The sequence below is a fragment of the Streptomyces sp. NPDC029139 genome, assembly GCF_055564335.1.
The window spans coordinates 675197-731923 of the sequence record NZ_JBVHWN010000002.1; the positions used below are offsets into that span (position 1 = coordinate 675197).

The window sequence follows — 56727 nt, forward strand, 5'->3', positions numbered from 1 at the left end:
GGGGGGAGGGGGGGGGGGGGGAGGGGGGGGGGGGGGGGGGGGACGCCCCCCCCCCCCCCCCCCCCCCCCCCCCTCGGCATTGCCTACGATGCCTGCCATGAAGCAACCCACCTCGCAGCTGCGCTGGGAGAAGCGCACCCAGACGCCGCTGCTGGGGCTCGCCGTCGTGTTCGGCGTCGCCTATGCCGTGCCGATCGTGGCGCCCGACGCCGACGCCGGGGTGCACCGGCTGTGCACGCACGTCGAGTGGGTGGTGTGGGGCGCGTTCGCCGTCGACTACGCCGTACGGCTCGTGCTGGCGCCTAGCAAGTGGCTCTTCGTCCGCAGGCATCCCCTCGACCTGCTGGCGGTGCTGCTCCCCCTGGTGCAGCCGCTGCGGCTGCTGCGTCTGGTCTCCACGCTCCTCCTGGTGGGCCGGCGGGCCCGGATGGCCCCGCAGATCACGCTCACCACCTATGTGGCGGGCGCGGTGGTCGGGCTCCTGATGTTCGGCTCGCTGGCCGTGCTCCATGTGGAGCGCAGCGCCCCGGACGGGAACATCAAGACGCTCGGGGACGCGGTGTGGTGGTCGTTCACCACGATGACGACGGTCGGCTACGGCGACCACGCCCCGACCACGGGTCTCGGACGCGTCCTCGCGGTGGGCCTGATGCTCTCGGGGATCGCCCTGCTGGGTGTGGTGACCGCCAACATCGCGGCCTGGTTCATCTCCCGCTTCGAACGGGACGACGCCCAGGAGCGCCGGCAGACGGAACTCCTGGAGGCCCTGGCCCGGGAGGTCCACGCGCTGCGCGCCGAGGTGGCACGGCTCTCCTCGCCGGCACCGGTGACGGCACCGCTGCCGGTGTCCGCGCAGGCCCCCGGCCTGGGCCCCGCCCTCGCCCCCGCGCCGGCCGGGGCACCGGCACCGGCGGCGGTGCCGTTCCCCGTACCGCCGCCGGACGAGGCCCCTACCTCTCCCAGATCTTGAAGGCTCTGACCTGGTACGGCGTCTGCGGCACCCACGTCCCGCGGCCCGGATAGGTCTCGAACTCCCCGGTCTCGGCGCACTCCGCGGACTGGTACGTGGTGACCGGCCGTCCGGTGCGGTTGGCGAGCGCCTGGGCGCTCGTCCCGGACGGCAGGGGCACGCAGCTCTCGATGTCGGTCCCCGCCAGCTCGTGGGTGAGGGTCTTGCCCTTGAAGTCCGCCTTGGGCCACAGACAGAGCTGTCCGGGCCCGCAGCTCCCGAGCTTGGGAGCCGATGCGGCGGCCGTCGCGGCGACGGGAGCGGCCGCGGGAGCCGGAGCGGCTGCCACGGACGCGCCCGCCACGGCGGTGAGCAGGACGGCCGTCAGTACGGCCAGGTGTACGTGCTGCGTCGACATGTCGGTCAACCCCCCAGGTTCGTCACTCTCTGTAATCAGAAACTCTGGAGGAGGTGACAGCCCGTTGGGAAGAGGCCATGGGTCGGTTCACCCGGATAGGTGACAGCCCCGCCGGACCGGGTCCGGCGGGGCTGTCGTGTCACGAGGTCGACGTCAGATGTGGACGCCGCCCGCACCCGCCTCCGCGTTCGCGCCGCGCTTGGTGAGCATGGCGACTCCCGCCGCGACGACGGCGACGACACCGGCGACGGTGAAGGCCAGGCCCATGCCGTCCATGAAGGTGTCGTGGATGACGCCACCGATCCGGTCGAACATGTCCGGGGTCATGCCGGGTGCCTTCGCCAGCTCCTGCGGGACCATGCCGAACTCGGCGGCCTCCTCCAGCCCGGGCGTGGGCCGGCCCGGGACACCGGCGGCCGTCCAGTTCGCCGCGAAGTCGCTGGAGACCTTGGAGGACATGACCGCGCCGAGCACGGCCGTGCCGAGCGCGCCGCCGACCTGCATCGCGGCCTGCTGCAGACCGCCCGCGACGCCGGAGAGCTCCAGCGGGGCGTTGCCGACGATGACCTCGGTGGCGCCGACCATGACCGGGGCGAGGCCCAGGCCGAGCAGCGCGAACCAGAGGGACATCACGAACGTTCCGGAGTCCTCCGTGAGCGTGATCATGCCGAACATGGCGGCGGCGGTGCAGACCATGCCGCCGACCAGCGGGATCCGCGGGCCGAACTTGGTGATCAGCGCACCGGCCAGCGGCGAGGAGACGATCATCATCGCGGTCAGCGGCAGCAGGTGCAGACCGGCGTCGATCGGCCCCAGGCCCTGGACACCCTGGAGGTAGAAGGTCACGAAGAACAGCCCGCCCATGAAGGCGAAGGCCATGAGGACCATCAGGACCACACCGGCCGAGAGCGGCACGGAGCGGAACATGGCCAGCGGGATGAGCGGCTCCTTGACCTTGGTCTCCCACAGGGCGAAGAGGCCGAAGAGCAGGAACGCGCCGATCAGGCAGCCCCAGGTGTTGCCACCCGTCCAGCCCCAGTCGGCACCGGCCTGGATGATGCCCCAGATGAGCGATCCCATCGCGCCGGAGAGCAGCAGGATCCCGAGGACGTCGAACGAGCGCGGGGCGTTCTCGGCGCGGTGGTCCCGCAGGATCACCAGGCCGAGCACGAGCGCGAGCACGCCGACCGGAACGTTGATGAAGAAGACGGACTGCCAGCTGACGTGCTCGACGAGGAAGCCGCCGAGGATCGGGCCGCCGGCCGTCGAGGCGCCGATGACCATGCCCCAGATGCCGATGGCCATGTTCAGCTTCTCGGCGGGGAAGGTGGCCCGGAGCAGGCCGAGCGCCGCCGGCATCAGCAGGGCGCCGAAGAGGCCCTGGAGGATGCGGAAGGCGATCACGTAGGCGATCGAGTCCGAGAGGCCGATCGCGGCGGAGGCGGCGGCGAAGCCGGCGATGCCTATCAGGAAGGTCTGGCGGTGACCGAAGCGGTCACCGAGCTTGCCGGCGGTGATCAGGGCGACGGCGAGCGCGAGCAGATACCCGTTGGTGATCCACTGCAGCTGATCGAGTGTCGCGCCGAGGTCGTGCTGGATGGCGGGGTTGGCGATGGCCACGATCGTGCCGTCGAGCGCGACCATCATCACGCCGGCCGCCACGGCGAACAGCGTCAGCCAGGGATGGCCTCGCAGTCCCTTCGCCGGAGCCGGCGCGGGGCTCCGGTCGCCCCCTCGACCCTGCGGGGCCTTTTCCACGGTGGTCTGACTAGTCATGCCAGCGAGGCTAATGTCAGTCACTGACAATTGACAAAGCGATTCACACGACGGTAACTGTCACGTAGCTCACAGGTACCCTGAGCTGCACGACGCCTGGGAAAGTGGCGAAAAGAGGGCTCTACGGTGACGGTTTCCGGTCTGCGGGAACGGAAGAAGCAGCGCACGCGGGACGCCCTGCTGCGCGTCGCCCTCGAACTGTTCACGACCCAGGGATACGAGCAGACCACCGTCGACGAGATCGCCGACGCGGTCGAGGTCTCCCAGCGCACCTTCTTCCGCTACTTCTCCTCCAAGGAGGAGGCCGCCTTCGCCGTGCAGCGCATGGTCGAGGACCGCTTCGTCCAGGCACTGGCGGCACGCCCCGCACAGGAGGGGCCGCTCGACGCGATGCGCAACGCCGTGCTCTCCTCCTGGGACACCATCGGCGAGGCGATCATGGAGGTCGTCCCCCTCGATCTCTATCTGCGAACCTTCCAGATGATCGAGTCGACCCCCTCGCTGCTCGCCGTCCACCTGCGCCGCTCCAGCGAGATGGAGGAGGCCATAGCCCGGCTCGTCGCCGAGCGCGAGGGCCTGGACCTCGACGAGGACCCGCGCCCCCGGATCGTGGTGGCGGCCTTCAGCGGCGTCATGCGAGTGACCGGCCAGCTCTGGGGCCGGGGGGCGGACCCGACCCTGGAGGGGATCCGCGCGATGACGGCGCACTACCTGGACCACCTCGCCCCCGCGCTCGTACCGGAGTGGCGGAAGCGCTAGCCACGCGCGAGGCGTACGCCCCCGCGCACGGAGCGTCACCGCACCTCGCCTCGGCCCGTGATCCACGTCACTCGTGGCCGCGACACCCCTCGCCCGTCTCCTAGGGTGTGGCGCAGTGACTTCCTTCGACACCTCCCCCACCCTCACCGCCTGGCGCATGCTGCTCGCGCTGGCCGTGATCTTCGTGCTCCTGGCGACTACCGGCTGGACGACGATCCGGCATCAGCGCGGGCCGGGAGAGACGCGGGAGGCCGCCATCGCCTCCTGGCTGCACGGCAGGATCGGCCACCGGGACCTGCCCGACCCGGCCGCCCCCGCCCGTACGATCGCCGCGTTCTTCGCCTCGATCGGCCCGACGCAGGGCGCCTTCCTCGCCGACGCGCATCCGTTCGTCGTCGGCAATCTCAACGGCGCCCCGGTCACCCTGCGCTACCGCTCCAACCGGCTCTCCCTGGCCCGCGCCCTCGACGTCGAACGCAAGCGGGTCGAGGACCCCCGGCTCACCGCCGACGGCCGGCACGAGGCCCTGCGCCGCGCGCACCGCTTCACCTCGCTGATGCGTCCGGACCGTCAGATCCTCGCCTTCGACCCGACCGGTGGCGGCCGGACGGCCGAGGTGCTCGGCGATCTGGAGCGGGCCCAGCGGGTGTCGGTGATCGTGCCCGGCGTGGACACCAATCTGCTGACCTTCCAGAAGACCAGCCGCAAGTACTCGGCACCGGCCGGGATGGCGCAGTCGCTCTACGCCGCCGAGCGCGAGGCCGCCCCCACGCGCCGTACGGCCGTCATCGCCTGGGCCGACTACACCGCCCCCGTCGGAGTCGGCATCGACGCCGCGATGGGCCGCCTGGCCTCGGCGGGCGCGGTACGGCTCGTCGGCATGACCGCCGCGCTGCCCGGCGCCTCCCGCGTCAGCCTCTTCTGCCACAGCTACGGCTCCGTGCTCTGCGGGGTCGCCGCGGCCCGGCTGCCCTCCCGGGTGACGGACGTGGTGGTGGCGGGAAGCCCCGGCATGCGGGTGGAGCGGGCGGCGGAGCTGTCGACGCGGGCCCGGGTGTGGGCGATGCGGGACGCGGACGACTGGATCCAGGACGTGCCGCACCTCGCGGTCGGCGGAGTGGGGCACGGGGCGGATCCGGTGGCGCCGGAGTTCGGTGCGCGGCTGCTCTCGGCGGCCGGGGCGAACGGCCATACCGGCTATTTCGAGCCGGGCACCGGCAGCCTCGACAACTTGGCGGCCATAGGTGTTGGTTCGTACCAGAGCCTGACCTGCGCGAGCGTCGACAGCGCTTGCCGCAGCGGAATCTCCGGCGAGGAAGGGCTCTGACGCGCGTAGAGAGCGGGATGTCGGCCCCCGGCGCAGGGGCGACGTGGGGGCGCGCGCCGCATACGATGAGGCACATGGGTGATGTGCTGGCCGGAATTCATGCCACCTGGGAGTTCGAGAGCGACGCCGTCGTCATCCGCTTCGAACGGGGGATCCGCACACCGAAACTGTTCCAGGCGCTGCGCGAACGACGTATCCCGCACGAGGCGTTGGCGTCCGTGACGCTCGCCCCGGGCAAGCGGGGCACCGTCGTGCTGCACGCGGTGCCGAGAGCGGGCGCCGATCCTCTGATGGAGGCTGCCGCGGGACAGCTGAAGGAGGGGTGCGACCCGTACCGGCTGGTGCTGCCGGCGGAACGGGAGACGCTGGCCGAGTACTACCGGGACGAACTGCGCGCGGTGCTCACGCCCCGGGACGAGCCCTCGGACCGTTTCCTTGTGGAGGCGCCGGAGGGACCGCAGTCGTTCAAGGCGTACGACGGGAAGGCGACCTTCGACGGCCGGTCGGAGGTGTCGTTCCGCTGGTCGTGGTCGGGCGCGTCCTCGGAGAAGTGGAAGGCGGGCGACCAGACCTTTCCGGTACGGGAGCTCAGCGGGGTGGAGTGGCGCTCGCCGGACGTCTTCGACGGGTATCTGCGTCTGCTGCCCCGGTCCGGGGAGCCGCGGCCGCCCCAGGCGGACCACGATCCGGCGGCCGTGGTCTTCGGCCTCGGCTACGGCCCGGTCCACGAGTCCCTGCCGTTCGCGGCCGCCGTCCTGTCGGCGGTCCGCCGTGCCGGGCGGGTGGCCGCGCTGCCCGAGGCGGAGCTGCGCGACCCGGCGGGGGTCGCGGAGCGGATCCGGCATCTGGGGGAGCTGCACGAGGCGGGGCTGGTGACGGACGAGGAGTTCACGGCGAAGAAGGCGGAGTTGCTGGCGGAGCTCTGACGAAGACCGGGGCTCGGCGGGTGGGGGCGTGGGGGCGCCCGGTCCGCCGACGCCAGTCATACCCCGGTATCACCCCTCGACCGGGTCCTCGGTATGACGCCCGGCGGCCGTCCGGCTGCCTACCCTGAGCGGGCCATGAAGAAGACACGCTCCCTCGGAGCCGACCGCCCCGTCGCCCGGATGCTCGCGCCCGTCCGAGGGGTGATGCAGTCCTTCGGCACCGCCCTCGCGACCCCGACGGAACCGGGCGCCCCGCTGCTCGCCGAGGCGCGCACGCGCTGGCTCCGACTGCTCCCGTACGGCGTCGCGTTCGCCTTCGTCGCCTCGCTGCTGCCGTCGACCGTCGCGGTCCTCATGAACGACTACCAGGTCAACGGCGGCCTGGCCGGCGCCCTGGCCACCGCGCAGAGCGCGCCGCTGCTCCTCGCCGTGACCCGCCCCCTCCAGGCATGGTGGATCATCGGCATCGCCGATGTGGCCGGGGCGCTCGTCATGCTCGCCTCGAACGGCCTCGACGGGCGCACCTGGCCGTGGACGCCGCCGGTCGTGGTCGGGTACCTCGCCCTGATGCTCGCCCTGGGGCTGCGCGAGTCGCGCCGGGCCTTGCTCGGGGTGTGGCTGGTGACGGGAGCCACGGGGTTCGTCCTCACGGCGGTCGCGCCGGAGAACACGGACGGCATCCACGTCCTGCTCTTCGTCCTGAGCGGAGTGGTCCTGCTCGTCATGGCGACGATCCGCGAGCGCGGGGACGCCGAGCGCCGCAGCGCGGCCGAGCGGGCCCGCAGCACGCTTCTGGAGGAGCGGGCCCGCATCGCGCGCGAACTGCACGACATCGTGGCCCACCACATGTCCGTGATCACGGTGCAGGCGGACTCGGCGCCGTACCGGATCCCGGACCTTCCTGAGGCGGCCCGCGAGGAGTTCACCTCGATCGCCGCGAGCGCCCGGGAGTCGCTCGCCGAGATGCGCCGGCTGCTGGTGGTGCTGCGCAGCGAGGGCACGGAGGGCGAACGGGCCCCGCAGCCCGGCCTGGACCGGGTGCAGCAGCTGATCGAGGCGACGGTTCGGGCGGGGGTGCCGGCCGAACTGTCGATGGCGGCGGACCTCATGGCCGGCCGGAGCGACGTACCGCAGGCGGTGGACCTGTCGGCGTACCGGATCGTGCAGGAGGCGCTGGCGAACGTGGTCCGGCACGCGCCGGGCGCCGAGACCCGGGTCTCGATCCGCGCGGACGACGGACGGCTGACCATCGTGGTGGTCAACGGCCCTGTCTCGGGGCGCGCTTCGCCCCTGGAGAGCGGGACGGGGACCGGGCACGGGCTGGTCGGGATGCGCGAGCGCGTACGGTTGACCGGCGGCTCGCTCGACACCGGGCCGCTGCCGGACGGCGGCTTCCGGGTGGCCGCGCGCCTCCCCATGACCTCGAAGGACGTGTCTTGACCATCCGCGTGATCATCGTCGACGACCAGGCCATGGTGCGGGCGGGGTTCGCCGCGCTCCTCTCGGCGCAGGCCGACATCGACGTGGTGGGCGAGGCGCCGGACGGGCGCCGGGGCGTGGACGTGGCGCGGTCGACGCACCCGGACGTGGTGCTGATGGACGTGCGGATGCCGGAGATGGACGGTCTCGCGGCGGCCCGGGAGATCCTTTCGCCGCCGGTGGGGATCACGCACCGGCCGAAGGTGCTGATGCTGACCACCTTCGACGTGGACGACTACGTGTACGAGGCGCTGCGCGCGGGCGCGTCCGGCTTCCTGCTGAAGGACGCGCCGCCCGCCGATTTGATCGCGGCGGTACGGGTGGTGGCGGCGGGCGAGGCGCTGCTCGCCCCGTCGGTGACCCGGCGGCTGATCGCCGACTTCGCCGCGTCGAGGCCGGCCCCGCGCGGGGACCGGGTCGCGCTGCGTCTCAACGGTCTGACGCCGCGCGAGACGGAGGTCCTGGAGCTGATCGCGCGCGGTCTGTCGAACCAGGAGATCGCGGACCGGCTGGTCCTCGCCGAGCAGACGGTGAAGACCCACATCGGCCGGGTGCTCGCCAAGCTGGACCTGCGCGACCGCGCGCAGGCGGTGATCTTCGCGTACGAGTCGGGCCTGGTGACCCCGGGCGACGGGCACCGCTGACCGGAAGGGCGCGCCCCCACCGGGGGAAAGCCCCACCATCGGCCGGGGGAGCGCCGCTCGTCCACCCCCTACCCCGGTAGCACCGGAGAGTTGGCCCCTCGGTGTGACGTGCCGTCACCCACCCTCTTCCTACCTTCCTCTCGCCACGGACGAGAGACACGAAGAGGGAGGGGCCTCATATGCGCCGCTACACAAGGACCTTGGTCGCCGCCGCACTCACCACGACGGTGATCGCCGGGACGGCGGGCTGGGCGTCCGGGAGTGCGCAGCAGGCCGTGACGGGAGCCCCGGTCGGCACGGACGCCTGGCGGGCGGACGGGCTGCCCGACCCGGAACGGATGACGCCCTCCCAGGTCGCCGCGTACTTCGCCGGTCTGACGGTCGGCCGGCAGCACGAGCTGGTCCGCGCGCACCCCTCCGTCGTCGGCAACCTCGACGGTGTACCGCCGCGTCTGCGGTACGAGGCGAACGCCCGCGCCCTGGGCGGCCGGTACGCCGGGCAGCAGGTCCTCGCCTTCGACCCGCGCGGCCGGGGCCAGGCCGTCCTCGTCTCGGGCGACCTGACGACGGCCGAGCACGTGGCCGTGATCGTGCCCGGGTCCGACATCGACGCCGGGAACATCACACCGCTCACCGACAAGGCCGAGGCGCTGCGCCGGGCCACGCACGGTCGCACCGCCGTGATCGCCTGGGCCGGCTACACCACGCCGGTCGGTGTCGGTCTCGACGCCGCCACCGGGGACCTCGCCGAGGTCGGGGCGGAGCGGCTGACGCGGCTCACCGACGGCCTGGCCGCGACGGGGGTCCCCGCGCCGTCCGTGTTCTGCCACAGCTACGGCTCCGTCGTCTGCGGCCTGGCCGCCCGCGACCTCAAGGCCAAGGACCTCGTCGTCCTCGGCTCCCCGGGCATGCGCGCGGCGAACGTCACCGACCTGGGCACGTCGGCCCGGGTGTGGGCGGCCAAGGATCCGTCCGACTGGATCGACAGGGTCCCGAACGTCGCGTTCGCGGGGCTCGGTCACGGCGCGGACCCCACCGATCCCGACTTCGGCGCCCGCCTCGTCCCGGCCGCCGACGCCCCCGGCCACGACGGCTACTTCGCGGCCGGCACGCAGTCGCTCCGTACCTTCGCCGCCATCGCCGAGGGGGATGTCCGATGAGTACGCTCACCAGGACCGTCTCGAGGATCGAGGCCGGCACCCCCGCCCACCGCGACCGGGCGATCGACGGGCTGCGCGCCCTCGCGCTGCTCGCCGTGCCCACCGGGCACTGGCTGCTGGGCGGTTTCACGCTCTCCTCGGACGGGGCGCTGCACAACGCCAGCCCGCTCGGCACCTTCGGCGGACTCGCGCCCGTCAGCTGGATCCTGCAGATGCTCGGGATCTTCTTCCTGGTCGGCGGCTACGCCTCCGTCCTGTCCTACCGCAAGCGCAAGGGCTCCACCGGCGCATGGCTCACGGGCCGGCTCGCCCGGCTCGGCCGTCCCGTCCTCGGTGTCACGGCCGTCTGGGCGGTGCTGCTCCCGCTCCTCCACCACGGCTTCGGGGTGCCGGGCGACACGCTGCGGACGGCGTCCACGCTCGTGGTCCAGCCGCTGTGGTTCGTCGGGGTGTACACGGTCGTGACCGCGCTCACCCCGCTGTGCGTGAGCGCCACCCGCCGGGCGGGCGTGTGGGCGGCGGCCCCGCTGCTCGCCTCGGTCGCCGTCGTCGACTTCCTGCGCTACGGGCCGTACGCCGACGCCGTGCCGTCCTGGATCAGCCTGCTCAACATCCTGCCCGGCTGGCTCTTCGCCTACCAACTGGGCGTCTCCTGGGGCGAGGGCCGGGTCACCCGGCGTCACGCCTGGGGGCTGCTGCTCGGCGGCGCGGCCCTCTTCGCCGCCCTGCTGCTCGCCTTCGGCTACCCCGCCTCGATGGTCGGCGTCCCCGGCGAGGCCCGGACCAACTCGCACCCCCCGTCGCTCCTCGTCCTGGCCCTCGCCGCCGCCCAGAGCGGCGCGGCGATCCTGCTCCGCGGCCGGCTCGGCGCGCTGCTGAAGCGGCCCGCGCTGTGGGCGCCGGTCGTGATCGTCAATCTGTCCGCGATGACGATCCTGTGCTGGCACCAGACGGCCATGCTCGCCGCCGCGATCCCCGCCTCGTACGCGGGTGAGGTCCCCGGCCTGGTGGGCGCGCCGGACTCGGTCGGCTGGATCCTCGCCCGCCTGGCCTGGATGCCGCTGTTCGCGGCCCTGCTGCTCCTGATCGGGCGGTACGCGCGCGGCTTCGAGTCCCCGTGGACCCGTACGGGCCCGGCCCGACGCGCGGCGGCGGGCCTGCTCGCCGCCGGCTTCGCGGCCTTCGCGCTGGACCTGGCGTGAGGGGTCATGGCCGGGGGTGCCGGACCCCCATCAACGCCCAGCCCCTCCCCCGTCCCTACTCCCGCCCCGTCCCCTACTCCCGCGCCGTCACTCCCGCGCCGCCGAGGTGAAGGTCATGTCCGGGTACCGGTCGCCCGCCACCTGCGCGGCGATCGGCTCCAGTTCCGCCAGTTCTGCCTCGGTCAGGGTGATCCGGGTCGCCGCCGCGTTCTCCTCCAGGCGGGCGCGCTTGCGGGTGCCCGGGATCGGGACGACCGTCAGACCGTGGACCGAGGAGCGCTGTTGCACCCAGGCGAGGGCGATCTGTGCCGGCGTCGCGCCGTGGGTCTTCGCGATCGTGTGGACCGGGGCGAGGAGGGCGGCGTTCCGTGTCGCGTTCTCCCCGGTGAAGCGGGGCTGGTACTGGCGGAAGTCGCCGCCCGACAGGTCCTTCGAGGCGTCCGCGAACGCGCCGGTCAGGAAGCCGCGGCCGAGGGGCGAGTAGGGCACGAACGTCACGCCCAGCTCGGCCGCCGCGCCGACCGCGCTGCGTTCCACGTCGCGGGAGAAGAGCGACCACTCCGACTGGAGCGCGGCGATCGGGTGCACGGCGTGCGCCTCGCGCAGTTCCGCGCCGGTCACCTCGCTCAGGCCGAGGTGCTTGACCTTGCCCTCCCGTACCAGGTCCGCCATCGCCCCCACCGACTCGGCGAGCGGGACCTCCGGGTCGCGCCGGTGCATGTAGTAGAGGTCGATGGTCTCGACGCCGAGGCGGCGCAGGCTCGCCTCCACCGCGCTCCTGATGTACGCGGGATCGTTGCGGATCCCCCGGAAGTGCGGGTCGTCCGCGCGCCGCTCGATGGCGAACTTGGTGGCCAGGGTGATCTCGTCGCGGTGCGCGGCGACGAACGGCGCGAGGAACTCCTCGTTGGCGCCGCTGCCGTACACGTCCGCCGTGTCGATCAGCGTGACGCCCGCCTCCAGCGCGGCGTCGAGGGTGTCGCGGGCGGCCGCCTCGTCCGTGTCGCCGTAGAACTCGCTGATGCCCATGGCGCCGAAGCCCTGGACGCCGATCTCGGGACCGTCGGTACCGAGTCGGACGGTGCTGATCCTGCTCATCGGGTCATGCCTCCGCGTAGTAGTGACTGATCTTGGTGTCGAGCACGGCGAGCGTGTCCTGGAGCTCAGCGATCCGGGACCGCACGTCCCTCCTCGTTGTCTCCAGGAGCTCGCGCCGTTCGTCGCGGGTGTGGTCGCCCTCCCGCACCAGCTCCGCGTACCGCACCATCGACGCGACCGGCATCCCGGTCAGCCGGAGCTTTCCGACGAATCCCAGCCAGTCCAGGTCGCGCTGGGAGAAGCGGCGCTGGCCGGTGTGCGAGCGGTCCACGTGCGGCATGAGCCCGATCCGCTCGTACCAGCGCAGGGTGTGCGCCGACAGGCCGGTCAGGGCGGCCACCTCGCTGATCGTGTAGGGGACGCTTCTCTCGATCACGCTCATGGGCCCCACGCTAGGACCTTCGAGTGCACTCCAAGCAAGTAGGCTCGGAGCCATGTCCCTGCAGAGCCTGGCGATGATCGAGAACTGGCCCGTCCCCACCGCGGCCGCCGCCGTCGTGCGCGCGGACGGCACCCTGGCCGGGTCCCACGGCCCCACCGGGCAGCGGTTCCCGCTCGCCTCCGTGACCAAGCCGCTGGCCGCGTACGCCGTCCTCGTCGCGTACGAGGAGGGGGCGATCGACCTCGACGAGCCCGCCGGGCCCGAGGGCGCGACCGTACGGCATCTCCTCGCCCACACCTCCGGACTCGCCTTCGACGAGGACCGGGTGACGGCCTCCCCCGGCACGCGCCGGATCTACTCCAACACCGGCTTCGAGGCGCTCGGCGACCACGTCGCCAAGGCGACGGACATCCCGTTCGCCGAGTATCTGCACCAGGCGGTCCTGCAGCCGCTGGGGATGACCTCGACGACGCTGGAGGGCTCGCCCGCCAAGGACGGGGTCTCGACGGTCGACGACCTGGTGCGGTTCGCGGCGGAGGTGCAGGCACCCCGGCTGCTCGACGCGCGCACGGTGCTCGACGCGATGACGGTGACGCACCCCGGGCTGACCGGGATCCTGCCCGGCTACGGTCACCAGCGGCCCAACGACTGGGGGCTCGGCTTCGAGATCCGGGACGCCAAGTCGCCGCACTGGACGGGGTCCTCGTCCTCGCCGCGGACGTTCGGGCACTTCGGGCAGTCGGGCACGTTCCTGTGGATCGACCCCGACGCCCGCGCCGCGTGTGTGGCGCTGACCGACCGGGCCTTCGGGCCGTGGGCGGTGGAGGCGTGGCCGCCGTTCACGGACGCGGTCCTCGCGGAGCTGCGCGCCGGGGCCTGAGCGGGAGCCGGGCGCCGCTATGCCTCGTCGGCCGACGGGCAGGACCGGGTGGGCAGCGTGCCGTCCGGACCGGTGAGGTCGACCGAGACGGCGCCCGCGGGGTGCAGCGCGTAGACCGTCGTGCAGACGATCTGCTGGACGGCGAGCGGGTCCAGGCCCTTCACCGGGCCCGTGGACCGCACGCGGAACACCGGTTCGTCCTCCTGCCCCCACCTGATCGCGTCGTCGCTCACGTACAGCTCGTGCTGCCGGTGCTCCGGCCCCGGGAGGCGTGTGCGCAGGCCGGCGGAGCGTTCGGCGGCCGTGGGGCCGGCCAGCAGGGCGACGAGCGCCTTGAGGGGTTGGTCCGCGGCGCCCTCACGCTTGTCGTCGAGAAGCGACCCGACGCCACCGCCCGACGGGTCCGAGTGCTCGCCGGGAGGGGTGGGGGTGGGCTCCTGTCGGCCCTGAACGCCCGGTCCGTCCCGGACGACCGGCAGCAGACGCCCGTCGCCGTCGACGAAGAAGAGCGTCATCCGGAGGGCGGGCGGCGGGCCGACGGGAACGGCAGCCGCCTCCCCGGCCTCGACGACACCGCTGTCGCGGATGCCGCAGGCCCCGAGGGCGAGGAGCGGCAGGAGCAGGGCCGGCCCGGCCAGGACCCGGCGGTACGCGCTCACAGCGGGATCCGCACCGTGAAGACCGCCCCTCCGTCGGAGTGGTTCCCGGCGACGACCGTGCCGCCGTGCAGCCGTACGTTCTCCTGGGTGATCGCGAGCCCCAGGCCGCTGCCGGAGGAACGGGCCCGCGAGGGGTCCGCCTTGAAGAAGCGGTCGAAGACGTGCGGCAGCACCTCCGGGGCGATTCCCGGTCCCCGGTCGACGACCTGGGTGACCAGGCAGGGGCCCTCGGTGAAGAGCCGTACCGCCACGGGCGGGCTGCCGTGGCGCAGGGCGTTGCCGACCAGATTGGCGACGACGACGTCGAAGCGGCGCGGGTCGAGCCGGGCCCGGATACCGGGCTGGAGGTCCGGGGCCACCCGCTCCGGGTCGGTCCAGTGGCGGCTGCTCAGGGTCCGGCGGATCGTCTCCGCGACGTCCACCTCGTCGGTGTGCAGCTCGGCCGCGCGGGCGTCGAAGCGGGAGATCTCCATCAGGTCCTCGACGAGGACGGCGAGTTTGCCGGTCTCGGTACTGATGAGCCGGACCGCGCGGGCGGTGTCCGTGTCGAGGCCGGCGGCGTCCTCGTCGAGGAGCTCGGTGACGGCCAGCATCCCCGCCAGGGGCGTGCGCAGTTCGTGCGAGACGTCGGAGGCGAACCGGCGGGCGCGTGCCTCGGCGCGCTGCAGCTCCTCGACCGACCGCTGGAGTTCGGCGGCGGACTCGTTGAACGTCCGCGCGAGGTCGGCGAGTTCGTCGCTGCCCTTGGCGTGGATCCGGGTGTCCAGCTCGCCCCGGCCCATGCTGTGCGCGGCGCGCCGCAGGTCCCGCACCGGCCGCAGCACGCTCCGGGCGGCGATCAGGGCGGGGATGAGCGCGATGGCGAGGGCCGGCAGGGCGCCGCCGCGGGCCGCGGCCACCATGGCCTCGATGTTCTCCTGCTCGTCGCTCATGTCGACGACGGCGTAGACGACCAGGCCGGTGGGGTGGCCGACGGCGCCGGGGCCGGGTTTGAGGAGGGCGGGGACGGCGATCGTGAGGTAGGGCGTGCCGTTCTTGACGACCCGCTGGAAGCTGCCGTGCGCGGTGCCCTGGGCGCGGGCGCGCAGTTCCGGGGTGATGACGGTGGAGGTGGGTCGGTCCGTGGAGGAGACCCAGAGGTCGCCGTACTGGGCGTAGACCCGCCAGGGGTGCGGCTTGCCCTGCTTGGCGATCCGGAAGAGGTCGTCGCGCAGCTGGTCCGCGTCGACGGGCAGCGGGGTGGCCAGCGTCGCGACCTGCTCGCGGAAGGCGGAGACGGCGGTGTCCTGGGCCTGTTCGAGGATCGCGTTGCGGGCGGCCCGGTAGGTGAGCGCGGCGGTGGTGCCGCAGCCGACGGCGGCGACGAGGAGGAAGGCGAGGACGAGCCGGGTACGGAGCCCGAAGGGGCGGAGACGGCGCTTCACAGCGGTCCGAAGCGGTAGCCGAAGCCGCGCAGGGTCTGGATGTAGCGGGGGCTGCCGGGGGTGTCCTCGATCTTGTTGCGCAGCCGGCGCACGCAGGCGTCCACGAGGCGGGCGTCGCCGTGGTAGCTGTGCTCCCAGACGTGTTCCAGGAGTTGCTGCCGGCTGAAGACCTGCTCGGGGGCGGCCGTCAGGTGGAGCAGGAGCTTGAGCTCGGAGGGGGCGAGGGCGAGGCGCTCGCCGGACTTCGCGACGGTGAGGCCGACCCGGTCGATGGCGAGCTCCCCGTGGAACTCGACGGCGGGCCGTCCGGCGCCCGGCTCCTCGATGCGCCTCAGCACGGCCCGTATGCGGGCGTCGATGACCTCGGTACGGGCGGGCTTGACGATGTAGTCGTCGGCTCCGGCCTCCAGGCCGACGACGACGTCGAAGTCGTCTCCGCGCGCGGTGAGCATGATGATCGGCAGCTGGCTGGTCTCGCGGACGCGGCGGCAGACCTGGACGCCGTTCATGCCGGGCAGCATCAGATCGAGCAGCAGCAGGTCGGGCCGGAACTCCGTCAGCAGGGCGAGTCCGGCCTCCCCGGTCGCGGCCGCCCGTACCTCGTGCCCACGGCGTCGCAGCCCGAGTTCGACCCCTTCGCGGACGGAGGGGTCGTCTTCTATGAGGAGCAGGCGAGGCATTCGACGAGTATCCCAAGGTGAGTGAGGAGCCTCCCCTACGGGGAGAGCGGGGGCGAGGGGCACCTGCCGCCACGGTGCCCGAGGCTGCCGTGCGAAGTCTCCGGGCAGAGGCCCGGAAGCCGTGGGGCGGGCGTCAACCGCGCCGCGCGAGGCCGCGCAGGCGATGCCCCGCGCTTGCCAACACGGCCTGTACCTCCGTGAGTCGGAGCGGGCGGGCGAGGAGACAGAAGACAGCGAGGATGGCGACGCCGCCGGCCGCGCCCGCCGGAAGAGCCCCGGCCGGGGCGGTCGCGTCGGCGACGAACAGACCGCACCCGGCGGCGGGCACGGCTGCCACGAACAGCCGCGCGAGAGCGGAGGCCGCGTCGGACACGGCAGGGCCGGAGCGACCCGGCGCCCTGTCGGCCCGACCGGGCGTGGCCGGAGCGACGGACCGGTCGGCCGCACCGGAGTCGGATCGGTCCCGGGCGGCCGGCAGGCCCGGGCCGGGCGACCGGTCCGCGACCGGGCCGGAGGACCCGTCCCCCGCGCCGCCCAGCCGTCGCCGCAGCGCGTACGCCGTCACCGCCCAGCCCGCCCACAGCGCCAGGGAGTAGGCGCCCGCCATGCCCGCCACCGCCCAGGTCGGCGGGAGGAGCGCGTAGGCGGCCAGGGACAGGCCCGCGTGGAGACCGGCGATCACCAGGTTGAGCAGGAAGGGGGTGCGGGTGTCGCGCAGGGCGTAGAAGGCGCGGGTGCAGACGTACTGGCCGGAGAGTGCCACGAGCCCCGGGGCGAAGGCCATCAGGATCCAGGCCATCGCCCGGATGTCGTCCGCGTCGGTCCTTCCGTACCGGAAGACCATGCTCATCAGCGGCACCGCCAGCGCGAAGAGGGCGCAGGCCGCGGGTACGACGGCCGCCGCGCTCATGCGGAGCGCGTACGACACGTCCGTGCGCACCCTCGCCAGGTCACCGTCTGCCGCCGCCCCGCTCATCCGGGGCAGCAGGGCGGTGACCAGGGAGACGGTGACGATGCCGTGCGGAACCGCCCACAGCAGATAGGCGTTGTTGTACGCGGCGAAGCCGAAGCCCCCGCCCGCGCCCAGCTCCTCCGCCCGCAGCCCCGCCGCCGTCGCCAGCTTCGTCGTCACCCAGTACGCCGCCTGGTTGGTGAGGACCAGCAGGACCAGCCAGCCGGCCGACCGCAGCGGCGCCGTGAGTCCGGCGTCCCGCCAGTCGAGGCGGGGGCGCCAGCGGAAGCCGGCGGCGCGCAGGGACGGGACGAGCGCGAGGGCCTGGAGGGCGATGCCCGCCGTCGTGCCCCAGCCGAGGAGGGCCGTCTCCGGGCCGGTCAGCCGCCCGCCGTCGGCGGTCGTCAGGTACAGCGCGAAGACGGCGATGACGACGAGGTTGTTGAGGACCGGTGTCCACATCATCGCGCCGAACCGGCCCCGCGCGTTCAGCACCTGTCCGAGCAGGGTGAAGAGTCCCAGGAAGAAGATCTGCGGCAGGCAGTACCGGGCGAAGGCGGCGGTCATCGACCGCTGGGCGCCGGTGTAGTCGGTGTACGCGTCGACGATCGCGGGCGCCGCGAGCACCGCGCCCGCCGTCAGCGCCAGCAGGGCGAGGACGCAGACCGTCAGGAGGCGGTCGGTGAAGGCGACGCCTCCGTCCTCGTGTTCCTTGGTCGCCTTGACCAGTTCGGGCACGAAGACCGCGTTGAGGGCACCGCCCAGGAGCAGCATGTAGACGATGGTGGGGACCGAGTTGCCGACCGCGTACCCGTCGGCGATCGCCCCGGCGCCGAGGGCCGCGGCGACGATCGCCGAGCGGACGAAGCCGGTGGCGCGCGAGACCAGCGACCCGGCGGCCATCAGCGCGCCGCCGCGCAGCACGGAGGGCGTGCGGCGCTGCGGCTCGACGAGGGTCGTCGCCGTCATCGGCGCGCCATGTACGCCTGGAAGGCCCGGTACAGCGTGTGGTTCGTCGTGCCGTCCAACGGTGTCTCCCACTCCCCCAGCGTCTCGACGGCCTGCCCGCCGGTGCCGAGCTTCCAGCGCAGCAGACCGTGGGCGCGGTCGTCAGGATCGAGGGTGGAGGGTATCCCGCGCATGTCGTAGACGTCGGCCCCGGCGGCGTGGGCGTCGCACATCATGCGCCACTGCAGGGCGTTGGAGGGGCGGACCTCGCGGCGGTGGTCGGCGGACGCGCCGGTCTGGTACCAGACCCGCCGCCCGGCCGTGACCATGGTGTGGGCGGCGAGGGTCTCGCCCTCGTGGCGGGCGAGGTAGAGCCTCATCCGCCCGGGTTCCTCGGCGTTGAGGACCGCGTACTGCCGCTCGTAGTACGCCAGGGAGCGGCCGAGCCGGAAGCCGTCGCGCTCCTCGGTGATCCGCAGGAGCCGGTGGAAGTCGGGCAGGTCGGCGGCCGAGCCGACGACGACCTCGACGCCGGACGCGCGGGCCCGGCGGACGTTGCGCCGCCACTCCTGGTTGAGGCCGCTCCACAGGTCGTCGGTGGTCCGGCCGGTGAGCGGGACCTGGTAGACGTGGCGGGGCTGGGCGTCGGCGCCGTCGGACGCGCCGGTGGAGTCGCCGCCGCAGCGGCGCCAGCCGCGGGCGCGGAGGCGTTCGGCGACGGCGGTGCCGAGCGGGTCGACCTCGTCGGCGAGGACGTCGGCGAGGCGGCGGCCGGGTCCGGTGTGGGCTTTGAGGGTGGCGGCGTTCCAGCGGCGGAAGGCGGGCGAGGGCCCGATGCGTACGGCGAAGGCGCCGGCGGCCCGGAGGTGGCGCAGCAGCGGGGTGAGCCAGCCGTCGAGGCCGGGGGCGGACCAGTCGGCGACGGGCCCTTCGGGGAGGTAGGCGAAGTACTTGCGGGTGCCGGGGAACGGGCGGAGCAGGACGAGGGCGACGCCGGTGAGCGGGCCGTCCCCCGTGCCCCAGCCGAGGAGTTGGTGGCGCCAGCCGTCCTTGACCGCGGCCCAGGAGGGGAGTTGGAGGAAGCTGGGTCCGAGCCCGCTCCCCGCGAGGAAGGCACGGTACGCCTCGGGGGTGACCTGTCCCAGGCGGATGGTGGTGTGCTGAGCCGCGGCTGTCACGAGCAGAGCCGACACAACGTGAGCCTCCTTGTTCCGCCCCCTCGGTCGGGGGGCGCACAGGATGCTCACAGCGCACTTTGACCGTGCCGCGCGTCGTCTGTGACCGGACGATGACCGTTTCTCTTCAGCCCTTGTCACAAAGCGTTCGGAGTGCTGTCCGCGTCCTACAGTCCGGGCATCCCATACCTTTTCCGGAGGCTTCCGTGTCGCCCGTACGTACCCGAATACGCCAGACGCTCGCGGCCGTCGCCCTCTGCGGCGCGCTCACCGCCTGTTCGTCGGGGGCGGTGGGCGGTGCGGCCCGCGACGCCGGTCCGGCCGACGCCAAGCCGGCCGAGGGACCGGCGAAGGTGACCGTGGTGAATCCGGCGGCCGGCCGGACGGTGACGGTCACGGCCGCCGGCGGCACGCTGACGGCGGTGAAGGTCGTGGACGCGGAGGGCGGGGTGCTGACCGGCCGTACCGGGTCCGGCGGGACCTCCTGGGTCTCGGACCGCAAGGCGGTGCCGGGCACGTCGTACCGCGTGGAGGCGACGACCCGTACGGCCGGCGGGAAGGAGTCGACGACCCGTTCGACGTTCACGACGGCGAAGGCGTCTCAGGTCAACAAGGTGACGCTGGCGCCCGGGAAGGACACCACGGTCGGCATCGGGCAGCCGCTGTCGATCGTCTTCGACCGGCCGGTCACGCGGAAGGCGGAGGTGGAGAAGCAGCTCCGGGTGACGACGTCGAACGGCACGGTCGGGTCCTGGGGCTGGCTCAAGGACTGGTCGGGCAAGGACCGGGTGGACTGGCGGCCCAGGGAGTACTGGAAGCCGGGGACGCGCGTGACCCTGGACGCGACGCTCGACGGGACGGACTCGGGCGGGGGCTGGTTCGTACGGGACTACCGCACGGGCTTCACGATCGGCGCCGCGCAGGTGGTCAAGGTCGACCTGGACAACAAGCGGCTCGTCCTGGAGCGGGACGGGCGCCCGGTGCGCACGATCCCCGTGTCGGGCGGCACGCCGGGCGGCGACAAGCGGTCGTGGCGGGGCACGGCGGTGCTGATGGCGAAGGAGGGCACGATCAACATGAACTCGGAGACGGTCGGGCTCGGTGACGCCTACGACAAGATGGTCGACTCCTCGATGCGGCTGACCTGGTCGGGCATGTACGCGCACGCGGCGCCGTGGAACGCGGCGCACTTCGGCCGGGCGAACCGCAGTTCGGGCTGCATCGGCATGAGCGACGCCGACGCCGCGTGGTTCTACGCCCAGGTCCGCCCGGGCGACCCCTTCGAGATCCGCGGCGCGGACACGAAGGGCGTGGTGGCGGAGGGCAACGGCTACGGGGCGTGGAACGTGACGTGGGAGCGGTGGCGCGCGAAGAGCGCGGTGGCCCGCTGACGGGAGCGTGCCCCCTGAAGGCGCCCGTCGGGGTGGGGTCCTGGCCGTCCTTCGGGAGGGGGTGCCGTCCCCGGCCGGGCTCCGTCAGGGCGCCCGCATCTCCCAGAGCAGGATCTCCGCGTCCGAGGTCGCCAGCAGCGCGAGGTCGCGCGCCTCGGTGACGCGGGCCGCGTCGCCCGCGGCGAGTTCCTCGCCGGCCAGACGGACGGTGCCCCGCACCACATGGACGTGGACGAGGTCCGCGTCAGGGACGGCGGTGCGTTCGCCGGACTCCAGGCGGCGGACGTGGAGCATCGAGGCCGCCTCCGGGAGCGCGTACGGGGTGGAGTCGGCGATGCCGCGCACGATCTCGTACGAGGGCTCGCCGCCCGTCTCCAGCGGGGCGAGCCACATCTGCAGGAAGACCAGCGGCTCGTCGCCGTCGTTGCGCTCCTCGTGGCGCACGCCCGCCGCCGAGCTGAGCCGCTGGAGGTCCCCGGGCCGGACGACGGTGGTGTGACCGGCCGAGTCGCGGTGCGTCAGCTCCCCCTCGACGACCCAGGTGACGATCTCGGTGTCACGGTGCGGATGCTCGGCGAACCCGGCGCCGGGAGCGAGCCGCTCCTCGTTGCAGGCGAGGATCGCGCCGAAGCGGAGGTTGTCGGGGTCGTAGTGCCGACCGAAGGAGAAGGCGTGCCGGGTCTCGATCCCGGCAGCGGGATCACCCCCGGGGTAGCGGTCGCCGGCGCGCTGGATGCGGATCACGGAGAAACGGTAACCGCCGGGGGCGGCACCCCGGCCCGGGGAAACGGCCCCGACCCCGCACCCGGCCGTCCCGATAAGGCAGTCTTGTCCCCGTGCCAGAACCCACGAACACTCCTCACCCGCACACCGCCACCCTGAAACGCCTCGAACAGTCCTCCGGGCGGCTCGCCGCCAACGCCATTGCCCGCATGGACGAGACGCTGCCGTGGTACCGGGCGATGCCGCCCGAGAACCGGTCGTGGATCGGTCTGGTCGCCCAGGCCGGTATCGCCGCGTTCACCGAGTGGTTCCGGCACCCGGAGACCCCGCAGGCCATCTCCACGGACGTCTTCGGCACCGCGCCCCGTGAGCTGACCCGCGCCATCACCCTCCGCCAGACCGTGGAGATGGTCCGCACCACCATCGAGGTCATGGAGACGGCGATCGAGGAGGTCGCCGCCCCCGGCGACGAGTCCATCCTCCGCGAGGCACTCCTCGTCTACGCCCGCGAGATCGCCTTCGCCACGGCCCAGGTCTACGCCCAGGCCGCCGAGGCCCGCGGCGCCTGGGACGCCCGGCTCGAGTCCCTCGTCGTCAACGCGGTGCTCTCCGGCGAGGCCGACGAGGGCGCCGTCTCCCGGGCCGCAGCCCTCGGCTGGAACTCCCCCGAGCACGTCTGCGTCGTCCTCGGCACCGCCCCCGACGGCGACAGCGAGCTGACCGTGGAGGCGATCCGCCGCGCGGCCCGGCACGCCAAGCTCCAGGTCCTCACCGGCGTGCTCGGCGACCGGCTCGTCGTCATCGCCGGCGGCAACGACAACCCCCTCGCGGTCGCGAAGGCCCTGATCGGCCCGTACGCCGCCGGGCCGGTCGTCGCGGGCCCCGTCGTCCCCGACCTGCTCGCGGCGACGCGCTCCGCGCAGGCCGCCGCCGCCGGGCTCAAGGCGTGTTCGGCCTGGCAGGACGCCCCGCGCCCGGTCCTCGCGGACGATCTGCTGCCGGAGCGCGCGATCGCGTCGGACCCTTCGGCCCGTGAGCAGCTGGTGGAGGAGATCTACAGACCGCTGGAGGAAGCGGGCTCGGCGCTGCTGGAAACACTGAGTGTCTACCTGGAGCAGGCGAGCAGCCTGGAAGGTGCCGCGCGGATGCTCTTCGTCCACCCCAACACCGTGCGCTACCGGCTTCGACGTGTGACAGATGTCACCGGCTGGTCACCCTCCGACGTCCGTTCCGCCTTCACACTGCGGATCGCGCTCATCCTGGGGCGCTTGGCCGACGGAGATTCGCAGCTCTAGACTTTTGTGGAACACCGACAATTCCCCTGACGGTTCTTCGTCCTAGTCCCCACGGGCGCCGGGAGCCGTCCCCAAGAGAGAGTGTGAGGGTGCTCGTACTCGTCGCTCCCGGCCAAGGCGCTCAGACGCCCGGCTTCCTGACTCCCTGGCTCGAACTCCCCGGTGCCGCCGACCGCCTCGCGGCCTGGTCCGACGCCATCGGGCTCGACCTCGTCCACTACGGCACGAAGGCGGACGCGGACGAGATCCGTGACACCGCCGTGGCCCAGCCGCTGCTCGTCGCCGCCGGACTGCTGTCCGCCGCCGCGCTCGGCGAGGTCTCCCCCGGCGCCGTCGCCGGGCACAGCGTCGGCGAGATCACCGCCGCCGCGTTCGCCGGTGTCCTCGACGACACCGCCGCCCTGCGTCTCGTCCGTACGCGTGGCCTGGCGATGGCCGAGGCCGCCGCGATCACCGAGACCGGCATGTCCGCGCTGCTCGGCGGCGACCCCGAGGTGACCGTCCCGCACCTGGAGAAGCTCGGCCTGACCCCGGCCAACGTCAACGGCGCCGGCCAGATCGTGGCCGCCGGCACCCTGGAGCAGCTGGCCGCCCTGGAGGCGGACAAGCCCGAAGGTGTCCGCCGGGTCGTCCCGCTGAAGGTCGCCGGCGCGTTCCACACGCACCACATGGCTCCCGCCGTCGCGAAGCTGGAGGCGGCGGCGAAGGAGCTGACCGTCGCCGACCCGACGGTGCGTTACGTCTCCAACAAGGACGGCCAGACCGTCTCCACCGGCTCCGAGGTCGTCTCGCGCCTCGTCGGCCAGGTCGCCAACCCGGTCCGCTGGGACCTGTGCATGGAGACCTTCCGGGCGCTGGGCGCGACCGCGCTGATCGAGGTGTGCCCGGGTGGCACCCTGACCGGTCTCGCGAAGCGCGCGCTGCCGGGCGTTCCGACCGTCGCCCTGAAGACCCCCGACGACCTCGACGCGGCCCGCACGCTCGTCGCCGAGCACCCTGCAGCCTGAGAAGGAGCCGTAGAGCATGTCGAAGATCAAGCCCAGCAAGGGCGCCCCGTACGCGCGGATCATGGGTGTCGGCGGCTACCGCCCCACCCGCGTCGTGCCGAACGAGGTGATCCTCGAGAAGATCGACTCGTCCGACGAGTGGATCCGCTCGCGCTCCGGTATCTCCACCCGTCACTGGGCCTCGCCCGAGGAGACCGTGGCCGCGATGTCGGTCGAGGCCTCCGGCAAGGCCATCGCGGACGCCGGGATCACTCCGGAGCAGATCGGCGCCGTGATCGTCTCGACGGTCTCGCACTTCAAGCAGACCCCGGCGGTGGCCACCGAGATCGCCGACAAGATCGGCGCCGGCAAGCCGGCCGCGTTCGACATCTCCGCCGGCTGCGCGGGCTTCGGATACGGCCTCACCCTCGCCAAGGGCATGATCGTCGAGGGCTCGGCCGAGTACGTCCTCGTCATCGGCGTCGAGCGACTGAGCGACCTGACCGACCTGGAGGACCGCGCGACGGCCTTCCTGTTCGGCGACGGCGCCGGCGCGGTCGTCGTCGGCCCCTCCGACGAGCCGCACATCGGCCCCTCGGTCTGGGGTTCGGAGGGTGACAAGTCGGAGACGATCAAGCAGACCGTGCCGTGGAACGAGTTCCACGGCGGCGACGTCTCGAAGCTGCCCCTCAACGAGCAGGGCGAGATCAAGTTCCCGGCCATCACGCAGGAGGGCCAGGCGGTCTTCCGCTGGGCCGTCTTCGAGATGGCGAAGGTCGCCCAGCAGGCGCTGGACGCCGCCGGCATCTCGGCGGACGACCTGGACGTCTTCATTCCGCACCAGGCGAACATGCGGATCATCGACTCGATGGTGAAGACTCTGAAGCTGCCGGAGCACGTGACGGTCGCCCGTGACGTCGAGACCACCGGCAACACCTCGGCCGCCTCGATCCCGCTCGCCATGGAGCGGCTCCTGGCGACCGGAAAGGCGAAGAGCGGCGACACCGCGCTCGTCATCGGCTTCGGGGCGGGTCTCGTCTACGCCGCGACGGTCGTTACCCTCCCCTAGGCACACCGGATCTTTTCCGGAAACCCGTTACCAAGCACCGAAGCAATCACAGAAGGAGCGCCGACATGGCCTTCACCCAGGAAGAGATCGTCGAAGGTCTCGCCGAGATCGTGAACGAGATCGCCGGCATTCCGGTCGAGGACGTCCAGCTGGACAAGTCCTTCACCGACGACCTGGACGTCGACTCGCTGTCCATGGTCGAGGTCGTCGTGGCCGCCGAAGAGCGCTTCGAGGTCAAGATCCCGGACGAGGACGTCAAGAACCTCAAGACGGTCGGCGACGCGACCGACTACATCCTGAAGCACCAGGGCTGATTCGGCCCCTGCTGACTCGGTCAGCCACCCGGCGGTGGCGCCGTTTTTCGACCATCACACACGTGGAGAAAGAATTCCTGTGAACTCGACCAATCGCACCGTGGTCGTCACCGGTATCGGCGCAACCACACCGCTGGGTGGCGACTCCGCATCGACCTGGGAAGGTCTGATCGCGGGACGCTCCGGCGTCAAGCCCCTCGAGGGCGAACGATTCGCCGAACTGCCCGTCCAGATCGCCGCGCTCGCCGCGGTCGACCCGGGTGACGTTCTGCCCCGCCCGCTCGCCCGCAAGCTGGACCGCTCGGCGCAGTTCGCGCTGATCGCGGCCCGCGAGGCCTGGGCCGACGCGGGCTACACCGCCCCGGCCGGCGAGGACGAGACCATCGCGCCCGAGCGGCTCGGTTCGGTCATCGCCTCCGGCATCGGCGGTGTCACGACTCTGCTCGACCAGTACGACGTGCTGAAGGACAAGGGCGTACGCCGTGTCTCCCCGCACACCGTGCCCATGCTCATGCCGAACAGCCCCTCCGCCAACGTCGGCCTGGAGGTGAACGCCCGGGCGGGCGTGCACACCCCGGTCTCCGCGTGCGCGTCGGGTGCCGAGGCGATCGGCTACGCCGTCGAGATGATCCGTACGGGTCGGGCCGACGTGGTCGTGGCCGGCGGCACGGAGGCGGCCATCCACCCGCTGCCGATCGCGGCCTTCGCCAACATGATGGCGATGTCCAAGAACAACGACGAGCCGACCAAGGCCTCGCGTCCCTACGACACGGGCCGTGACGGCTTCGTGCTCGGCGAAGGCGCGGGCGTGGTGATCCTCGAGTCCGAGGAGCACGCCAAGGCCCGTGGCGCCCGCGTCTACTGCGAGGTGCTCGGCCAGGGCCTGTCGGCCGACAGCCACCACATCGCGCAGCCCGAGCCGACCGGCCGGGGCATCGCCGCCGCGATGCAGAACCTGCTGGACTCCACGGACCTCAAGCCCTCCGAGGTCGTCCACCTCAACGCGCACGCCACGTCGACGCCGCAGGGCGACGTCGCCGAGATCAAGGCGCTGCGCAAGGTGCTCGGCGAGGACCTGGACCACGTCGCCATCTCCGCGACCAAGTCGATGACGGGTCACCTGCTGGGCGGCGCGGGCGGCATCGAGACCGTCGCGACGGTCCTGGCGCTCCACCACCGTCTGGCCCCGCCGACGATCAACGTCGACGAGCTGGACCCGGACGTGGAGGCCGACATCGTCCGCGACGAGCCGCGCGAGCTGCCGCAGGGCACGATCGCCGCGATCAACAACTCGTTCGGCTTCGGCGGCCACAACGTGGTCCTGGCGTTCCGCACGGTCTGACCGACCTCGTCGTCACGGCGAAGGCCCACCCCGGCTCGGGGTGGGCCTTCGGCGTCTCAGCGGAGGGCGAAGACGGCCGGTTCGCCGTCCAGCGAGATGTGGTTGACCACCGCATGGCCGCCGTTGACCGGGATCAGTTCCGGGTGGTTCGACAGGCGTTCGCTCTCGCCCTTCGGGACGATCTCGGCGCGTACGGTCCCGGTGGCGGCGTCCAGCAGGACGATCTCCGCGCCCAGCGCCCGGCCGAGGACGCCCACGGTGCCGTCCGGCTGCGGGGCGAGCGCTTGGACCAGCCGGTCGGCGGAGGCGTACGCCCACACCCTTCGGCCGTTCTTCAGGGAGTGCGCGACCACCTTCTCGGAGACCGACGAACTCGTCTCGACCTTCGTGATCAGCAGGTCGCCGACGACCAGCGCACGATCCCCGCCGCCCCGGACGAGAAGTCTTCCCTCCGGGACGACCATGGGCACGCTCACCGTGGGCGCCCCGCGGTCGTCGAAGGCGAGCAGGGCGCGCGTGCCGCGCGTGTCGGCCTCGTGGACGGCGACGACGACGGGTGCCACGGACACCACCAGGGCCTCGGCCCCCGACTCCACGGGCAGCGCGCGGGTCCAGTGTTCCGTGCCGGTACGGGTGTCCAGGGCGACCAGCCGCGCGCCGCTCCCGCACTGCTCGACGAGGAGCGTGCGCGCCTCGGTCGCCTCCACCGCCCGCGCCTCGCAGTTCTTCGCCAGGATCCGCTGCCAGCGCTGCTCACCGGACTCCGAGGAGCGGCCGCGCACGGCGCCCTCCTCGGCGACGACGGCCGTGGAGCCGCCCACGGCGAGGGCTCCGGCGGCGAGCCCCGTGCCCGTGAGCGGCTGCCGCCACAGCACGTTGCCGGTGCCGGTGTGGACGGCGAGGACCGTCGCGCAGGGCTTCTCGTGACGTCCGTACGCGATGAGTCCGACGTCCCCCTCCGCGTCCGGGGACATCGCGCACAGGGCCTCGCGGGCCGGTGCGGGAACGCTCCAACGCACGGCGCCGTCGCGGACGTCGTACGCGTGGAGTCCGTCGAGCCGGCCCTGGGCGACGGTGTCCCCGAGCCCCCAGGCGCCGGGACCCTGGTCGTACCTGTCGCCCACCGCCGGGACCTTCCAGGCGACCCCGGTGGCGGGAGAGGTGGGGGAGGGGGAAGAGGTGGAGGGATCCTGGGTCCTGCCTTCCGGGCGCGTCGCCGCCGGGGGCCGCAGGGCTTCGTACCCGGTCATGCCGACCGCGCCTCCGGCGACGAGGCCGAGCAACGCGAGGACGATGCCCACGGTGGGGAGATCGTCGTCCGCCCCGGCGGGCGCGCGCTCCTCGGCCGGCACATCGTCCTCGCGGTCCTGGACCTTGCCCCCGACGACGTCCTCGCCCTCGTCCTCGTTCTCGCCCTCGTCCGGCAGCGTCGCACCGAACACACCGAACAGCACGACCGACGCCACCAGCAGACCGCCGCACCAGGCGATCAGACGGCCGGCCAGATGGCCCGTCACCGCCTGGTACACGAACCCCGCGAACAGCACCAGCGCCGCGCTCAGCACCGGTGCGCACAGCACGACGGCGGCCGTCCCGGCCGCCCTGCGCACCCGCATGACACACCCCCACCCCGCGCGCCCCCTGCGCGCCCCGGGCGGAATCTACCCCCCTGGCCCCGGTACGGACCCTCAGACGACCTGGTGCAGCCAGCGCACCGGGGCGCCCTCGCCGGCGTACCGGAAGGGCTCCAGTTCGTCGTCCCAGGGCTTGCCGAGGAGCTTGGCGATCTCCCCCTCGAGCTCCGTCTCGCCGCGCACCGAGCGGGCCAGTGCGGCGCGCAGGCGGTCCTCCGGGATCAGGATGTCCCCGTGCATCCCGGTGACGGCGTGAAAGATGCCCAGCTCCGGCGTGGCGCTGTAGCGCTCGCCCTCGGCGGTGGGGCAGGGTTCCGCGGTGACCTCGAAGCGGAGCATCTGCCAGCCGCGCAGCGCGGAGGCGAGCTTGGAGGCGGTGCCGGTCTCGCCCTGCCAGGAGAACTCGGCTCTCCAGGTGCCGGGGGACGCCGGCTGGCGGATCCAGTCGAGCTGGACCCTCGCACCGAGGACACCCGCGACCGCCCATTCGACGTGCGGGCACAGCGCGCGCGGTGCGGAGTGTACGTACAGGACTCCACGTGTCGTCACCGGGACCTCCAGTGTGGGACGAGGTTCGCCTTTCCCAGCGGCCTCAGTAAACAGCATCGGGAGCAAAACTCCACAAACCCCCGAAAAAGGGACAGCATGTGACGTGATGTAATTTACCGGAGCCGGTTGGCAAAGGTGCCTCTGGTTCGACGGGGGAAAAGCTACCGTGCCGCACCGCCCTTGGGGTGACGTACGGTCGGTCCGAAGGCGGCTGGACACCAAGCTTTCACTCGCCAGGACGCCGAACGGACGCCGGAGGAGGGGCCGAGGGATGCGCGGCAGAGAACGTTTCCGCACCGCCGTCGCCTCCGCGGCGGCCGCACTGCTGCTGTGCGCGGGCACGCTGACGGGGTGTGAGGCGGCCGGCTCCCGGGCGACCGCCGCGCCCTCACCGAAGCCGACACCGAAGCCCACGCCCGTCTGGGACCGCTCCCCCGGCTCCGTCGCGGCCGTCGGTGACTCCATCACCCGCGCCTTCGACGCCTGCTCGGTCCTCGCGGACTGCCCGGAGGTCTCCTGGGCCACCGGCACGGACGCCGGGGTCAACAGCCTGGCGCTGCGGCTGATCGGCGGGGCCGGTCTGGCGGAGCGCAGCTGGAACCTGGCGCGGACCGGGGCGCGGATGGCGGATCTCCCGGAGCAGATGGCGCGGGCCGCCGCCCTGAAGCCGGAGCTGGTGGCGGTGATGATGGGCGCGAACGACGCCTGCCGTGACCGGACCGAACTGATGACGCCGGTCGAGGAGTTCCGCACGGACTTCCGGGCGGCGCTGGCCCGGTTGCGGGCGGTGGCGCCGAAGGCGCAGGTGTACGTGTCGAGCGTGCCGGACCTGAAGCGGCTGTGGGCGCAGGGCAAGGACAGCCCCATGGGACGCCAGGTCTGGAAGCTGGGGATCTGTGCCTCGATGCTCGCCGACGCGGAGGATCTGAGCGCGTCGGCCGAGCGGCGCAGGACCCTGGTGCGGGACCGGGTGGTGGCGTACAACGCGGTCCTGCGGGACGTCTGCGCGCAGGACCCGCGCTGCCGGTACGACGGCGGTGCGGTGTTCGGCTTCCGCTTCGACGGCAGGCAGCTCAGCCCGTGGGACTGGTTCCACCCGAGCCGGGACGGGCAGGCACGGCTCGCGGAGATCGCCCATCGGCAGGTGACGGCCGCCGAGCCGCCCGCGTAGGGTTCCGGATCATGAGGATCACGAGTGAGCCCTTCGGTTCGGTCGACGGCACGGACGTCACGCGCTGGACCCTCCAGCGGGGCACGGTGCGGGTGCGCGTGCTGACGTACGGCGGCATCGTCCAGTCGGTCGAGACACCGGACCGGGACGGTGTCCCGGGGTGCGTGGTCCTCGGCTTCCCCGATCTGGAGGGCTATCTGAAGCGCCCCGAGCCGTACTTCGGCGCCCTCGTGGGGCGGTACGCCAACCGGATCGCGGGCGGCTCCTTCATCCTGGACGGGACGACGTACCGGCTGGCCCGCAACGGCGGGCCGCACTCCCTGCACGGCGGGGAGCGGGGCTTCGACAAGCGGGTGTGGGCCGCGGAGGAGGTCGCGTCCGGGGTACGGCTGTCCCGGGTGAGCCCGGACGGCGAGGAGGGCTTCCCCGGCCGCCTGGAGGTCGCGGTGACGTACACGCTCGGCCCCGACGGGGCGCTGCGGATCGACTACCGGGCCGAGACGGACGCGCCGACGGTGGTGGCCCTGACGAACCACTCGTACTGGGATCTCGGCGGCGGGGCGCAGGAGCTGCGGGTGGCGGCCTCGCGCTGGACTCCGACCGACGGCACGGGCATCCCGACGGGAGCGTTCGCGGAGGTCGCGGGCACCGAGCTGGACTTCCGTGCCGGGCGCCCGCTCGATCTCTTCCTCGATCACAACTTCGTCCTGGACGACGGGGGTCCGGCCGCCGAGTTGTACGCGCCGGGGACCGGGCGGACGGTGACCGTGGAGACGACCGAACCCGGGCTGCAGGTGTACGCGAACCCGGAGCTGGGCGGGGTCGCGCTGGAGACGCAGGCCTTTCCGGACGCGCCGAACCGTCCGGAGTTCCCGTCCGCGGTGCTCCGGCCGGGCGAGGTTTACGCCTCCACGACGACGTACCGCTTCGGGACGCGCTGAGGCGCCGGGGCGGATGTCAGGTTCCGCCCCGGCGCCGGTCATGAGGCTCAGACCTCCAGCGTGGCCGTGAGGCGCGCGTCGGTGAGCGAGTGGGCGGCCCTGACCTCGTACGTCCCCGGAACGAAGGCCCAGTCGTTCTTCTCCTCGTCCCAGATCTCGAAGGCCCGGCTCGGCAGCGGGATGTCGACCTCGACGGACGTGCCCGCCTCCGCCTCGACGGACGCGAACCCGGCCAGCCAGCGCGCCGGGCGCTCGACCGGGTCCGATGCCGGCGCCAGGTAGATCTGGACGACCTCGCGTCCGGTGCGGGTGCCGGTGTTGGTGACGCGGACCTTCGCCGAGGTGGGGGTGACCTCGAGGGAGTCGTAGACCCAGGTGGTGTAGCCGAGGCCGTGGCCGAAGGCGTAGGCGGGGGTGGCGCCGGCCTTGTCCCAGGCGCGGTAGCCGATGAACACGCCTTCCGCATAGGCGAGTTCACCGTTCGTCGGGGCGACCTCGGTGACGGGGACGTCGGTGAGGGTCACGGGCCAGGTGGTGGGGAGCCGTCCGCCGGGCTCGGCGTCGCCGGTGAGGACGTCGGCGAGCGCGGCGCCGCCCTCCTGGCCGGGGAACCAGCTGAGCAGGATCGCGGCGACGTCCTCGCGCCAGGGCATCTCGACCGGGGAGCCGGCGTTGACCACGACGACCGTGTTCGGATTGGCGGCGGCCACGGCCCGTACGAGGTCGTCCTGGCGGCCGGGCAGGGCGAGGTCCTTGCGGTCGAAGCCCTCTGACTCGACGCGCTCGGTGGTGGCGACGACCACGACGGCCGTGTCGGCGGCGCGGGCGGCCTCGACGGCTTCGGCGATCAGTTCGTCGGGGTCACGGCGCGGACCGAGGTGGACGAAGGAGAACATGACCGCGGGCAGCGGGGGCGCGAACTCCTTGTTCAGGGTGTGACGGAGGGAGACGTCGACGGGCTCGCCGGCCGTGAGCGCGACCTTGGCGCGCTCGACCGGGGAGCCGAAGAACGCCTCGAAGGGGTCCGTCTCCGGGCCCATCGTCTGCGCGCCGTCGAAGACGGTCTCGCCGGCGACGGCGAGGGTGAAGGCGCCCAGGCCGCGGGTGCCGAAGGAGTGCTCGCCGGACTCGCGCGGGGTGAAGGTGCCGGTGATCTCGATGGAGTGCAGGGCCTCGTGGGTGACGCCGGCCGGGAGGTCGTCGCCGATCCACTGGACCTGGCCGTTGGGAAGGCTGCCCTCGCCGAGGACGGCGCCCTCGGCGTCGCGGCAGATCGCGCGGAGGGTGAAGCCCTGGTCGGCCGGGGCGAGTTCGTCGCTGGGGTCGGCGCCGACCGAGAAGGTCAGGGCGCCGTCGGGGAGGGCGGCGGAGAGGCCGTCGAGCGGGGAGACGGTGCGGGCGGGGAAGACCTGGGCGGAGCCGCCGCCGAGGACGCGGGCGTCGCGGGCGGCGGCTCCGGAGAGGGCGACGGTGCCGTTCCTCAGCGGGAGCGCGCCGCCCTCGTTGCGTACGAGGACGAAGCCGCGCCGGGCGATCTCCCGGGCCAGCGCGACGCCGTCCGTCGTCCCGGGCGTGCCGGCCCCCTCGGTGACGGCCGGGGCGCCGTCCAGGGCGCCGACGCGGGCGGCGAGCCGCAGGACGTTCCGTACGGCCGTGTCGACCGCGGCCTCCTCGATCTCCCCGGCTCGGACGGCGGCGGCGAGCGCCTCGCCGTAGACGGTCCGCGGGCCGGGCATGGCGATGTCGAGGCCGCCCTGGATGTCGCCCTCGGTGGAGCGGGCGGCCATCCAGTCGGAGACGTTGGCTCCGTCGAAGCCCCATTCGCCGCGCAGGACCTCGTTGACGAGGTGGTGGTGCTCGGTCATGGTCACGCCGTTGACCTGGTTGTAGGCGGTCATGATGCCCCAGGGGTGGGCGTTCTTGACGATGGCCTCGAAGGGCGCGAGGTAGAGCTCGCGCAGCGGGCGGGCGGCGACCTTGTTGTCGACGGTGAAGCGGTCGGTCTCGGCGTCGTTGGCGACGAAGTGCTTGACCGTGGTGCCGACGCCGCCGTCCTGGACGCCCTGGACGTAACCGGTGCCGATCTCGCCGGTGAGGTACGGATCCTCGCTGTACGCCTCGAAGTGGCGGCCGCCGAGCGGTGAGCGGTGCAGGTTGACGGTGGGCGCGAGGAGGACGTGGACACCCTTGCGGCGGGCCTCCTGGGCGAGAAGCCGGCCGGCGCGGCGGGCGAGGGCCGGGTCCCAGGAGGCGGCCAGCGCGGTCGGGGACGGCAGGGCGATGGAGGGATCGTCGGCGGTCCAGCGGACGCCGCGGACGCCGATCGGGCCGTCGGACATGACCAGGGACTTCAGCCCGATGGCGGGCAGGGCCGGCAGGGACCACATGTCCTGGCCGGCGAGGAGCCGGGCCTTGTCGTCCAGGTCGAGGCGCGCGAGCGCCGCCTCGACGGCCTGCTCGCGGACGCCGTCCGCGGCCCCCGCCTCGGACTGGGTGCCCGCTCCCGTACTCGTCTCCGCACTGGTCTCCACCACGGCCGTACCTCCTCATCGAAGTGCTGTGGGCGCCATGGTGACTCGCCTACCTGTAGATCGGTAGGTTACGTTACATATTCGTTATACGCGGGATGACGTACGGTCCTCTCGACAAGGACCTTCGACAGGGACACGGAAGGGGGCCACGGCGATGGTGCGGGCCAGGAGTGAGGAACGGCGTGCGGACATCCTGCGCGCGGCCCTCGAGGTGATCGCCGAGCGCGGCTACCGCGGCGCCTCGCTCGGCTCCGTCGCCGAGCGGGTCGGGCTCACCCAGCAGGGACTGCTGCACTACTTCCCCACCAAGGAGGCCCTGCTCGTCGCGGTCCTCCAGGAGCGCGACGCCTGGGACACGAGCGGGGGCCGGGGCCAGGAGAGCTGGCGGCTCGACCTGCTCGACTCCCTCGTGGAGTACAACGCCATGCGGCCGGGGATCGTGCAGACCTTCTCCGCCCTGCTCGGCGAGAGCGTGACCGACGGCCATCCGGCGCGGGAGTTCTTCACCGAGCGGTACGCCCAGGTCCGCGCCTCGATGGCGACGGTCCTGCGCATGGAGTTCGGCGAGCGCCTGCCCGGCGGCCTCACGCCGGAGCGGGCGGCGCCGCTGATGACGGCCGTGATGGACGGCCTGCAGTACCAGTGGCTCCTGGACCCGGACGCGGTCGACATGCCGGCGGCGTTCCGCGACTTCCTCCGGCTGCTGTACGGCAGCGAGAAGTGAGCGCCCCGTAGCGGGAGTTACGGGTGGGGCGGGATACTCCCCGGGCCGGTTCCCGACCCGACGGAGGGCCCCCTGTGCTGTCCCGGACACGTCATGCCTCGCTCGGTCTCGCGCTCCTCACCGCCTCCCTGGTCCTGGCGGCCCCGCCGGCGGCGGCCGACGGGGGTGCGCCGGCCGGCACGGTCGAGGAGGCCCGGCTCGACCGCGCGGCGCCCCAGGAGATCCTGCGACGCGGTGGATTCGACTCCGTGGCACCGGAGTTCGCCCGGGCGCTCGCCGGCGCCGCGTCGTACGAGGAGGCCGAGCGCGCGGCCGTGCGGCACGGTGCGCGGCTCTGGCGGGAGGCGGTCGACCGGGCGCAGGGGCGTCGCGTACGGGGCGATCTGAGCCAGGACGACGATCGCCCGCTGTACTGGGCGCGGCTCGCCCTGACGCGCGAACTTCGGTCGTGGCAGCCGGCGTTCGCGCTCGACGAGACGGGGCGCGCCCGGCTCCTCGACCGGCTCGAACGCTCCTCGCGCGGCCAGGACTCGATCCGCTACCCGGCCGGCAAGGGCGTGAAGCGCGTCCTGATGACCGGCTTCGACCCGTTCACGCTGGACCGGGACGTACGGATCAGCAATCCCTCCGGCGCCACCGCGCTCGCCCTGGACGGCACCTGGATCCGCACGGCGGACGGGAGCCTCGCCCGGATCGAGACGGCCGTCTTCCCCGTCCGCTGGCAGGACTTCGCCGAGGGCGACGTCGAGCGGACCCTGCGGGACCAGCTGCCGACGGTGGACCTGTTCACCACGGTGAGCCAGGGCCGGGTCGGCCGCTTCGACATCGAACGGTTCAACGGGGCCTGGCGGGGCGGCTTCCCCGACAACGAGAACCTCTCGCGCACGGAGACCGTCCCGGTCGCCGACCCGGCCACGCAGCCCCAGTGGACGACGACGACCCTCCCGTACCGCGCGATCGTGGCGGCGGACACGGGGCCCTTCCCGGTGTACGACAACACGGCGGTGACCGAGATCCCGGCCGGGGCGAGCGCTCCCGTGGCGCGTCCGGACGGGCCGACGCCGGGCTCCACGGCCCGCGCGGGCGGCGGCGGCGACTACCTCTCCAACGAGATCGCCTATCGCGCCACGCTGCTGCGCGACCGTCTCGGCCTGCGGGACCTGCCCGGCGGCCATGTGCACACCCCGGTCCTGCGGTTCGGCGCGGGCAACACCGACCCGGTGACGGGCGCGGTCACGGACCCGGAGTTCGTCCGCAACCGGCTGGACATCATCGCCCAGGTGCGGGCGATCGTCGCGGTGGCGGCCTCCCGGTAGGCGCCCCGGGGGTTCCCCCCGGAGGCCGGGGCGGGCGATGATGGCGGTCATGATCGTCGCCGCTACGCAGTTCGCCCCGGCCGCCGGGGACATCGAGGCCAATGTCCGTACCGTCGCCGGGCTGATCGGGGCGGCGGGCGCCGACGGCGCCCGGCTGGTCGTCTTCGCCGAGCTCTGCCTGACCGGCTACGAGCCGAGCCTGATCCGGGACACCCCCGCTCTCGTGCTCTCCGAGGACGACGAGCGTCTGGACCCGATCCGGGAGGCGTGCCGCGCGGCCGGCGCGGCGGCCGTGGTCAACGGTCCCGTACGCACCGCCGACGGCGGGACCGGGATCACCTCGCTCGTGATCGGTCCGGACGGCTCGCTGCTCACCCGCTACGACAAGCGGCATCTGTACGGGGTGGAGGCGGAGGTCTTCGTGCCGGGCACGGCCGACGGCCGCTTCACCCTCGACGGGGTGCGGTGCGCGACGGCCACGTGCTACGACAACCGGTTCCCGGAGCTCGCGGAGCGGGCCGCCGCCGACGGCTGCTCGGTCTATCTGGCGAGTTCGGTGCTGGCCGCCGACAACGACTCGTTCGAGAAGGTCTATCCGGCGCGGGCCCGGGACTTCGGTCTGTACGTGGTGCTCGGCAATGTCCTCGGGACGAACGAGGACGGTGTGGGCGGCGGCGCCGCGGGGGTGTGGGGCCCGGACGGCGAGCGGATCGCCGACGCGGGCCCCGAGAAGCCGGGACACGTGCTCGCCGAGGTGGGCTGAGCGGCCTCGGCGTCGACCGGAGCGCCGCGCGTCGGAGGGACTTCCCCGCCTTGCGTCGGAGGGTCTTCCCCGCCGCGCGTCGGAGGGTCTTCCGCCGCCGCGCGTTTGGAGGGTCTTCCCCGCCGCGCGTCGGAGGGTCTTCCGCCGCCGCGCGTTTGGAGGGTCTTCCCCGCCTTGCGTCAGAGGGTCTTCCCCGAGGCGGCGGTCCGCGCCGGGTCCCCGGACTCGTCCTCGGACTCGTCCGCGCGGTCCTCCCCCGTGAGCTCCCGGGCCATGAGCGTCGCGCCGGCGACCGCGCCCGGCATCAGGAACACGGCCACGAACGGCACCAGGAACGCCAGGGTCAGCGGGACACCGAAGCCCAGGGTCAGCATCCGGCGGCCGCGCAGCATCCGCAGACGCTCCTTCAGTTCGACGCGGCGGCGCTGGAGGGCGACGGCCGTCAGCTCCTCGGCGAGGAAGAAGCCGGAGACGCAGAAACCGAGCACCGGCACGACGGTCTGGCCGACGACCGGGATGAAGCCGCAGGCGAAGAGCAGCACGCCGTAGAACGCGACCCGCAGGACGACCTTGAGACTGTCGCGGGCCGAGATCCACAGCTCGCGCCAGAGCGGCAGGCCCGACTCGGGGACCTCGCCTCCCTCGGTGCGGTCGACCTGCTCGGAGAGCGACTCGTAGAACGGTTGGCCGACCAGCAGCGTCACGGCGGTGAAGGTGATGACCGCGAGGAAGAGCCCGAAGACGAACACGAGGGCGGTCAGGGTGCCCCGGAAGAACCCCTGCCAGGGGGAGGTCCAGTCGTCGGCGAAGGGGGTCGCCCACGCCGCCAGGTCGTCCGCCCCGTAGCCGAGGCCGACGAGCGCGCCGACGTACAGCACGAGGGTCACGAGACCCGGCAGCAGCCCGAACCCGAACCACCGGCCGTGCCGACCCACCCACTTCTGACCCTGTACCAGATAACCGAGACCGGCCCCGAAATCACGCATGGGCATCACCCTATCGGGCCTGGTCCGAAGGCCCTCTTGTTGTCCGGGGCACGACAGGGTAGACCGCTGCGTACTGATCACCCACGGAGGTTGCGTACGCATGGCGAAACCCGGACCCGCCCTGATCACCACCGTCTGCGGTGCGCTCCTCGGAGCGCTGGCCCTCACCGCACTGCCCGCGAGCGCCGCGCCCGGCCGGGCGCACGAGCCCGGCCCCGTCCGCGAGGGGGCCGGGCGGGACGCCTCGGCCGCGCCGCCGCGCACGTTCGCGCCTCGCTCCCTTCCCGAGGCCGACACCCCGCTCCGCCGGGACGGCGGCTACCCGCGGCGGACGGCCCTCGCCGTCCCGCCCGTGAACCCGGCCGACAAGTCGATCAAGCTCGGTCTCGCTCCGTACCACTCCCTCGCCCCGCGTCTCAACGCGCTGCAGAAGCTGGGCGACCGGGTGAGCGTCGAGGTCGCCGGCCGGTCGGCGGGCGGGCACGAGCTGTATCTGGTCACCGTCACCGCTCCGGAGAGCGCCCGGGAGGCCCGCGAGCAGGAACGGATGCGCGAGCGGATCGAGAACGCTCCGGCCGCCGCCGCCCGGGACGCGCGGATCGCGTCCGCGTACAAGACGCCCGTCTTCATCAACAACAACATCCACGGCAACGAGTGGGAGGGCACGGACGCGGCCCTGGAGCTCGTCGAGGAGCTGGCCACCGCGACGGACCGCGGGACCACCGGGCTCCTCGCGCGGACCCGGGTCTATCTGAACGTGACCGCCAACCCGGACGGCCGGATCGCCGGCACTCGCGCCAACGGCAACGGCTTCGACCTCAACCGGGACTTCATCACGGCCTCGCAGCCCGAGGCGCGCGCGATCCGGCGGATCGCCATCGACAAGCAGCCGGCCGTGATGCTGGACCTGCACGGCTACGTCAACGGCACGCTGATCGAGCCGACGACCCCGCCGCACGGCGAGAACTACGAGTACGACCTCTTCCTGAAGAACTCCTACGCCAACGCGCTCGGCATGGAGAAGGCCGTCAACGGTCTCGGTTACACGGCCGCGAAGGACGGGGTCCGGCCGGCGGTGATCCCCTTCCGCGACGAGCAGGAGGGCTGGGACGACTGGCCGCCGATCTTCACCCCGCAGTACATGCCGTTCCAGGGCGCGGTGGCCGCGCACACCATCGAGTTCCCGTTGGCGGTGAACAACCAGGTCTACGACACCCTGCCCGAGGCGGAGCTGCGCCGCCGCGCGGCGATCAACGTGGACATCGCGGGAGCGGCGATGCGCGCCACGCTCGACCACACGGACAGGCACCGCGCGGCGGTGCTCGCCGACCAGATCGAGACGTTCCGGCGGGGCGCGGCGGGCGAGGCGCAGCGGCCGGTGTCCGAGGAGACCGTGCCGGGGGTGCCGGGGATCGGTCCGGAGGACGTCTACACGACCGCCTTCCCGCGCGCGTACGTCGTCCCGGCGGGGCGGACCCAGAGGTCGGCGGTGGCCGCGGGGCGGCTCGTGGACCATCTGGTCGCCAACGACGTACGGGTCGGGCAGGCCGCCGACGGCTCGTACGTCGTCGACATGCGCCAGCCCAAGCGGGGGATGGCGAACGTGATCCTGGCGGAGGGCCGGGACATCAGCGCGGACGTGTCGACGATGTACGACATCTCGGGCTGGAGCCTCGGTCTGCTGTGGGGCGCGACGGTGCGGAAGGTCGAGCACGGTCCGGTGCCCCGCGTGGTCCGCACGGTCCACGCCGCCGCGCCCACGGGGTCGGTCGTGCCCTTCGGTGACCTGTCGCTGCGGCTCGACGACCCCAAGGAGCTGACCGCGCTCAACTCGCTGCTCGCGCAGGGGGTGCGGGTGCGCCGGGCGGCCGACGGCTCGGTCGTGGTGCCCGCCTCGGCGCGCGGGGCCGCGCGGGTGCTCGCGGAGCGGTACGGCGTGGTGTTCGGGGCCGCGAAGGAGCGGGGCGCGGCGCCGCTGGAGCGGACCAGGGTCGCGGCCTCGGTCTCGGCCGGTGAGCTGTTCGCGCTGCGGGAGATGGGGTTCGAGGTCGTACCGGTGACGGCGGAGATCCTCAACGCGGGCTTCGACTGGTCGGCGGCGCAGGTGCTGTTCGTGTCGCGCGGCCTGGACTACGGCAGGCTCACCCCGGCGGCGCGGGAGGCGCTGCGGGCGAGCGGTGCGGGTGTGGTGGGGGTCGGTCCGGCGGGCGCCGCGTTCAACGCGGCGGCGGGGCTGCTCCCGGCCACGGCCGTGGCGGGCAACGGGGACGCGAACGGTGTGGTGAGCGTCCGCAACGCGGCCGGTGCGATCACCGGCGGCGCTCCCGGCCACACCTTCGTGTACTCGCCGCTCTGGTTCACGGAGCTGGGGGCGGGGGTGCGGACCGAGCAGTCGTACGCCGAGGCCGATCCGCTCGTCTCCGGGCACTGGCGGCCCGAGGCGGACGGCCGGGGCGGCCCGGCGGACGCGGCCGGGCGGGCGTCGGTGATCAGCGGGACGGCGGCGCACGGGGCGCCGGTGGTCCTGTTCGGCACGGAGCCGCTCTTCCGTGACCACCCGAAGGGTGTGTTCGCGCAGGTCGGCCGGGCTCTGCTGGTGCGATGACGTGAGAGGGCCGCACCCCGGTCGGTCGGGGTGCGGCCCTCGTCAAGCGTACGCGCAATCTCAGCCGCGCGAACGCGACGGCCCGGTCAGACGGCCAGCTCGACCGAGATGTTGCCGCGGGTCGCCTTGGAGTACGGGCAGACCTGGTGGGCCTTCTCGAGCAGGCTCTTCGCGGTCTCCACGTCCACGTTCGGGATGGTCGCGGAGATCTTGACGATGATGCCGAAGCCGTCGTCGTTCTTGCCGATGCCGACCTCGGCGGTGACCGTCGAGCCGGAGATGTCGGCCTTCTCGTTACGGGCCACCACACCGAGCGCGCCCTGGAAGCAGGCGCTGTAGCCGGCGGCGAAGAGCTGCTCGGGGTTGGTGCCGGCGCCGGAGCCGCCCATGGCCTTGGGCGGGTTGACGACGACATCGAGCTGACCGTCGTCGGTGGCGACACGGCCGTCCCGCCCGTTCTCGGCGGTGGCGACGGCGGTGTACAGGACGTCGGACTGCTGTATGGACATCTGGGTGATTCCTTTACCTCGTTCGCCGCGACTCGCGCCCACGATCGCGACGGCTGAGGGAAGACTAGCCGGTCACCGAAACGATCATCTTTCCGGTGTTCTCACCGCGGAGCAGCCCGAGGAAGGCCTCCACCCCGTTCTCGATGCCCTCGACGACGGTCTCGCCGTACTTCAGATCGCCGGAGCGCAGCCATCCGCCGACCTCCTGGACGAACTGCGGCTGCAGGTCGTAGTGGTCGCCGACGAGGACGCCCTGGAGGCGCAGCCGCTTGCCGATGATCATGGCCATGTTGCGCGGGCCGGGGACCGGCTCGGTGTCGTTGTACTGCGCGATCATGCCGCAGATGGTGGCGCGGCCGTGCACGTTGAGCGAGGAGATCGCGGCCTCGAGGTGGTCGCCGCCGACGTTGTCGAAGTACACGTCGATGCCGTCGGGGGCGGCCGCGCGGAGCTGGTCCCTCACCGGGCCGTTCTTGTAGTTGAAGGCGGCGTCGAAGCCGTACTCCTCCACCAGGAGCTTGACCTTCTCGTCGGAGCCGGCCGAGCCGATGACCCGGGAGGCGCCCTTGAGCTTCGCCATCTGGCCCACCTGGCTGCCGACGGCGCCGGCCGCGCCGGAGACGAAGACGGTGTCGCCCTCCTTGAAGGAGGCGACCTCGAAGAGGCCGGCGTAGGCGGTCAGGCCCGTCATGCCGAGGACGCCGAGGTAGCTGGAGAGGGGGGCCAGCTCCGGGTCGACCTTGGTGGCGTGCTGGGCGGGCACGTCGGCGTACTCGCGCCAGCCGAGGCCGTGCAGGACGTGGTCGCCGACGGCGAAGCCCTCCGCGTTGGACGCGACGACCTCGCCGACCGCGCCGCCGTCCATGGGGTGGTCGAGCTTGAACGGCGGGACGTAGGACTTCACGTCGTTCATCCGGCCGCGCATGTACGGGTCGACGGAGAAGTGCAGGTTCCTGACCAGGATCCGGCCTTCGGCGGGCTCGGTGACGGGGGTCTCGCGGAGGGCGAAGTCCGCGGGGGTGGGCCAGCCGTGCGGACGGGCGACGAGGTGCCATTCACGGCTGGACGCGGGAAGTACGGACATCGGTACGGCCTCCTGGGACAAGATTATTTCACTACCTGAAACAACCATGCGCCTGGATATTTCATGTTGTCAAGTATCTGGGTACGATGGCTCCCATGGCCACCTCACCCCCAGACCCCCTCACCCGCGAAGTCGTCGAGCTGATCGGCACGGTCGTGGCGCGCTACTACGCGGAGTACGAGCAGGCGGCCGCCGAGCACGCGCTCACCGGCGCCCAGGCGAGGGTCCTCGGGCTGCTCACCCTGGAGCCGGTCCCGATGCGGAAGATCGCGCAGAAGCTGAAGTGCGAGCCGTCGAACGTCACCGGGATCGTCGACCGGCTCGAATCGCGCGGTCTGGTGGAGCGCCGCCCGGACCCGGCCGACCGGCGCGTCAAGCTGGCCGCGCCCACCCCGGAGGGCCTGGACACCGCCCGGCGGCTGCGGGACGCCCTGGACTTCGCACGGGAGCCGCTCGGCCGGCTCACGGACGTCGAGCGCTCGCTGCTGCGGGATCTGCTGAAGCGGATGCTGGGCGAGGACATCGTGGCGTAGCGCCGGCCTACCCGCCTGGCCGTGTCCGGAAAGTAGCGCCGTCTGCCCGCAGGGCTACGGGGGAGTGCGGGCCAGGCGTCGCGGGCCAGGCGGGACTTTCCGGACACGGCCTAGCAGAAGAACCAGAGAAAACACGGCTTCTTGGTGGGGCTCGGCGTCGGGGAGGGTGTGGACGTCGTCGGCGTCCCGCCGCTGGGCGTCCCCGAGGGAGTCGTACCGGGTGGCGAGGGGCTTCCGCTCGGGGAAGGTCCGTCGGCCGTGGGCGACGCCGACGGGGGGCCGGACGGCGAACCGTCTCCGGAGCCCTGCGAACCGCCGTCGCCCGAGTCGCCGTCTCCGCCCTGGCCACCGCTGCCCGAGCCACCGCTCCCCTGGCCCGGTATGCCCGTATGGCCGGGCGCGGGCGCGTCCGAGCCCCTCGGGGAGGCCGACGTCGTCACCTCGACCGGGGTCGGCCCGCCGTCCGGCGGCGTCGCGCTCTCCGTGGGCAGCGGCGGCAGCGAGGTCTCGACGACCTCCTCCTCCTGCACGGCGGTGGCGGCGCCGCCCTCGTCCGGAGGCTCCAGGGCCAGCTTCGCCATGCTCAGCGTTCCGGCCGCGAGCACGAGACCGAGCGTGCCCACCAGGACGTTGCGCCCCTTGCGGCTGCGCGCCCGCCGGTTGCGACGCGTACCGGACCGCCCCGACGCCGCGACCCGGCGCGCGGCGCGACCGCCCGGAGCGGCCGCGCGCGGCGGCTCCAGCGGGTCCAGTTCGTAGACGTGCTCGGCGGGCGGCTCCTCGTACTCCGGCCGCCCGCCGGGCTCGCCACGCTCACCGTGCTCGACGTACGCGACACGCTCGGCCGCGACGGCGCGCGCGGCCGGTTGGGGGGTCTCGTACCGCAGCTCCTCGACGGGGGTCCCGCATCCGGCGCAGGCAAGCGCGCCGTTGAGGTGCCGTCGGCACTGGTGGCAGTAGTCCATGGCTGCCGCAGAGTATGTGTCGGCGGGACACCGGAGGTAGGCGGGAACGTGAGGATCCTGTGAGGAAACCCCAGGTCGGCGGCGTGTCGTCATGATTCTCCCGCTTCGGGCAGGATGGGCTCATGACGCCGTCCGGGTCTTCGGGGCCACGGTCCGAGCCTTTCGGGCCTCGCGAGTTCCAGCTCGTCCTGCTGCGCCGCATGGCCGACCACCAACCGGATCTGGCCGAGGACGCGCTGCGGCGGCTGGGGGCGACCCGGGCCGAGTCGCGGGAGGCGAACCGGCGCTGGCAGTCCTGGGCCCATGCCCGCAGGGGCGCGGGTGAAGCGGCCCGCTACCGCTCCGCCCTGGGCGAGCCCGTGGCGCGTCGGGCGGTCCCCGAGCTGGGCGCCGAACTCCTGGAGTGGGACCTGCCGCTCTGGCCCGCGCTGCGCTGGCAGGTGATCACGGGCATTCCCGGCGGCCGTACGGCGCCGGCGGTCTGGGGCAGCGGACTGGTCCGCGCGCCCGGCCACCCCGTGCCCGAGCTGCGCACCGAGGCGGATCTGCGGCCCTGGAGCTGCACCATCGCCGAGGTCGGCAACGCCTTCCCGCCCGCCCGGGCGCGGGAGGGCAGCGCACCCACCCGGCTGCGCCTGGACTTCACCCTTCCCGACGGAACGCCGCGCTCCGCCGAGTTCACCTGGGGCCTGCTGCAACGCGTCCTCTGACCCGGCGTCGGACGGCGTCCACACCCCCGGGCGGCTCAGCCCAGCGCGCGCCGCGCCGGAGCGGGTCGCACGATGCGAACAGAACGCCGAAGCAAAACGGCGTACCACCTCGCTCCGTGCCAGCACCGCACTCCGGAGGATCTGCCGTGACCGTCAGCCTTGAGCAGCTGCGCCGTTGCCATGTCGCCGTCGACCTGGGGGCCGCGCGCACCCGGGTCTTCGTCAAGGGCGCCGGACTCGTCGTCGACGAGCCGAGCGTCGCCGCCGTCAACACCCGCACCGGCGCGTTGATCGCCGTCGGCGCGCTGGCCGAGAAGATGACCGGCCGCACCCCGGACTACATCCGTGTGGTCCGCCCCGTCTCCGGCGGCACCGTCGTCGACATCGAGATGGCGCAGCGGATGCTCCGTCATCTCCTCGGCGAGAAGCTCCGCCGCCAGCTGCGCCGCAAGCCCCGGCTGCGCGCCGCCGCCAGCACACCGCACGACAGCGACCCGCTCGCCCAGCGTGCGGCCGTCGAGACCCTCGTCGGGCTCGGCGCCCGGCGGGTCGAGCTGGTCGACACCCTGATCGCGGCAGCCGTGGGCTGCGGACTCCCCGTCGAGCAGCCCACCGCCACCATGATCATGGTCTGCGGCGCGGCGACCACCCAGGTCGCCGTGCTCTCCCTGGGCTCCATCGTCACCGCCGAGCGGATCCCCGTGGGCGGCGACGCGATCGACCACGCGGTCATCCAGCATCTGCGCCACCAGCACGAACTGATGCTGCCCAGTCAGTCCGTCCGTCCGCTGCAGCTCGCCCTCAGCGGCAACGGCCTGACCCTCCAGGGCCCGTCCTCCACCGAGATCCACGGCCGGGACGTCGCCACGGGCCTCGCCCGTTCGGTGACCGTCGACACCGCCGCCGTACGGGACGCGATCCACACCCCGCTGACCGCCGTGCTCGACGGCATCGGCAAGATCCTCCGGGACTGCCCGCCCGACCTGGTGGCCGACCTCGCCGAGCGCGGCATCATGATGGTCGGCGGCAGCGCCCTGCTCCCGGGACTCGACCAGATGCTCCGCGAGGCCACCGGGATGCCGGTGCACATCGCCGAGCGGCCGGACGTGTGCGCGATCCTCGGGCTCGGCGCGATGCTGGAGGGCAAGATCCAGCCGATGGTGCTCGACCCGCTGACCGTCGCGGATTGACCGCCGCGTCCACCCCTTCGTACGACAATGGGCCCATGGCACTCACGGACCGGGCCGACGAGCCGGCACCCCGTCTGCCGCTCCTCCTCGAAGCGGTCCTGAGTGTCGGCAGCGAACTGGAACTGCGGGCCACGCTGCAGCACATCGTGGACTCCGCCGCCGAGCTGACCGACGCGCGCTACGGGGCGCTCGGGGTCGTCGACCCCGAGCGCGACCGGCTCACCGAGCTGTTCACGACCGGGATGACCGAGGCCGAGCGGCAGCGCGTCCCCCGCCTCCCCGACGGGCACACCGGGCTCCTCGGCGCCCTGCTCCAGGACCCGCGCCCGCTGCGGCTCGACGACCTCACGGCCGATCCGCGCGCCGGCGGGCTGCCCGAGGGCCATCCCGGGATGCGCTCCTTCCTCGGTGTCCCGATCCGGGTCCACACCGAGGTCTTCGGCAATCTCTACCTCGCCGAGAAGCGCGGGGGCCCGTTCACCGACGAGGACCTCGCCCTGCTGCGGGTCCTCGCCTCGCAGGCCGGGATCGCCATCGGCAACGCCCGGCTGTACGAGACCGCCCGGCAGCGCGAGCGCTGGATCGAGGGCGCGGCGGCGGTGACGACCTGCCTCCTCTCCGGGGAACCGGCGGCGGACGCGCTGACCACGGTCGCCGAGCGGGCACGGCTGCTCGCGGACGCCTCGGCCGGGGTCGTGCTGCAGCCCACCGAGGAGGGCGGCATGGAGATCGTGGCCGCCTCGACGAAGGACGACCCCGGCGATCTGGTCGGCACCACGATCGCGCCGGGGTCGCCCGTCCTGGAGCAACTGCTCGGCGGCGAGCCGGTGTTCGTCGAGGACTCGGCCACCGATCCCCGGATGACCACACATGTGCGCTCGCGGTTCGGCCCCTCGATGATGCTCCCGCTGCAGAGCGGCGGCCGGCTCATCGGCACCCTCGCCCTCCCCCGACGGCGCGGCGGACGGCCGTACACGGCGGTGGACCGCCTCCTGGCCTCGCAGTTCGCCTCCCAGGCCGCGCTGGCCCTCGTCCTGGCGGACGCGCAGCACAACCGGGAGCGGCTGGCGGTGTACGAGGACCGCGACCGGATCGCCCGTGACCTGCACGACCTCGTCGTCCAGCGGCTGTTCGCCACCGAGATGATGCTGGAGTCGACCCGGCGCCGGGCCGCCGCGTCGACCGACGAGAACGTGCTGCTCGGGCGGGCGGTGGACGAGCTGGACTCCACCATCCAGGAGGTACGGACGACCATCTTCGCCCTCCAGCAGCCACCCGCCGACGCGCCGGCCACCTTCCGGGGCCGCGTCCTGCGCGAGACGGGCGGCGCGGCGGTCCCGCTGGGGTTCCAGCCCTCCGTGCACTTCTCGGGCGCGGTCGACACCCTGATCCCGGACGCCGACGCCGAGCGGCTCCTCGTCGCGCTGCGCGGCGCGCTGGCGGCGGCCCACCGCCGGGCGGGCGTCTCGGCGATCACGGTCGAGGTGACGGTGAACGCGCAGGGCCCGCGCCTGGTGGTGAGGGACGACGGCCGGCCGCCCACGACGGTGACCTGGCCGTAGGCGGTCACCTGGCCGTAGGCGGTCACCTGGCTGTAGGCGGTCACCTGGCCGTAGGCGGTCACCTGGCTGTAGGCGGCGGGCGGTGGCCTGGCCGCAGCCCGTGTCCGGCGCCGCGCCGGCGCCGGCCGCGGGGCGTCGCCGTCTCGCGGACGCCGCAGAAACCCCCGTACGGCCCAGTCCGGCGCGCCCCGCCCCGCGGCCCGACCTTGACTGATCGGGTGGACACCGTCGAGAAGCCCTCCGGCGCCGCCTACCGGAACCTGGCCATGGCCACGATCGGCTTCGCGCTCACCTTCTGGGCGTGGAACCTGATCGCGCCGCTGGCCGGCGCGTACGGAGACCGGCTGGGCCTGAGCTCCTTCGAGCAGTCGCTGCTCGTCGCCATCCCGGTGCTGGTCGGCTCCGTGGGCCGGATCCTGGCCGGCGCGCTCACCGACCGCTACGGCGCCAGGGTGATGTTCCCGCTGGTGTCGGCGCTGACGATCGTGCCCGTCCTGCTGCTGATCCCGGCGAAGGACTCGTACGCCGCGATGCTCGCCGTCGGATTCCTCCTCGGTCTCGGTGGCACGACCTTCGCCATCGGCATCCCCCTGGTCAACTCCTGGTTCCCGCCCGCCAAGCGGGGCCTGGCGCTCGGCGTCTTCGGCATGGGCATGGGCGGGGTGGCGCTGTCCGGCTACTTCACCCCGCGTATCGCGCGGCACGGGGAGAACCTGCCGTTCGTCGTCGTCGCGCTCGCGCTCGCCGCGTACGCCGTCCTCGCGTGGTTCCTGATCACCGACCGCCCCGACCGGCCGGTCCCCACCGCCTCCCTCGCGACCCGGCTGGCCGGCGCCGGCCGGCTGCGGGTGACCTGGGAGCTGTCGGCGCTGTACGCGATCGGCTTCGGCGGCATCGTCGCGTTCGGGGTGTACCTGCCCACGTACCTGAAGACCTGGTACGCGCTCGACCCGACCGACGCGGGCACCAAGGCCGCCGGATTCGCCCTGGTCACCGTCATCTTCCGGCCGATCGGCGGCTGGCTCTCGGACCGGATCCACCCGGCTCTCGTGACGGCCGCCGCGCTCGGTGCCGCCGCCCTCATGGCCATCGTCCAGGCCTTCGACCCGCCCCTGAACCCCGGCGGCACGATCGCCCTGCTCTGCATGGCCGCCGGCCTCGGCACGGCGAGCGGTTCGGTCTTCGCGCTGGTCTCCCAGGTCACCCCGCAGCGGCAGGTCGGCAGCGTCACCGGCATCGTCGGCGCGATGGGCGGGCTCGGCGGTTTCGTGCCGCCGCTGGTGATGGGCGCGATCTACAGCGCGAAGGACTCCTACTCCATCGGCTACATGCTCCTGTCCGACCTGGCGCTCGCGGGCTGTGTGTACGCGTACGGCCGGATGCGGACGATCCGGCCCGCCGAGGAGGGCGGCGCGGCCGCGCAGGTGACCAAGGTCGCAGCGCGCCGTATCTGACGCGCGGGAAGAATGCCTCTCGCATCCCGCTACGCGAGGAGGACGACCGTTGAGCGCGCTCTTCCCGGCCCTGGTGGCCGGCTCGGACCGACCCGCACTGCGCTTCGGCGCCGATGCCCTGACGTACGGCGAGCTGGCCGCCGCCGCGAGCGCGCAGGCCGCCCGGATCAAGGACGCGGGCCGGGTGGCCGTCTGGGCGACCCCCACCGAGCGGACGGCGGTCGCCGTGGTGGCCGCACTGCTGGCCGGTGTCCCGGTGATCCCCCTCAACCCGCGCACCGGCGCACGGGAACTGGCCCACATCCTCGGGGACAGCGCCCCCGGCGCGGTCCTCGCGGGCGCGGAGGACGACCTGCCGGCGGCGCTCGCGGGACTGCGCCGCATCGACGTGGAGGTCCGGGCGTCGGACGGGGCCGGAGGCGTGCGGCTTGACGGCCCGGGCGAGGAGCCGGGCCCTGAGGATCCGGCCCTGATCGTCTACACCTCCGGGACCACCGGGCCGCCCAAGGGGGTCGTGCTGTCCCGACGGGCGATCGCCGCCACTCTCGACGCCCTGGAGGACGCCTGGGCGTGGAGCGCCGACGACGTCCTCGTCCACGCGCTGCCGCTGTTCCACGTCCACGGGCTCGTCCTGGGCGTCCTCGGGCCGCTGCGGCGCGGCGGATCCGTCCGGCACCTCGGGGCGTTCTCTCCGGCGGGCGTGGCGCGGGAGCTCGGCGCGGGCGGCGGCACGATGCTGTTCGGCGTACCGACGATGTACCACCGGATCGCGGACGCGCTGGAGGAGGATCCGGCGCTGGTACGGGCGCTGGCCGGGGCGCGGTTGCTCGTCTCCGGATCCGCCGCGCTGCCGGTCCACGACCACGAGCGGATCACGGCCGCGACGGGCCGGACGGTGATCGAGCGGTACGGCATGACGGAGACGCTCATGAACACCAGCGTGCCCGTGGGATCCGAGCCCCGCCCCGGGTCCGTCGGGCTGCCCCTGCGCGGCGTGGGCCTCCGGCTGGTGGAGGAGGACGGCTCGCCGATCACGGCGTACGACGGGGAGAGCGTCGGCGAGATTCAGGTCAGGGGACCGAACCTCTTCACCGCCTATCTCAACCGGCCGGACGCGACCGCGGCCGCGTTCGACGGCGACTGGTTCCGGACCGGGGACATGGCGGTCCGCGAACCGGACGGCTATCTGCGGATCGTGGGCCGCAAGGCCACGGACCTGATAAAGAGCGGCGGTTACAAGATAGGGGCGGGTGAGATAGAGAACGCGCTCCTGGACCATCCGGCGGTGCGGGAGGCCGCCGTGACCGGTGCGCCGGACCCCGACCTCGGGGAGCGGATCGTGGCGTGGGTGGTGCCCGCGGACGCGGAACGTCCGCCGACCGCCCAGGAGTTGGCGGACCACGTCGCCGGGCTGCTCGCCCCGCACAAGCGCCCGCGCACGGTCCACTTCCTGCCCGCGCTGCCCCGCAACGACATGGGCAAGCTCCTGAAGAAGGCACTTCCGGAGGCCCTCCATGGCTGAGCGGCCCACGGCCCGCGAGGTCATCGCGCTGGTCACCGACGACTTCACCCCGCTGCGGACCCCGGACACCGACGTGCCGCTGCTCCCCGACGGCCCGATCGGCTGGGCCGGGTACGACGCCGCACGCGCGCGTGCGGCCGAGCAGACCGGCGAGGAGGAGTCCGTCCTGCACGGAAGGGCGACGATCGGCGGTCGCCGGGTGGTCCTGGTGGTCTTCGAGTTCGGCTTCCTGGGCGGTTCGCTCGGCCGGGTGGCCGGGGACCGGCTCGTCGCCGCGTACCGCGCCGCCGAGGCGGCCCGGGTCCCGCTGGTGTCGCTGGTGGCGACGGGCGGCAGCCGGATGCAGGAGGGCATGGTCGCCCTGACGCAGCTCCAGCGGGTGGCGGAGGCGACCGTGCGGCTGCGGGCGGCCGGCGTCCCGCATGTCACGGTCCTGCGCGACCCGTCCACGGGCGGCGGCTGGGCCACGGTCGGCGCGGGGGCGGACGTCGTGCTCGCCCTGCCCTCCGCCCAGGTCGCGTTCGCCGGGTCGCGGGTCCGGCCGCGGGACGCCGACCCGGGGGCGTACACGGCGGAGGGCCAGTGGGCGTTCGGGCAGGTGGACGCCCTCGTGGACCCGGCGGATCTGCGGGTGACGCTCTCCCTGTGGCTGCGGCTGCTGACGGGCGGCGCACACGCGGAACCCTCCGGAGCGCACACGGAACCGTCCGGAGCGCACACCGACCCCTCCGTGACGCCCTCCGGCCCCGCCGACGCGCCCGTCCGCCCTTCCGTGGAGGCTCCGGCTCCGGCCCCCGCTCCCCCGCCCCGCGCGCTGACGGAGGCCGGCCCGCCCGGCACCGGCTGGGAGGCCGTCGTCCGGGCGCGGTCCGCCGCGCGCCCGCGCGCCGGGGCCTATCTGGACGCCTACTTCACCGCCCGCGCGACCGTCCGCGGCGACCGGGCCGGCGGGGTGGACCCCGGGGTGGAGTGCGGCTTCGGGCTGCACGAGGGACGCACCGTCGCGTACGCCGCGCAGGACGGTTCGGCGACCCGCCCGGCGGGGTTCCGGACCGTCGCCCGGCTCGTGCGGCTCGCGGACCGGCTGGGAATCCCCGTCCTCACCCTGATCGACACACCGGGTGCCGCCAACGACGCCGAGGCCGAGCGGGCCGGGGCCGGCCCGGCGATCGCGGACGCGTTCACCGCGGTCGCCGGGGCCCGCGTCCCGGTGACCTCGCTCCTGGTCGGCGAGGGCGGCTCGGGCGGGGCGCTGGCGCTGGCCGCGCGGGACAACACATGGACCACGCCGGACGGCTACTTCTCCGTCATCGCCCCGGAGCTCGCCGCGGCGATCCTGAAGCGGACCCCCGACCACGCCCCGGTCACCGCCGACCAGCTCCGCCTGCGGCCCCAGGACCTGGTCGAGCTGGGCGTCGTGCGCGGGATCGTGACGCGCGGCGGGTAGCGGTCCCCGGCAGCACGAGGGTCCCGGACAGCACGAAGCCCCCTCGGGGGGAGGGGGCTTCGTTGCGCAGGGCGGACGATCAGTCCTCGTCGCCCTCGCACTCGCTGAAGTCGCCGCAGACGACGACCGTGACGTCCACGTCGCCGTGCTCCACCAGGTGCACGTCGTTGTCCGAGTGGTACTGGGGGCCATCGTGGGCGACGGCCGAACCGGAGCCGGCGAGAACGGCCGCGGCGGCCAGGGCGAGGGCGGCAATGGTCTTACGCATGAAATCCTCCTGTACGAGCGGGGTTGCTCACCTCGGAGCCTGACCGGGGCATAGGACGGCGGCAAACGCTGGCGCGCGTTCGGGGCACAGGCTCGCCCATCCGAGGGGGCGTCACCCCACGGCGGGGCGGGCATCCCGGGGATCTCCCCGGGATGCCCGCCGCCCCTCGGACCGGGCTACTTCACGCCCACCGCGCGCAGGAGCTCCTGTTCGACGGCGCCACCACGGTCGTCGGACGCGCCCGCCCGGAGGGAGAGGTACCGCGCGCCGTCCGGCACCCGCAGCTCACCCGTCCAGGATGGACCGGCCGAGGCGGAACCGGAGGAGGAACGCAGGGTGACCTTCTGCCAGGTCGTGCCCTCGTCGTACGAGACCTCCAGGGAGCCGCCGCCGATCGTGCCGGTGCCGGCCGCGCCCTTCACGTACGCGGCGTGCAGGCGGACGGGCACCCTGCTGCCGGCCCGGACGTCGCCGACGAGGTCGGTGTCGACGTCGAAGCCGAGGTTGATCAGCGGGAGGAAGGTGAAGCGGTCGGACGGGGTCCGCGCGGAGCGGAAGGTCCACTCGGTGTGGCCCTTGCTCGACAGCCGCCAGCGCGCGGGGTCCAGGGTGGTGTCGGTGACGACCTTGAACTCGGCTTCCTGCGACGGCGCTTCCCAGACGTACGCGGCGGAGCCCGTCCCGCGGTCGACACGGGTCCCGTCGACGTACACCTCGGTGAACTGGGTCATCGAGTCGTCGCCCCACACATTGCCGAAGCCGGTGTGGTCGGGACCGGAGTCGCCCCAGCCGGGGACGTTGAAGTGCAGCTGGTCGCCGGACCGCTGCTGGCCCCAGCCGAGCCCGGTGCCGAGCCACGGATGCCAGACCGGCTCGAACCAGTCGCGGCGGACGGTGGTGCCGCCGCGGTAGGTCTCGATGCCTCCGCGCTGTTCGAGGGAGTCGCCGAGGTCGACCGACTCGTGCCAGCCCTGGCCGCGGCCGGTGGAGACGTATTCGGTGCGCTCGACCGGGAAGGCGATGTGCTCCTTGAAGCCGAAGCCCACGGGGAAGGTGTCGGTGATCGAGTAGCGGAACTCCCCGCCCCGCTCCGCACGGCCGGTGGGCATGTGGAACGCGGAGCGTACGGTGGCGAGTTCGTCCTCGTCGGGCCGGAAGACCAGGTCGGAGGGGATCGCGCCCGGATGTCCCTCGGAGAGGTCGTAGACGTACGGCGGGTACGGCGTGCCGGTCAGGTCGACGCTCCGGCCGCCCGCGGCGGCGGAGGCCAGCCGGGCGCCGTCGGCGGCATCGACGGTGGCCACGGTCAGCGGCCGGTCCTCGTACTGCTCGGTGCCGAACCAGGTGTTCAGCCGGCCGGGAGCCTGGTCGGTGACGAACAGCAGGGCGGCGCCCGCGTCCTGGGCGGTCTGCGCGATCTCGACGGGTGTGAGCGCCCCGGCGCGGACCAGGACGGCCTTGCCCTTCACGTCCTTGCCCGCGTAGCCGGCGGCGGTGCCGGTGCCCGCGTCGACGAGCGCGAGCCGCGACCGGCCCTCGCGGGTGGCCGTGCCGGGCTGCTGGAGGACACCGGAGAGCCGGACACCGCCGGTGCTCGCCTCCAGTCGCGGCGTGCCGAGCCGCCAGACCGTGCGGTACTCGAAGGTGCCCGTCGCGGGCTCGGTGGTGGGCGCGGCGAAGACGGAGTCGTACGTCACCGGCAGTTGGACGGCGCCGCCGTAGGAGGCGCCGTTCGCCTTCCGGTCGAACTCCATCAGGAGCTGACGGGTCTCGGTCCGCTTCTCGACCTCGGCGCGGATCTCCTTCAGCCGCCGCCCGTCGAGGGTGATCTCGCGGTCACGGTCGAGGACGATCTCCGGTCGGTGAGGAAGCCGAGGCCGAGGGAGTCCTTCCCCTTCGCGCCACGGACGTCGAGGAAGGAGGAGACGGTGTACGTGCCGGGCTCCAGGCGCAGTTCGAGGGTGCCGGAGTCGCCGACGGTCGCCGGGAAGGGGTCATGGCCCTCGGCGAGTCGCCGGACGCCCAGGTGGGCCGGGGTCGGGGCGCCGTCGCGGTCCTTGACGTGGACGGTGAGGGTGTAGCGCTCCGCCTCCTTCACCAGGCCGAGCGCGGTGTGCGCGACCGGGGCGCCGCCGGCCGAGGCGACGATCCGGCCGGAGGCGTTGCCGACCGGGGCCTTCGTGCCGTCGCCGGTGACGGTGGTCCGGGCCGTGCCGCGGGCCGGGAGGGTCAGCGTCGTGTCGGCGAGGGTCGCGACGCCCGCTGGCATTCCCTCGACGGTGAGGCTCAACTCCACGGGCGCGGCGGAGTGGTTGGTGTACGTGACGGTCCGCGTGACCGGCTGGTTCGCCTCGTACGGCCAGGAGAAGAAGCCGAGGTCCGCGGAGCCGGTGGCGGTGACGTCCGCCGTGATGGCGGCGGCCACGTCGACCCGCCCGGCGCCGAGCGCGTACGCGGAGTCGGTGAGCGGCTTCGACGAGGACATCAGGGCGTCCTTGAGCTGCGCGCCGGTCCGGTCGGGGTGCTTCTCGGCGAGGAGCGCGGCGACACCGGCGATGTGCGGGGTCGCCATCGACGTCCCGCTCATGGCGGTGTAGAGGCCGGACCCGGGCGCCAGTCGGGAGCGGGCGGCGAGGATGTCGACGCCGGGCGCGGAGAGGTCGGGCTTGAGGGCGAGGTCGCCGTGGCGGGGGCCCTGGCTGGTGAAGTACGCGGGCCGGTCGGCGGAGTCGACGGCGCCGACGGTCAGCGCGGAGTCGGCGGCGCCGGGCGAGCCGATGGAGCCGGGGGCGCCGCTGTTGCCGGCGGCTATGACGAACAGCGCGCCGGTCTCGGCGGTGAGGCTGTTCACGGCCTGGGCCATCGGGTCCGTGCCGTCGCTCGGTTCGCTCGAACCGAGGCTCATGGAGACGATCTTCGCGTCGATGTCCTTGGCGGCCCACTCCATGCCGGCGATGATCTGCGACTCTGAGCCCGTGCCCTCGTCGCTGAGGACCTTGCCGACGGCGAGGGTCGCACCGGGCGCGACGCCCTTCTCCGCGGCGCCCTCGGAACCGGCGCCGCTGCCGCCGACGGTGGAGGCGACGTGCGTGCCGTGGCCGTTGCGGTCGGCGACCTCCTCGCCCTCGATGAAGGACGCCGACTCGCTCACCCGGCCGGTGAGGCCGGGGTGCGCGAGGTCGGCGCCGGTGTCCAGGACGGCGACCTTGACGCCCTTGCCGGTGAGTCCGGCAGCCCACGCCTTCGGGGTGCCGATCTGGGCGTTGGACTGGGCCATGGTGGCCTCGACCCGGCCGTCGAGCCAGACCTTGCCGCCCGTGGAGCGGGCGGTGGGCGAGGTGAACGTCCGCCAGAAGGCGGCCGGGTCGGTCGCCTCCACCGCCGCGCCGCCGATGCTGGGCAGGGCCCGGACGGTCTTGGTGCCGCGCGGCGTGGCGGCGCGCGCCGCCTTGCCGTACGTGACGATCAGCGGCAGTTCGTCGGTGACGCCCTGCTCGATGAGGCCGCTGACGTCGAAGAGCCTCCGGTCGAGGACTCCCGCGTCGAGGAAGGGACGGGCCTCGTCGGGGACGACGGTGACCCGGCCGTCGGAGATCTCGCTGCGTACGGCTCCGGTCGCGTCCCGGGCCCGGTCGACGGTGACGGTCTTCTTGCCGCCGCCCAGTTCGGTGACGGTGACGCGGTCGCCCGTGACGAGGGTGACGGTGGCGCTCCGGGCGGCGGGACCCTGGAAGGTGCCGGGGACGGCGGCGGTGGCGCTCCCCCCGGCGGCGGCGGTCTGCCCTGCCGAGAGAAGGGCCAGCGAGATGCCGGCGGCGAGCAGCCCGGCCCTTCCTCGTGCGGAAGGTCTGATCATCGACGCACTCCTCGGCACCCGGGGGAAGGGGTGGTTCCGGGTGTCGCGAGGAGTCTCGTCCGAACGCGGGTAGTTGAGTACGGAACTGCCTGGCGGCTATGTGCCGTGGCGGCCAACCGCCATGTCAGGCCGTGGGCTTGAGGGCGTCGTAGCGGAGGAATCCGCGCCCGTGGAGGGCGAGGGCGCCCACGGCGAGGACGCAGGCGACGCCGCCGCCGGTGATGGCGACCGCCGGGGACGTCAGATCCGCGACGGTCCCGGCGAGGAAGTCGCCGAGCCGTGGCCCGCCCGCGACGACCACGATGAAGACGCCCTGCAGCCGTCCGCGCATCTCGTCCGGGGCCGCGACCTGCATCATCGTGTTGCGGAAGATCATGGAGACGGTGTCGGAGTAGCCGGCGAGGGCGAGCAGGAGCAGCCCGAGCCAGAGATTGCGGGTGAGCCCGAAGACGGCGATCGCGGTGCCCCAGCAGGCGACGGCGAGCAGGATCGCCTGTCCGTGGTGGCGGATGCGCCCCTGCCATCCGCTGAGCACCCCGCCGAGGAGCGCTCCGGCGGCCGGGGCGGCGGCGAGCAGTCCGGCGGTGCGGGCGTCGCCGTCGTACCAGAGCACGGCGACGACGGGGAACAACGCTCGCGGGTGGGCGAGGATCATCGCGCAGAAGTCCGAGAAGAACGTCATGCGCAGATTGGGCCGGGTGGCGAGGAAGCGCAGCCCGTCCAGGACGGAGGCGCGCCGGGGGCCGCTCGGGTCGCCGGTGCGCTCGGGGAGCATGGAGGGCAGCCGCCACATCGCGTACAGCGCGGCGGAGAACGCGACGGCGTCGACCAGGTAGGCGATCTGGTACCCGCCGAAGCCGACGACGAGACCGCCGAGGCTCGGTCCCACGAGCATCCCGAAGGTCGTGGTCATCGAGTTCAGCGCGTTGGCGGCGCGCAACTGCTCGGGCGGCAGCAGGCGCGGGATCATCGAGGTCCGGGCGGGCGAGCTGAGCGCGGCGCAGACGGACTGCAGGGCCACGATCGCGTACAGGAACCAGACCCGGTGGAAACCGGCGAACGCGACCGCGGCGAGGGCGGCGGAGAGGACGGCGGAGCCGGTGGCGCTGGCGAGCCCGAGCTTGCGCCGGTCGACGGTGTCCGCGACGGCACCGCCGTAGAGCCCGAAGACGATCAGCGGTACGAGGGAGAACAGCCCGACGAGGCCCACGGAGAACGGCGAGCGGGTGATCTCGTACACCTGGAGCGAGACCGCGAGCGCGGTCATGCCCTGGCCGACCCAGGAGACGGTGTTGCCGAACCAGAGGCGGCGGTAGTGCGCGGAGGTACGGAGCGGGGTGAGGTCGGCGAAGACCCTGCGGCGCTCGGTCTGTTCGGTGGTGCTCACGCGACGTCGTACCGGAGCTCGGGCCTGGCCCAGTGGATGCGGCCGGCGGGCTCGACGGTGCCGGCGCGGCGGGCGCCCGTCCGCAGGTAGAAGTCCTCGGCGGGCGGATGCGCGACGACCCGCACGGACGTCAGTCCGGCGGCGCGGGCCTGGCCGATCATGTGCTCCATCAGCATCCGTCCGATGCCGCTCCCCTGGGCCTCGTCGGCGACGAAGGCGAGGTCCAGCTCGGCCTCGCCGAGGAGGAGCGCGTAGAACCCGAGCACGCGATCCCGTTCGTCGACGGCGACGAAGACGCGGTGGTGCTCGATGTACGTCCCTCCGACGACATAGCCGTCGACCATCGCGGCGTAGTCACCGCGGTAGGCGGCCGATTTCCGCACGAGCCGGGTCAGGCGGCGCGAGTCGTCGGCGGTGGCCCGCCGGAGGGTGGGGAAGGACATGGATCGAGTATAGGGACGGGACGGAGAGGGACTCCTTACAATTTTCCGCCACCAGCTCGGCCCGCCGGGACGGCACCGCCGCGCGTGGCGTTCCGCGCCTCACCTCGGGCGGTACTACCCCCTAGGGGGCGTCCTGGGCGGTACCCCTACGGAGCGTCCTGCGCGCAGGCGCTCAGGTCGTCCGGGTCGACGCTGTCGAGCCGGGCGGCCAGTTCGTCGAGCCGGGTCCGCAGGGCGCGGATCTCCGCCAGTTCCAGGCCCGTCGCGGCGGCGATCCGCTTCGGTACGCCGAGGGCCTTCTCCCGCAGCGCCGCGCCGTCCGCGGTGGGGCGCACGGTCACCGAGCGCTCGTCCTCGGCGCTGCGTCGCCGCTCGACGTATCCCGCCGCCTCCAGCCGCTTGAGCAGCGGCGACAGGGTGCCCGAGTCCAGCCTCAGCCGCTCGCCGATCCCCTTCACCGGCAGTTCGCCGTGCTCCCAGAGCACCAGCATCACCAGGTACTGGGGGTAGGTGAGCCCGAGTTCCTTGAGCGCGCCGCGGTACACGCCGTTGAAGGCGCGGGTGGCGGCGTGCAGGGAGAAGCAGATCTGGTGGTCGAGCCGGAGGAAGTCCTCGTCGC

The 56727-nt window shown here is 73.2% G+C and carries 49 protein-coding genes and 1 pseudogene (1 of these 50 running past the window's edge); 28 read left to right on the top strand and 22 right to left on the bottom strand.

The window, feature by feature from the left end:
- Positions 1-97: 97 nt before the first annotated feature.
- The gene (locus ACZ4VW_RS07235; protein WP_467959312.1) at positions 98-970 is read left to right on the top strand and encodes a potassium channel family protein; all 873 of its coding nucleotides are present in this window, start codon (positions 98-100) and stop codon (positions 968-970) included.
- On the opposite strand, the gene ACZ4VW_RS07240 is transcribed toward ACZ4VW_RS07235, so the two are convergent.
- Together ACZ4VW_RS07240 and ACZ4VW_RS07245 are read right to left on the bottom strand one after the other, a co-directional pair.
- A complete protein-coding gene (locus ACZ4VW_RS07240; RefSeq protein WP_467959314.1) occupies positions 951-1367 on the bottom strand; it encodes a peptidase inhibitor family I36 protein in 417 nt (138 codons plus the stop codon). The two genes, ACZ4VW_RS07235 and ACZ4VW_RS07240, sit on opposite strands and share 20 nt — an antisense overlap.
- A gap of 153 nt (positions 1368-1520) precedes the next feature.
- Complete coding sequence (locus ACZ4VW_RS07245; protein ID WP_467959316.1) at positions 1521-3143, bottom strand: MFS transporter; 1623 nt, start codon at positions 3141-3143, stop codon at positions 1521-1523.
- A 126-nt stretch (positions 3144-3269) separates the two neighbouring features.
- Here ACZ4VW_RS07245 and ACZ4VW_RS07250 point away from each other — a divergent pair, with 126 nt between their 5' ends.
- The 7 genes from ACZ4VW_RS07250 to ACZ4VW_RS07280 all read left to right on the top strand — a co-directional run bounded on the left by ACZ4VW_RS07250 (position 3270) and on the right by ACZ4VW_RS07280 (position 10640).
- Entirely contained in the window at positions 3270-3902 is a 633-nt protein-coding gene (locus tag ACZ4VW_RS07250) for a TetR/AcrR family transcriptional regulator (RefSeq protein WP_467959318.1), read from the top strand.
- Between the two features lie 115 nt (positions 3903-4017).
- On the top strand, positions 4018-5229 hold the full coding sequence (locus ACZ4VW_RS07255; RefSeq protein ID WP_467959320.1) for an alpha/beta hydrolase: 1212 nt from the start codon (positions 4018-4020) through the stop codon (positions 5227-5229).
- Positions 5230-5303: 74 nt separating this feature from the next.
- The gene (locus ACZ4VW_RS07260) at positions 5304-6155 is read left to right on the top strand and encodes a DUF4429 domain-containing protein (protein ID WP_467959322.1); all 852 of its coding nucleotides are present in this window, start codon (positions 5304-5306) and stop codon (positions 6153-6155) included.
- A gap of 135 nt (positions 6156-6290) precedes the next feature.
- Entirely contained in the window at positions 6291-7595 is a 1305-nt protein-coding gene (locus ACZ4VW_RS07265; protein WP_467959324.1) for a sensor histidine kinase, read from the top strand.
- Positions 7592-8278 (top strand): response regulator, encoded by a 687-nt coding sequence (locus tag ACZ4VW_RS07270; protein WP_467959326.1) that lies wholly within the window; start codon positions 7592-7594, stop codon positions 8276-8278. The genes ACZ4VW_RS07265 and ACZ4VW_RS07270 overlap by 4 nt, the downstream gene beginning before the upstream one ends.
- Positions 8279-8457: 179 nt before the next feature.
- The gene (locus ACZ4VW_RS07275) at positions 8458-9438 is read left to right on the top strand and encodes an alpha/beta hydrolase (RefSeq protein WP_467959328.1); all 981 of its coding nucleotides are present in this window, start codon (positions 8458-8460) and stop codon (positions 9436-9438) included.
- Positions 9435-10640: an acyltransferase family protein gene (locus ACZ4VW_RS07280; RefSeq protein ID WP_467959330.1), complete on the top strand. Its 1206-nt coding sequence runs from the start codon at positions 9435-9437 to the stop codon at positions 10638-10640. Before ACZ4VW_RS07275 ends, ACZ4VW_RS07280 begins: the two co-directional genes overlap by 4 nt.
- An 87-nt stretch (positions 10641-10727) precedes the next feature.
- On the opposite strand, the gene ACZ4VW_RS07285 is transcribed toward ACZ4VW_RS07280, so the two are convergent.
- The gene (locus ACZ4VW_RS07285; RefSeq protein ID WP_467959332.1) at positions 10728-11738 is read right to left on the bottom strand and encodes an aldo/keto reductase; all 1011 of its coding nucleotides are present in this window, start codon (positions 11736-11738) and stop codon (positions 10728-10730) included.
- Between the two features lie 4 nt (positions 11739-11742).
- A complete protein-coding gene (locus ACZ4VW_RS07290) occupies positions 11743-12120 on the bottom strand; it encodes a MerR family transcriptional regulator (RefSeq protein WP_467959334.1) in 378 nt (125 codons plus the stop codon).
- Positions 12121-12172: 52 nt separating this feature from the next.
- On the opposite strand from ACZ4VW_RS07290, the gene ACZ4VW_RS07295 reads away from it, so the two are divergent.
- The gene (locus ACZ4VW_RS07295) at positions 12173-13000 is read left to right on the top strand and encodes a serine hydrolase domain-containing protein (RefSeq protein WP_467959336.1); all 828 of its coding nucleotides are present in this window, start codon (positions 12173-12175) and stop codon (positions 12998-13000) included.
- Positions 13001-13017: 17 nt separating this feature from the next.
- On the opposite strand, the gene ACZ4VW_RS07300 is transcribed toward ACZ4VW_RS07295, so the two are convergent.
- From ACZ4VW_RS07300 to ACZ4VW_RS07320, 5 genes are all read right to left on the bottom strand, one after another.
- A complete protein-coding gene (locus ACZ4VW_RS07300) occupies positions 13018-13659 on the bottom strand; it encodes a hypothetical protein (protein WP_467959338.1) in 642 nt (213 codons plus the stop codon).
- On the bottom strand, positions 13656-15083 hold the full coding sequence (locus tag ACZ4VW_RS07305) for an ATP-binding protein (protein WP_467959340.1): 1428 nt from the start codon (positions 15081-15083) through the stop codon (positions 13656-13658). Before ACZ4VW_RS07305 ends, ACZ4VW_RS07300 begins: the two co-directional genes overlap by 4 nt.
- Positions 15080-15763 carry a response regulator gene (locus ACZ4VW_RS07310; protein ID WP_467959342.1) on the bottom strand — a complete coding sequence of 228 codons (684 nt, stop codon included), beginning with the start codon at positions 15761-15763 and terminating at the stop codon, positions 15080-15082. Before ACZ4VW_RS07310 ends, ACZ4VW_RS07305 begins: the two co-directional genes overlap by 4 nt.
- A 133-nt stretch (positions 15764-15896) precedes the next feature.
- Entirely contained in the window at positions 15897-17684 is a 1788-nt protein-coding gene (gene murJ, locus ACZ4VW_RS07315) for a murein biosynthesis integral membrane protein MurJ (RefSeq protein ID WP_467959344.1), read from the bottom strand.
- Entirely contained in the window at positions 17681-18856 is a 1176-nt protein-coding gene (locus ACZ4VW_RS07320; protein ID WP_467959346.1) for a lipid II:glycine glycyltransferase FemX, read from the bottom strand. The genes murJ and ACZ4VW_RS07320 overlap by 4 nt, the downstream gene beginning before the upstream one ends.
- 188 nt (positions 18857-19044) lie before the next feature.
- On the opposite strand from ACZ4VW_RS07320, the gene ACZ4VW_RS07325 reads away from it, so the two are divergent.
- Complete coding sequence (locus ACZ4VW_RS07325) at positions 19045-20229, top strand: L,D-transpeptidase (protein WP_467959348.1); 1185 nt, start codon at positions 19045-19047, stop codon at positions 20227-20229.
- Between the two features lie 84 nt (positions 20230-20313).
- Here ACZ4VW_RS07325 and ACZ4VW_RS07330 read toward each other — a convergent pair whose 3' ends face one another.
- Positions 20314-20973, bottom strand: a complete 660-nt coding sequence (locus tag ACZ4VW_RS07330; protein ID WP_467959350.1) for a pirin family protein — start codon at positions 20971-20973, stop codon at positions 20314-20316.
- A 92-nt stretch (positions 20974-21065) separates the two neighbouring features.
- Between ACZ4VW_RS07330 and fasR the strand changes: the two genes are divergently transcribed.
- From fasR to fabF, 5 genes are all read left to right on the top strand, one after another.
- Positions 21066-22247, top strand: coding sequence for a fatty acid biosynthesis transcriptional regulator FasR (fasR, locus tag ACZ4VW_RS07335; RefSeq protein WP_355108543.1), 1182 nt, complete (start codon positions 21066-21068; stop codon positions 22245-22247).
- An 89-nt stretch (positions 22248-22336) separates the two neighbouring features.
- Positions 22337-23254 (top strand): ACP S-malonyltransferase, encoded by a 918-nt coding sequence (locus ACZ4VW_RS07340; RefSeq protein WP_467959353.1) that lies wholly within the window; start codon positions 22337-22339, stop codon positions 23252-23254.
- Positions 23255-23270: 16 nt separating this feature from the next.
- Positions 23271-24302: a beta-ketoacyl-ACP synthase 3 gene (locus ACZ4VW_RS07345; protein ID WP_467959355.1), complete on the top strand. Its 1032-nt coding sequence runs from the start codon at positions 23271-23273 to the stop codon at positions 24300-24302.
- Positions 24303-24367: 65 nt separating this feature from the next.
- Positions 24368-24616, top strand: a complete 249-nt coding sequence (locus ACZ4VW_RS07350; protein ID WP_467959357.1) for an acyl carrier protein — start codon at positions 24368-24370, stop codon at positions 24614-24616.
- A gap of 79 nt (positions 24617-24695) precedes the next feature.
- Positions 24696-25958, top strand: a complete 1263-nt coding sequence (gene fabF / locus ACZ4VW_RS07355; RefSeq protein ID WP_467959359.1) for a beta-ketoacyl-ACP synthase II — start codon at positions 24696-24698, stop codon at positions 25956-25958.
- A 56-nt stretch (positions 25959-26014) separates the two neighbouring features.
- Here fabF and ACZ4VW_RS07360 read toward each other — a convergent pair whose 3' ends face one another.
- The gene (locus ACZ4VW_RS07360) at positions 26015-27574 is read right to left on the bottom strand and encodes an outer membrane protein assembly factor BamB family protein (RefSeq protein ID WP_467959361.1); all 1560 of its coding nucleotides are present in this window, start codon (positions 27572-27574) and stop codon (positions 26015-26017) included.
- Between the two features lie 72 nt (positions 27575-27646).
- Positions 27647-28141: a DUF3145 domain-containing protein gene (locus ACZ4VW_RS07365; protein ID WP_467959363.1), complete on the bottom strand. Its 495-nt coding sequence runs from the start codon at positions 28139-28141 to the stop codon at positions 27647-27649.
- Between the two features lie 271 nt (positions 28142-28412).
- Here ACZ4VW_RS07365 and ACZ4VW_RS07370 point away from each other — a divergent pair, with 271 nt between their 5' ends.
- Positions 28413-29312: an SGNH/GDSL hydrolase family protein gene (locus ACZ4VW_RS07370; RefSeq protein ID WP_467959365.1), complete on the top strand. Its 900-nt coding sequence runs from the start codon at positions 28413-28415 to the stop codon at positions 29310-29312.
- An 11-nt stretch (positions 29313-29323) separates the two neighbouring features.
- Positions 29324-30253, top strand: coding sequence for an aldose epimerase family protein (locus ACZ4VW_RS07375; RefSeq protein WP_467959367.1), 930 nt, complete (start codon positions 29324-29326; stop codon positions 30251-30253).
- Between the two features lie 47 nt (positions 30254-30300).
- On the opposite strand, the gene ACZ4VW_RS07380 is transcribed toward ACZ4VW_RS07375, so the two are convergent.
- On the bottom strand, positions 30301-32787 hold the full coding sequence (locus ACZ4VW_RS07380) for a beta-glucosidase (protein WP_467959369.1): 2487 nt from the start codon (positions 32785-32787) through the stop codon (positions 30301-30303).
- A gap of 151 nt (positions 32788-32938) precedes the next feature.
- Here ACZ4VW_RS07380 and ACZ4VW_RS07385 point away from each other — a divergent pair, with 151 nt between their 5' ends.
- The 3 genes from ACZ4VW_RS07385 to ACZ4VW_RS07395 all read left to right on the top strand — a co-directional run bounded on the left by ACZ4VW_RS07385 (position 32939) and on the right by ACZ4VW_RS07395 (position 35587).
- The gene (locus ACZ4VW_RS07385; RefSeq protein WP_467959371.1) at positions 32939-33508 is read left to right on the top strand and encodes a TetR/AcrR family transcriptional regulator; all 570 of its coding nucleotides are present in this window, start codon (positions 32939-32941) and stop codon (positions 33506-33508) included.
- 77 nt (positions 33509-33585) lie between these two features.
- A complete protein-coding gene (locus tag ACZ4VW_RS07390; RefSeq protein ID WP_467959606.1) occupies positions 33586-34824 on the top strand; it encodes a pyroglutamyl-peptidase I in 1239 nt (412 codons plus the stop codon).
- Positions 34825-34873: 49 nt separating this feature from the next.
- Positions 34874-35587, top strand: coding sequence for a carbon-nitrogen hydrolase family protein (locus tag ACZ4VW_RS07395; RefSeq protein WP_467959373.1), 714 nt, complete (start codon positions 34874-34876; stop codon positions 35585-35587).
- 179 nt (positions 35588-35766) lie between these two features.
- Here ACZ4VW_RS07395 and ACZ4VW_RS07400 read toward each other — a convergent pair whose 3' ends face one another.
- Complete coding sequence (locus ACZ4VW_RS07400) at positions 35767-36573, bottom strand: EI24 domain-containing protein (RefSeq protein ID WP_467959375.1); 807 nt, start codon at positions 36571-36573, stop codon at positions 35767-35769.
- Positions 36574-36673: 100 nt separating this feature from the next.
- On the opposite strand from ACZ4VW_RS07400, the gene ACZ4VW_RS07405 reads away from it, so the two are divergent.
- A complete protein-coding gene (locus tag ACZ4VW_RS07405) occupies positions 36674-39178 on the top strand; it encodes a M14 family zinc carboxypeptidase (RefSeq protein WP_467959377.1) in 2505 nt (834 codons plus the stop codon).
- An 86-nt stretch (positions 39179-39264) separates the two neighbouring features.
- Here the strand turns inward: ACZ4VW_RS07405 and ACZ4VW_RS07410 are convergent, their stop codons facing one another.
- Both ACZ4VW_RS07410 and ACZ4VW_RS07415 read right to left on the bottom strand, forming a co-directional pair.
- Positions 39265-39687: an organic hydroperoxide resistance protein gene (locus ACZ4VW_RS07410; RefSeq protein ID WP_467959379.1), complete on the bottom strand. Its 423-nt coding sequence runs from the start codon at positions 39685-39687 to the stop codon at positions 39265-39267.
- 64 nt (positions 39688-39751) lie between these two features.
- A complete protein-coding gene (locus ACZ4VW_RS07415) occupies positions 39752-40771 on the bottom strand; it encodes an NADP-dependent oxidoreductase (protein ID WP_467959381.1) in 1020 nt (339 codons plus the stop codon).
- Between the two features lie 95 nt (positions 40772-40866).
- Here ACZ4VW_RS07415 and ACZ4VW_RS07420 point away from each other — a divergent pair, with 95 nt between their 5' ends.
- Positions 40867-41304: a MarR family winged helix-turn-helix transcriptional regulator gene (locus tag ACZ4VW_RS07420; RefSeq protein ID WP_467959383.1), complete on the top strand. Its 438-nt coding sequence runs from the start codon at positions 40867-40869 to the stop codon at positions 41302-41304.
- 110 nt (positions 41305-41414) lie between these two features.
- On the opposite strand, the gene ACZ4VW_RS07425 is transcribed toward ACZ4VW_RS07420, so the two are convergent.
- Positions 41415-42269 (bottom strand): SCO2400 family protein, encoded by an 855-nt coding sequence (locus ACZ4VW_RS07425; protein WP_467959385.1) that lies wholly within the window; start codon positions 42267-42269, stop codon positions 41415-41417.
- 200 nt (positions 42270-42469) lie between these two features.
- Between ACZ4VW_RS07425 and ACZ4VW_RS07430 the strand changes: the two genes are divergently transcribed.
- The 6 genes from ACZ4VW_RS07430 (at position 42470) to ACZ4VW_RS07455 (ending at position 50154) form a co-directional block, all read left to right on the top strand.
- Entirely contained in the window at positions 42470-42979 is a 510-nt protein-coding gene (locus ACZ4VW_RS07430; RefSeq protein WP_467959387.1) for a hypothetical protein, read from the top strand.
- A 146-nt stretch (positions 42980-43125) separates the two neighbouring features.
- Positions 43126-44169, top strand: a complete 1044-nt coding sequence (locus ACZ4VW_RS07435) for a rod shape-determining protein (RefSeq protein WP_467959389.1) — start codon at positions 43126-43128, stop codon at positions 44167-44169.
- Between the two features lie 35 nt (positions 44170-44204).
- Positions 44205-45731 carry a sensor histidine kinase gene (locus tag ACZ4VW_RS07440; protein ID WP_467959391.1) on the top strand — a complete coding sequence of 509 codons (1527 nt, stop codon included), beginning with the start codon at positions 44205-44207 and terminating at the stop codon, positions 45729-45731.
- A gap of 266 nt (positions 45732-45997) precedes the next feature.
- The gene (locus tag ACZ4VW_RS07445; RefSeq protein ID WP_467959608.1) at positions 45998-47185 is read left to right on the top strand and encodes an MFS transporter; all 1188 of its coding nucleotides are present in this window, start codon (positions 45998-46000) and stop codon (positions 47183-47185) included.
- 49 nt (positions 47186-47234) lie between these two features.
- Positions 47235-48707, top strand: a complete 1473-nt coding sequence (locus ACZ4VW_RS07450) for an acyl-CoA synthetase (protein WP_467959393.1) — start codon at positions 47235-47237, stop codon at positions 48705-48707.
- Positions 48700-50154, top strand: a complete 1455-nt coding sequence (locus ACZ4VW_RS07455) for a carboxyl transferase domain-containing protein (RefSeq protein WP_467959395.1) — start codon at positions 48700-48702, stop codon at positions 50152-50154. Before ACZ4VW_RS07450 ends, ACZ4VW_RS07455 begins: the two co-directional genes overlap by 8 nt.
- A 79-nt stretch (positions 50155-50233) precedes the next feature.
- Here ACZ4VW_RS07455 and ACZ4VW_RS07460 read toward each other — a convergent pair whose 3' ends face one another.
- The 5 genes and pseudogenes from ACZ4VW_RS07460 to ACZ4VW_RS07480 form a co-directional block, all read right to left on the bottom strand.
- Positions 50234-50422, bottom strand: a complete 189-nt coding sequence (locus ACZ4VW_RS07460; protein ID WP_467959397.1) for a hypothetical protein — start codon at positions 50420-50422, stop codon at positions 50234-50236.
- A gap of 176 nt (positions 50423-50598) precedes the next feature.
- Positions 50599-54278, bottom strand: a pseudogene (locus tag ACZ4VW_RS07465) (S8 family serine peptidase).
- 124 nt (positions 54279-54402) lie between these two features.
- Positions 54403-55665 (bottom strand): MFS transporter, encoded by a 1263-nt coding sequence (locus ACZ4VW_RS07470; protein ID WP_467959399.1) that lies wholly within the window; start codon positions 55663-55665, stop codon positions 54403-54405.
- Positions 55662-56108, bottom strand: a complete 447-nt coding sequence (locus ACZ4VW_RS07475) for a GNAT family N-acetyltransferase (protein WP_467959401.1) — start codon at positions 56106-56108, stop codon at positions 55662-55664. Before ACZ4VW_RS07475 ends, ACZ4VW_RS07470 begins: the two co-directional genes overlap by 4 nt.
- A gap of 146 nt (positions 56109-56254) precedes the next feature.
- Positions 56255-56727 carry the 3' portion of a MarR family winged helix-turn-helix transcriptional regulator gene (locus ACZ4VW_RS07480; protein ID WP_467959403.1) on the bottom strand. It continues 22 nt past the right edge of the window, so the window shows 473 of its 495 coding nt (coding positions 23-495); its start codon lies off the right edge, out of view; the stop codon is at positions 56255-56257.

Bases quoted from the DNA above. Each gene is read 5' to 3' on its own strand.
- ACZ4VW_RS07415 (WP_467959381.1), bottom strand. From the start codon at position 40,771: ATGTCCGTACTTCCCGCGTCCAGCCGTGAATGGCACCTCGTCGCCCGT.
- ACZ4VW_RS07245 (WP_467959316.1), bottom strand. From the start codon at position 3,143: ATGACTAGTCAGACCACCGTGGAAAAGGCCCCGCAGGGTCGAGGGGGC.
- ACZ4VW_RS07260 (WP_467959322.1), top strand. From the start codon at position 5,304: ATGGGTGATGTGCTGGCCGGAATTCATGCCACCTGGGAGTTCGAGAGC.
- ACZ4VW_RS07290 (WP_467959334.1), bottom strand. From the start codon at position 12,120: ATGAGCGTGATCGAGAGAAGCGTCCCCTACACGATCAGCGAGGTGGCC.
- ACZ4VW_RS07295 (WP_467959336.1), top strand. From the start codon at position 12,173: ATGTCCCTGCAGAGCCTGGCGATGATCGAGAACTGGCCCGTCCCCACC.
- ACZ4VW_RS07475 (WP_467959401.1), bottom strand. From the start codon at position 56,108: ATGTCCTTCCCCACCCTCCGGCGGGCCACCGCCGACGACTCGCGCCGC.
- ACZ4VW_RS07445 (WP_467959608.1), top strand. From the start codon at position 45,998: ATGGCCACGATCGGCTTCGCGCTCACCTTCTGGGCGTGGAACCTGATC.
- ACZ4VW_RS07265 (WP_467959324.1), top strand. From the start codon at position 6,291: ATGAAGAAGACACGCTCCCTCGGAGCCGACCGCCCCGTCGCCCGGATG.
- ACZ4VW_RS07460 (WP_467959397.1), bottom strand. From the start codon at position 50,422: ATGCGTAAGACCATTGCCGCCCTCGCCCTGGCCGCCGCGGCCGTTCTC.
- ACZ4VW_RS07370 (WP_467959365.1), top strand. From the start codon at position 28,413: ATGCGCGGCAGAGAACGTTTCCGCACCGCCGTCGCCTCCGCGGCGGCC.
- murJ (WP_467959344.1), bottom strand. From the start codon at position 17,684: ATGACGGCGACGACCCTCGTCGAGCCGCAGCGCCGCACGCCCTCCGTG.
- ACZ4VW_RS07345 (WP_467959355.1), top strand. From the start codon at position 23,271: ATGTCGAAGATCAAGCCCAGCAAGGGCGCCCCGTACGCGCGGATCATG.
- ACZ4VW_RS07430 (WP_467959387.1), top strand. From the start codon at position 42,470: ATGGCCGACCACCAACCGGATCTGGCCGAGGACGCGCTGCGGCGGCTG.
- ACZ4VW_RS07350 (WP_467959357.1), top strand. From the start codon at position 24,368: ATGGCCTTCACCCAGGAAGAGATCGTCGAAGGTCTCGCCGAGATCGTG.
- ACZ4VW_RS07425 (WP_467959385.1), bottom strand. From the start codon at position 42,269: ATGGACTACTGCCACCAGTGCCGACGGCACCTCAACGGCGCGCTTGCC.
- ACZ4VW_RS07440 (WP_467959391.1), top strand. From the start codon at position 44,205: ATGGCACTCACGGACCGGGCCGACGAGCCGGCACCCCGTCTGCCGCTC.
- ACZ4VW_RS07280 (WP_467959330.1), top strand. From the start codon at position 9,435: ATGAGTACGCTCACCAGGACCGTCTCGAGGATCGAGGCCGGCACCCCC.
- ACZ4VW_RS07405 (WP_467959377.1), top strand. From the start codon at position 36,674: ATGGCGAAACCCGGACCCGCCCTGATCACCACCGTCTGCGGTGCGCTC.
- ACZ4VW_RS07235 (WP_467959312.1), top strand. From the start codon at position 98: ATGAAGCAACCCACCTCGCAGCTGCGCTGGGAGAAGCGCACCCAGACG.
- ACZ4VW_RS07400 (WP_467959375.1), bottom strand. From the start codon at position 36,573: ATGCGTGATTTCGGGGCCGGTCTCGGTTATCTGGTACAGGGTCAGAAG.
- ACZ4VW_RS07385 (WP_467959371.1), top strand. From the start codon at position 32,939: ATGGTGCGGGCCAGGAGTGAGGAACGGCGTGCGGACATCCTGCGCGCG.
- ACZ4VW_RS07310 (WP_467959342.1), bottom strand. From the start codon at position 15,763: ATGCCTCGCCTGCTCCTCATAGAAGACGACCCCTCCGTCCGCGAAGGG.
- ACZ4VW_RS07240 (WP_467959314.1), bottom strand. From the start codon at position 1,367: ATGTCGACGCAGCACGTACACCTGGCCGTACTGACGGCCGTCCTGCTC.
- ACZ4VW_RS07275 (WP_467959328.1), top strand. From the start codon at position 8,458: ATGCGCCGCTACACAAGGACCTTGGTCGCCGCCGCACTCACCACGACG.
- ACZ4VW_RS07410 (WP_467959379.1), bottom strand. From the start codon at position 39,687: ATGTCCATACAGCAGTCCGACGTCCTGTACACCGCCGTCGCCACCGCC.
- ACZ4VW_RS07395 (WP_467959373.1), top strand. From the start codon at position 34,874: ATGATCGTCGCCGCTACGCAGTTCGCCCCGGCCGCCGGGGACATCGAG.
- ACZ4VW_RS07285 (WP_467959332.1), bottom strand. From the start codon at position 11,738: ATGAGCAGGATCAGCACCGTCCGACTCGGTACCGACGGTCCCGAGATC.
- ACZ4VW_RS07455 (WP_467959395.1), top strand. From the start codon at position 48,700: ATGGCTGAGCGGCCCACGGCCCGCGAGGTCATCGCGCTGGTCACCGAC.
- ACZ4VW_RS07360 (WP_467959361.1), bottom strand. From the start codon at position 27,574: ATGCGGGTGCGCAGGGCGGCCGGGACGGCCGCCGTCGTGCTGTGCGCA.
- ACZ4VW_RS07375 (WP_467959367.1), top strand. From the start codon at position 29,324: ATGAGGATCACGAGTGAGCCCTTCGGTTCGGTCGACGGCACGGACGTC.
- ACZ4VW_RS07420 (WP_467959383.1), top strand. From the start codon at position 40,867: ATGGCCACCTCACCCCCAGACCCCCTCACCCGCGAAGTCGTCGAGCTG.